Consider the following 57,671-nt stretch of genomic DNA (forward strand, 5'->3'; position numbering starts at 1 on the left):
TGGCTTTTTAGCAGATTTCCACTCAATCAGGGAGCCATAGACAATTTATTACTTGTAGCAGCCAGTAAAGGAAATGCGGATTTAGTCAAAAAAATCTGCGCATCAGCATTGAATAAACCAAGCATTTCTGGCGTAGCCAAAGCCTTAGTCGCAGCAGCCGAACAGCAAAAATTTCTAACTGTCCAAACGATATGTGCCATGACCGGTGACAATAAGCCCAGTCAAAATGCCATTTCAGACGCAGTAGACGCTTCAGCCACATGGGAAATTGCTGAGTGGCTTTTTAGCAGATTTCCACTCAATCAGGGAGCCATAGACAATTTATTACTTGTAGCAGCAAGCAAAGGAAATGAAGATTTGGTCAAAAAAATCTGCAACTCAGCGGCGAATAGACCAAGCACTTCAGGTGTAGCGACTGCCCTAGTCGCAGCAGCCAAAGAAAAAAAGCTTCAGGTTGTACAAACTATTTGTGCGCTAACTAGCGACATTAAGCCCAATCAAAATGCCCTTTCAGATGCTCTTGATACCACTCCAAGTTGGGAAATCTCTGTGTGGCTTTTCATTAACTTTCCACTTAATCAGACAGCAACAGATAAGTTATTACTCGCCGCAGCCAAACAAAAAAGGCTGGATGTCGTACAGACTGTTTGTTCAAATACTCGTCATAATAAGCCTACTGCAGATGCTATTTCAGCAGCGGTATGTCCGGAAACCAGCTGGGATATTGCCGAATGGCTTTTCAATAATCATTCACTGAATCAATCAACGATAGATTATTTATTACTGCAGGCAAGCCAAAACAATCTAGATCTCGTCAAAAAAATCTGCAAATCAGAATGGAATAAACCAAGTATTTCAGGCGTAGCCATAGCGTTAGATGCAGCAGCTAAACTACAAAGACTTCAGACGGTGCAAACTATTTGCACGATGACCGGTGACAATAAACCCAGTAACAATGTCATTTCATCTGCTGTCGATGCAACTAAAAGTTGGGAAATTACTGCATGGATAAGCAGTAACTATAAGTTAAACCAGAAAACAATTGATTCTGTTTTCGTCGATGCGGCACGTAAAGGAAGATTAGATATCATTGAACTTCTGTGCGACAAAAACAGGCCTTCTCCTTCAGTAGTCAAAGAAGTTTTATCTCAACCTGAAGTCAGTAAGCACCCTCAAGTAGCGAAATTGTTACAAGCGCATTTAACAATGATAAAAGCGGAGGTATTCGTAATTAGATCCGATTATATTCTTGAAAAAGGTCCTTTCATGGCCTTCCCTCTAGAATTGCTTGCTAACATACTCTTTTATTCAGAACCCCTAAGCTTAATAGAAATCCTATCAATCCTCACATTGACAGAACAGAATCTTGCCTCGCGCGCAGCCCCCCTTATAGACCAAGCTGAGAAAGTACTCATTGATGCTGTGCGTGAAGAAACGGTTTGTTACTTATCTCATCAGCATGCAACAGCAAAAAAGATGGGTTCTATCATTGGATTTAAAAAATTATTAGATAAGATTAACAGTCAGGGGGTTGCAGCAATTTGGAATGAAATAAAAGATAACATTGCATTTCGTGTTTTACAGAACAGTCCTTTATGTACCTTAGTCAGCCCAAAGAGTAAGTTTTTCCATTATTTTTTAGAAGAAGGAAAAAAAATTTCTCTCAAGGGCCACATTCCTGAGTATCCATCTAATATAGGCGGATTAATTCGCTTCGGGATGTTGTCTGCTGCTGCAGCGGTTGAGCAGGCTGAATCTAATCCAGAATGTAGCTCTCAACCAAGCTAAAAATGATCCGGAACTCGCTCTGTTAACCGGCTTGCTGTGAAGGATACTCGATCATTCGTTTGTCGTAGCCCTTAAGAGTCATTACGAGTCGTTTTTTAATTTTCCATGCTGAGTTGGGCAGCGATCTCCGGTCGAATTTCTTTTGACCGGTTAAATTCATCTACAAAAACAACTGTCGGAACGTGGCTTGCACATTGTTCTTCTGGAAGTTGAATGAAAGACGCGATGATGACGATGTCGCCCGGAGTGACTAAATGCGCTGCAGCGCCATTAATGCACACATGCGGCGAACCTTTTTCCCCAGTGATCGCATACGTTTCAAACCGCGTTCCAGCGGTTACATTCCATACATTGACTGCCTCATTCGGTAAGATATTAGCGGCTTTGAGTAATTCAGGCGAAATGGTGATGCTTCCTTCGTAATCTAAATCAGCATGGGTGACGCGAGCTCGGTGGATTTTTGACTTTAACATTTTTCTATACAGCATGACAGGCTATCTCCAAGTAACCGAAGCGGGGAGTTTAACACATAAGCAATTACTGAGCAGAGTGAAAATTACCTTTTCCAGAGCAAACTGAACACTCCCCGTCTATAAATAGTGCAATATAATCTGAATTGGCCATCTCAGGAAGATTCATTTTGTTTCCCGGCAAAAGAGACATTGTGAATAGAAGTTGGTTAGCAGCACCATTATAAACGGGGTCACTTAAGGCAACTGCATAACTTGCAGAATGTCCAAGTTGATTGATTGCCGTTAAATGAACAATTTCCAGGAGCGCATTGGCTGGTTTTTTTTTAAATTCCCCTTGGCTCCACTGTCTTAAAAAAAGATTTAAATCGAATTGCCCACTGAATCGCGTAGGCCAATCCGCGTAATAAATTACTTTAGGATTCACGTTTTTTAATATTAGAGTAAATGCATGCTGTTTATTCGCTCTCTCAATTAATCCGTCTTTAGATAACACAATAAAAAGAAAACGTTTTTCTGGCACAGATTCATTCGCTAAAGAATTAGCAAGAATCGCTGAGTAGGTATTGAGTGTGAACATTGCGAAAAAAGATAACAATAAACCTAATTCACACTTTCTTGTCATATAGCACCTTAGTCCTTGTAAAATTAAAGAATAGAATCTTTTGCAGGTAAGGTGCTTTATACCCTTCTCCTAATGGCGTAAACCCTAATCCTGTGTATCATTTGCTATAATTTTATCCAGATTGAGATTTTATTCAGCGACGAATCGTTCATGAAGGACTCGAAAAATGAAAATTCTCACAATACTCATTATTCTCCTCTTTCCTTTTCAATTGCAAGCGTCTTGTAAATGCAACTGTGATCTTGCTGATCGAAGTTTATGCGAGCCCACTTATGACATTGATAATCCTTGTGGTGGCATATGCCCAGCCTCCAATACCACTGAGCCTCCTTCAAGAACAGCTTGCCCAACACAAAAAGTTTATCTTCCTGAAAAAGGAACTTCGGTATGGATCTCGATTTGTTTTGATTAAGACGCAATGACTTGATAATTACTTGGAATAACGCAGTGATGCCATTTCATCCATGCTTTTATCCACGCTTTTATCGATTTTCTCCATCGCTTTGCAAGAATCACGTACATCTTGGAATGCTTGTTTATACAAATCCATGACCTTACCTGCCACGGATTTTTGCTCATCAGGGCGTCTTAAAATGTCTTGCGATGCTCGACCCTCTTTAATGGTGATGAGTGTTTTGTTATAGCGATTAAGTGTTAGTTCCAATTCATGGCGGGTTTCGTAGTAATTTTTTTCGGGTTTAATCTCCTGCTGAAGCGATTGCTTAATTTTTTCATTTAACTGCTTCAATTGTTCAATTTTTTTATTAAGTACCGGCAACTTAAAATGATCATCGCCGTATTTATTGCGTAATTCATTAGCCATAGTCTCTAATTTTTGTTGAAATTGTTGACCACACTTCAATAATGTTTCGCATTTTGTTTTAAATAACTGCGTGAATTCTTGAAAATGCTCAGGCGTATGAGCCTTGCGCATATACTGCGTATTTATCTTTTCAAAAGGAGCAAATTTATGCTCTCGCGGGTCAAAATCTTCTGTTCTGTTGGTGCGTGCTTCTATTTCCCCTGTACCATAATAATTTTTAGTCCATTCTTTGTACTGAGAAGCTGGATAAATTTGATTAGCCCAAGGGTCAGCGATAAATGCATTTTCACCCCAAGTATCTGGGTTATTAGGATCACTATTTTCTGGACGACCAATCACTAAAAAGACGTGATCCCCTCCAGAAAGTCCATAAACTTCGGCATCAATCCCTGGTGGACCATTGTCTATGACATAGTCCAGTGCAACAAACGCGAGCTCTTGACAGTTTCCTAAAGAATATTTTTTAGCGAATGCAACCTTATTGTAGAACTCCTTAACATGAGCATCATGCTCTAATCTTGATTCGGCAAAAATACTGTCATCGATATGACGCACATCTTCTACAGCATGAAATAAGGCTTTCTTTTTTTCGTCAGAATATTCATTATTGCTTAATTGAGTATACCCTTCTCTAATAAAGGAGCGCGCATACACTATTGCCTGTCCGGCTACATATTCATTCCAAGCAAACACCTCGGGTGAATACTTTTTGGCATCTTCAACAGACATACATTTAGTCCGAATCGAATGTATCAAAATCGAATACATTTTTATCAATTATAGATCAACATGCTTTCTGTTTGATCTATGCTGCGCCAGATTCCTATATCTGAATGTGAGAAGAAAAATGGCTTTAACCTATGCCAGTATCCCTTATTGGGACTGTGCTATACTTCCAACAACCTGGGTAAAAGGATCAAGGGATATGACAGCCTCATTTCGTACAGAAACGGATAGTTTGGGTGAAGTACAAGTACCTAACGACAAATTATGGGGAGCACAAACCCAGCGTTCATTAGTTCATTTCAGTATCGGTGATGATCTAATTCCTCGAGAAATGATCACCGCCTATGCTATTTTGAAAAAAGCAGCAGCACTCACCAATCATGAAGGTGGCCGTTTACCACAGGAAAAAAGTAGCTTAATTGTTAAAGTTTGCGATGAAATCCTTGCAGGCCAGCATCATGATATGTTTCCTCTGCATGTGTGGATGACGGGAAGTGGTACGCAATTTAACATGAATATGAATGAGGTGATTTCCAACCGCTGTGCGCAATTAGCTGGATTTCCTTTGGGAAGTAAAAAACCCATTCATCCTAATGACGATGTTAATATGTCGCAATCCTCCAACGACTCATTTCCATCAGCCATGTACATGGCAGCCGCCATTGCCGTGACAGGTCAATTAATTCCAGCACTCAGTAACTTACGTGAGAGCCTTGATAAAAAAAGTAAAGCTTGGATGGATGTGGTGAAAATCGGCCGCACTCACTTGCAAGATGCGACACCATTGACTGTGGGTCAGGAATTTTCTGGGTACGTGGGGATGTTGGACGATGATTTAACACGAATGAACGATGCTTTAAAAGGCGTTTATTGCCTAGCCTTAGGTGGAACGGCTGTTGGCACGGGCATCAATGCAGCCCCCGGTTTTGCCCAAGCAGTCGCTAAACAAATTGCCAAATTAACGCAACTTCCTTTTATCTCCGCACCGAATAAATTTACAGTACAGGGTTCGCATGATGCCTTAGTGCAATTGTCTGCAACCTTAAAAACGTTAGCTGTCTCACTGTATAAAATAGCCAATGATATCCGTTTACTTTCTTGCGGTCCGAGAGCAGGCTTTTATGAACTGCTTATCCCAGCAAATGAGCCAGGTTCTTCAATCATGCCCGGTAAAGTGAATCCAACGCAATGTGAAGCAATGACAATGGCTGCAGTCCAAGTCATGGCTAATGACGTGGCAGTTACATTCGGTGGGGCAGGGGGGTATTTAGAAATGAATGTCTATAAGCCGCTGATCATTTTTAACATCACTAAATCGATTCGTGTTCTTACTGATACAATGAAAAATTTCCACGAATTTTTGGTGGAAGGAATGCAACTTAATGAAAAGAAAATTGCGAGCTATGTGGAACGTTCACTGATGCTAGTGACCGCGCTATCTCCGATCATTGGCTATGATAAAGCCTCACAAATAGCCCACTATGCTTTAGATCATGATCTTTCATTAAAAGAGGCTGCGTTAAAGCTCAATTTCATTAGCAGTGAAGAATTTGATAAGGCCATGGATCCTAAAAAAATGATTCACCCCATTGAGTAAGCCTCATCCTCTTTTATAGCGTCTCGATTAAATCAGCAGGTTTCACTCCTACCAAAGTAATTAGCTCCCGCATCGCGATGAAAAACATAGGGTAATCGACACTACCGCTACTGTGGAGTTGCTCTAAAAGCTTGTTCCATCGTTTTAACGCTCTTTGATTACGCTCAACCCATTCCTGAATTAATTTCTCCGTGTCTTTTTCTTTTTTATTGGTTTTCAAAATTGCTACCGTCAGTGCCCGCTGTGCAAAATCCAATTCATCACGAATGGTCAACCGCGATAAAGTATTCCAATGGCCCTCACGGGTATCGCGGGAAATTTGATCACGGAACCACAGTAGATTAAATTGTTCACCAACAGCAAAATACACTTCTGCCGTCTTGATTAAATCAAACTTATTTTGCGTCGCCACTTCAATAATGTTAAGTCCAGAGTAGATTGCACGATACGTCGCAATCCGGCTGGCCGTTTCTGCAGGAAGCCCTATCGCAATAAATTGCTGAGTGAGTGATTCAAGGTATTGTTTGGTTACTCCTCCCATGAGTGTAGGCGTTACTTTTTCAAGAATCTTGATTTGTTTAGAGAAATAATTAACCAAGGTACTCAGGTCTTCATGAATGTATTTGCTATTTAAAAACCATCGTGTAGCTAAATTAAGAAAATTTCGAATGTTGTATAGCATGTGGTACTGTTCATTCATTTGAATTTTAAAATCCAAAGAAAGAACAAGCTGTTGTACTTCATTTGTTGCAAAAACACGCGCTGCAATCACATAAGCACGAACGATTTCGGCCACTGTCGCACTGTTCTCCATTTGCAACCGATAAATAAAAGTAATTCCCATTTCATTAACCACTTGGTTACTCAGCTGTGTAGCAACAATTTCGCGATATAATCGATGCTCACTCATTTCCGACTTATATTTTTTCACGATGGCAGGGGGAAAAGCCGTTTCAGCAATTTGTCTTAAAACAGGATCTTCGGGCAAGTTGGAGTTTAAGATTTCATTTTTGATATAGATTTTAGAATAAGCCACTAAAACGGCTAATTCAGGACGTGTCAATCCTTCACCGACCGATTTCCGTTCAACCAATTTCTTATCATCTGGCAAAAACTCCACTTTTCGATCTAATACACCTAGCGTTTCTAGTTCTTTAATATAGTTGGTATGCAAGATAATATTGCTTTTTGACCGATACGCTGAGTAACTCATGAGCACCGCTTGTTCATAGTTATCGCGTAAAACAAGCTCAGCAACTTCATCCGTTACTGCCGCTAATAACTTATCGCGTCTTTTTTCGGATAATTTTCCTGTTTGGACCTGATGATCTAATAAAATCTTTAAATTAACCTCGTGATCCGAGCAATCCACACCGGCTGAATTATCAATGAAATCGGTATTAATGAGCCCACCTTTTAGTGCAAACTCCACACGCCCTAATTGGGTAAACCCTAAGTTCCCGCCTTCTCCCACTACTTGACAACGCAGATCCTCACCATTGACTCGGCAATAGTCATTACTGCGATCGCCTACTTCAACATGACTTTCGCTACTGGCTTTAACATAGGTTCCTATCCCACCATTAAATAAAAGCTGAACGGGAGCTTTAAGAATGGCACAAATTAGTTCATTGGGGGGGAGTGTACTTGCTTCTATGCCTAATGCTTTCTTCATTTGCGCATTAATGGCGATTGATTTTAACTGGCGACTAAAAACGCCACCCCCACGAGAAATTAATTTCTCATCGTAATCAGCCCAGGATGAGGTAGGGAGGTTAAAAAGCCGCACCCGTTCGTGATAAGAGGTTTCAGGGTCAGGATCAGGATCAATGAAAATATGACGATGATCAAATGCAGCAATTAATTTAATGTGTTTGGAATACATCATCGCATTACCAAAAACATCACCGCTCATATCGCCGATACCCACAACAGTGATATCTGTACTCATTGGGTCAATATTTAATTCGCGAAAATGGCGTTTCACCGATTCCCAAGCGCCACGCGCGGTAATACCGATTTTTTTGTGGTCGTATCCTTTGACGCCTCCCGAAGCGAATGCATCTCCCAACCAAAAATCATAACTTTTCGCAATGTCATTGGCGATATCAGAAAAGGTAGCGGTGCCTTTATCCGCTGCAACCACTAAATAGGGATCAAAGTCATCATAACAAACCACATTTTTAGGATGAATAAACGTCTTCTCTTTGATGTTATCGGTTAAGTCCAATAAACCTGAAATAAACATTTTATAACAACGGATCACTTCGGCTTGTAACACCTCACGGCTAGGCTGGGTAAGGCGTTTCTTAAGAACAAATCCACCTTTAGCGCCAGAAGGAACAATGACGGCATTTTTTACCTTTTGCGCCTTCATCAATCCTAATACTTCGGTGCGGAAATCTTCAGGACGCTCAGACCAGCGAATTCCACCACGTGCGACTTTGGTATTGCGTAAATGTATACCCTCAAACTGAGGTGAATAAACAAAAATTTCATATAAAGGAGTTGGAAGGGGCAAACCAGGTATAGCTCGCGAATTCAGTTTTAATGATAAATATTCTTTCGGTTTTTTATCCGCAGTGGGTTGAAAATAATTCGTACGCAGGGTTGCTTTAATTAATGCCAAAATTTGTCGAATAATAAGATCCTCATCCAAACTAGGGACCGATTCAAGCATCTGCAAAATTTCCTGCTCAATTTTTTCATTTGCATTCTTATTCTTTTTGTGCGGATTATGCATTCCTTTGAATAATTCAACCAGCAATCGGCTGATGTCTGAATTGTTTACAAGAGCCATTTCAACATAAGCTTGGCTGTAGCGAAAATGAATTTGATGAAGGTATTTAGCATAAGCACGTAAAACCATTACCTCGTGCCAGGCAAGTGTCGCATCAATAACAAGCTTATTAAACCCATCGTTTTCTGCTGATTCAAAATAAATATTTGTAAGTGCTTCTTTAAATAAACTGGAAAGTTTTTCTATTTCTATAGGCTTTTTTTCGTGAATAACTGCAAGGTCGCTAATCCAGATGGGTTGCTTGCCACTTAGCATCAAGGTGTGTGTGCTCTCGCTGTAAGTGCATAGGCCTAGATTTTCTAACATGGGTAATATATTAGAAAGTGGCTTAGGTTTTTCCCATAGAAATAACCGAACATGCAAGGGGTACTCTTGTTCTGGTGTGCAATAAAAATCTACTTCAAGCGGGTTTGCTGCAGAAAGCTTTTCAATATAGGCAAGATCATTGACAGCGACTTCGATTGAGTTTTCGTCCATATAGCTATGGGGAAAAATATTGGCGTATTCTTTAATTAAAGCATTTGCTTTTTTATTGCCGTATTGTTCAATCAGCTTTTTTTTCAGCTTTTCTTTCCATATTGTTGCCATAATTTCCTTCCTTAGATCCTTCGCTAGCTATAATGTCTTGCTGGCGCTTTTAACCCTCTGATACTATACATTAATTCCATCGATGTAAATAATTGGCAGATCCTTTGCCCTCCTACTGGAGACCTTCTATGATTATTTCGTCTCCCTCTGATTATCGCGAAGCTGCAAAACGGAAGCTCCCTCGCTTTTTATTCGACTATATTGATGGAGGTTCTTATTCCGAATCCACTTTAAGAGCCAACCTCGCTGATCTCGAAAAAATCACGTTACGGCAGCGTGTTTTAAGAAGAATAGAACATATAGATTTAAAAACTGAATTATTTGGACAGACACTGGCAATGCCCATTGCTTTGGCTCCGGTGGGTATAAGCGGTATGTATTGCCGCCGTGGGGAAGTTCAGGCCGCAAAGGCAGCGGCTCAATTTGGAATACCTTTCACCTTATCCACGCTTTCTGTTTGCCCTTTAGAAGAGGTTGCTGCACAAAGTGCTCAACCCATTTGGTTTCAGCTTTATGTGCTCAAAGATCGCGGTTTTATAAAGAACATGCTTGAGCGAGCACAAGCTGCAGGTATTCAAACTTTAGTGTTTACGGCAGACATGGCTGTCCCCGGCGCGCGCTATCGGGATGCGCACTCCGGTTTGGCTGGGCGTTTTTCATCAGTAAAGCGCTTATTGCAAACCCTAACGAAGCCTTCATGGGCATTGGATGTGGGAATCAAGGGTCGGCCGCATACCTTGGGTAATGTTTCTCACTATTTAGGCAAACCTATGGGATTGACAAATTACATTAACTGGTTAACCAACAATTTTGATGCCACAATCAGCTGGAAAGATCTCGAATGGATCCGCGATTTTTGGCAAGGCCCCATGTTAATTAAAGGAATTTTAGATCCCAAAGATGCAATGGACGCGGTTCGATTCGGCGCTTCTGGCATTGTCGTGTCTAATCACGGCGGCCGACAACTTGATGGCGTGATGTCCACTGCCAGAGCCTTACCTTTGATCGCTGATACCATAGGGGATGCGCTTCCCCTACTTGTTGATTCGGGTATCCGTTCAGGGCTTGATGTTGTCCGCATGCTTGCTCTTGGCGCTAAAGCAGTCTTGATTGGACGCGCTGCTGCTTATGCGTTGGCCACGGCAGGTCAAGCGGGTGTTGAAAATCTGTTGCGTATTTTTGCTCAAGAAATGCAAATTACCATGACACTGGCAGGCGTTTCGTCAGTAGCAGAAATAAATAAATCAATTCTTGTTTAACTATTGACACTGTCGATTTATTTATTGAAAAATCGTCTGAAACTTATAAAAACAGGGCCGGATCTCCTTGATGAAGTTACTGCCAAGAGTCGGGAGGTCCTTCGCTTTTGCTCAGGATGACAGTGTTATTGTCGTCTCGAACGTAGTGAGGGATCTCCTTGATGGAGTTATTGCCAAGAGTCGGGAGGTCCTTCGCTTCTGCTCAGGATGACAGTTTATTGTCGTCCCGAACGTAGTGAGGGATCTCCTTGATGGAGTTATTGCCAGGAGTCGGGAGGTCCTTCGCTTTTGCTCAGGATGACAGTTTATTGTCGTCCCGAACGTAGTGAGGGATCTCCTTGATGGAGTTATTGCCAGGAGTCGGGAGGTCCTTCGCTTTTGCTCAGGATGACAGTTTATTGTCGTCCCGAACGTAGTGAGGGATCTCCTTGATGGAGTTATTGCCAAGAGTCGGGAGGTCCTTCGCTTTTGCTCAGGATGACAGTGTTATTGTCGTCCCGAACGTAGTGAGGGATCTCCTTGATGGAGTTATTGCTAAGAGTTGAACGTATTTGAGCCAATTGGAATTTTAATAACAAGGAAACAATGATGAACGATAACCAAATAGTCTCTGATAAAGTATGTGCTTCTGCTCCCTTTCACCGTATTAGCTGGGCGGCAATCTTTGCGGGTGCTTTTGTTGGCATTGGACTTGGCTTTTTGCTGCGTTTATTAGGCACAGCTATTGGATTAAGTGCTTACTCTTCTTCACCAAGCGGATTTGTTGTCATTGCTATTGGTGGCTTAATAGGCCTCCTTATTGGTTCTATTATTTCAATGGGCGCTGCCGGTTTTGTTGCAGGCTATTTGGGGCGCTCCACTTGCCCACATCATCACATGGGCCTAATCTATGGCTTTACCACCTGGAGTGTGGTGTTATTATTTACAGCGCTCATTGCTGTTCCAGAGGCTCATTACCTTAACCTTTATAAAGGTTCTTTAGTGCAAAATCAAAATGTGACTGCGACAAAACCACAGGCGGCGGCGCCAGCATCTAGCAATAATATCGAAGCGCAATCAGCGATTAACTCATCCATGTCGGGTAACCAAGCGCCTGCAGTCACCCCCATGGAAGTGAGTTCGATGGCTTGGATTTTGTTTATTTTATTTTTTATCGGCGCAATTTCAGCTTGTATGGGCGCCTGTTGGGCATTATGCAAGTGTAAAAAACATGAACATCCATAATTTTTCATTCACCTAAGAACCCCTGCGGAACAAACCAAGACATTGCCCTAGGTTTGTTCCTTTAGAGCTAAATCTTCTACACATCCTTAAAGACCAGACCAGCTCAGCTCTCGACGTCCCGCGGTTTGTCTGCGGGATCCAGGAGCTCTGCGCTAAACGTCTAAACCGCGCGGCGTAAGCAAAGATGTGATCAAGAGACAGGCTTTAGAGGGCGAGCTATTCTTTAATAAAGCCAATAACGCCTAGGGCAAGAGATGCTACTGTACATTATTAACCAAATCGCCAATTTAAACCGATTTTAAATTGCTCTAAAATCGGGTGTTTAGCAATGCGAAATGTGGCGTAAGAGTGTTTGTTGGAATCTTTTCCATTTGAGTTAAAGGAATAACTTTGCAGGCGATTCCAATCCCACTCTAGTCGACCACGGAGTCCTTTAACTAATTTCAATTCCATACCCGCACCAAGTTGTATCCCTTCTTTCTTTTTATTGGTGGAGAATTGACCACTAAATGAACCCACTGAACCACTTTGCGTGATACTTCCGCCCAAACTAATCTCGCTGACTATCCATCCTACTCGCGCGAACAAGATGCCGGTGGAAGCAATGGATATCCCAGGCCGAATAACAATACCGGATTGCCATTTTTGTTTAAATTTGCCATTTAGTGCGCGTGTGTACTGGGTATTGGTGTCTAAAAAATAAATATTTCCAGAGTTAGCGCTTCGATCATAAAACCCTTCCACGCCGAGATAAAAATGTTGCAAGAATAAATTGTCATAACCTAAATAAATTTCGCCTCCGACTCCTGAACCATTCCAGGCAAAATGATCAAAATCAATAAAATTAATTGCTGGACTGACTTCGTTGCGTTTGAAATTGTAATTGGCGGTATCTTTGATTACGGATAGCCCCAAATAGACGTGGTTAATAAAGCGGCTTTTTATCCATGAAGATTCGGCACTGAATACTAAAAAAGAAGTAAAACTAAGAATGAAAAAAACGCTGACGCGTTTAAAGGCGGTATTCCTAAAGTACATAGCAATCCTTTGTCAATATAATTTTAATCTAGGCAATGGAAGAGGAGTGTATTCTAATTTTTCATGAGCTATGAAAGCAAGGGAAGAAAAATTAAATTAGCAGTGAGGATGAGTCAGGAGCCTGAGGTATCGTCATCGATTTGACCAAGCCGTAATCAACTGGTTAAAATACGCTCTTTGGTGGCACAAGACTCACCAAGCGATGTGTCTTCTCCTGTAAGATGAAACAATAAGGAGGACTGATTTCATTATCTAGTTTTCATGAAGAAACGGGTGCATCGTCTTTAAGAAGCAGTAGCTTTTTGCAGGCGATGATCTAATTTCTTTCTAATAGTTCAATTCTGTAATAAAGCCTCTCTCTAAGTGCTACCGCTTAAATTTTATGCGATGCATTCAGGAGACTTATTGATGACTATTCATACCCTACCTATTACTGCAAGCAATAGTGATTCGTCTTTTTTTACTGTAGCTCCTCCAGAAATTTTAATGAATATTTATTCTAACTTACCCTCCAGAGACTTATTTCAAAACTGTAAATTAATCAATCAAAAAAGTCGTGTATTAGCGGAACAAATTTTATTTTCCAGACGAGATAAAGAATCCGTTGCATACCAAGCTCATTTGTTAAAAGGATGGGCGAGTGATACTAAAAAATTTGTAAATTGCCGTAATGAGGAAGATTTAAAAACTTTCTATGCCATTCTTTCTGCATCAATTGAAGCGCCATCATTAACCTTTTCACACCGATTGCATGGAGCACTACTAATGGGAGTAATTAATGATGCTACTTTAAAAATGGAGGAAGCTGAGATGGCCCAGTTTAAACTGCATTATTGGAATAGCACAGGGATGAAGTATTTAACGGAATTAGTAGGTTTAATAACCGAAAATCAATTAACAGAAATTATTTCACTACTGGAGGAAAGCTTACGCAACGATTTGGCCTTTTATGATGTAATAAAATGTTTAACTCTTTTAACGCCAAGATTAACTGAGGAACAAGTAATAGAGTTTTTTTTAAGAATTATTGAAAATATCAATCAGTCTGTCGCATCAAAATCTAATAAATTCGTTATTGCAAAACAATGTATTACTACGTTTGCAACTCGATTAAGTGATACAAGGTTAGCCAATATTATTACCCAAATGGATGGCATGCCGGAAGGAGAGCAACCAGTTAAACTCGAATGTCTAGCAATTTTTGCCTCTCGATTTAAGCCAATACAGCTAGCCGATTTTACCCAAATGGTTATAAAAGACTTGAATGTCCAAAACCCGGCTGTCTGCGAGGCGGCATTGCAGTGCTTGTCCGCGTTTGCCTCGAGATTAGAAAGGGTGCAGCTAGAATTTCTTGCACCAATGATTATTAAAAAATTAAATCATCCAAACGAAGGTGTTGTTATGGCAGCATTGCAATGCCTAACCATGGCTTTTTCTTCTACGTTAAAAGACACGGAACTAGAAGTCGTAACCAACTCAATTATAGAAAAATTAAAGCGTGATCAAAGCAGTTATATAAGCATGACGCTTCATTTCCTGAAGGCCTTTTCCTCGAGATTAAAACTAGAAGTGATGGAAGAATTTGCTATCCTAATGGTTGAAAATTCGTCCGATACCACTGTTTTCACTTGGGGGTGGGAATACACAGAAGAATGTTTAAAAATTTTGTCCTTATACCTAAGTGAGAAGAAATCGCAAGAGCTTCTTACAATATTAGCCTCAAACTTAGAAGAAGACGACTATGACATCATTGAGTGTACCCTTAAGTACTATGCGGCTCTTGCCCCTGGCTTTAACGAGCGGCAGTTAGAAGAGTTGCTTAGAATGGTTGATGAAATGCTAGATGATGGAAATTACGGTCTTTATACTGGCGGATTGGATTGTTTAACCGCTTTTATACCTCGATTAAGTGAAGCGCAAATCGGGAAAATTGCTAACATAATTAGCTTCAAAATGTTCAATCATGCTACCTTCGATAATTTTTACGAGGATAGCGTAGTACATCTCAGAGCGGAGCAACAATGTATTGCGGCCTTGATAAAAAGATTAAACGATAACCAATTGGCAGAGCTTGCAGCTGAGTTTATCTCTACTCTGCAACAACCAGAGAACCCAGAGCGGCCGACTTATGAAACAGCACTCTGTTGCCTAGCGATGTTTGCAGCACGATTAGAAGAGACGCAATTGCTTGAAACGACGACGGCAGTCATTACCCAACTAGATCATGAAAGTGAGCAAGTTCGCCTTGTCGCGCTTAAATCCCTTAAATCGTTATTACCCCAATTAAATACAAAACAACTGCAAGAAGTTATCCCAATAATTGCTCTTAGATGCCATGATGAACACCCGGAAGTGCGCGTCATGGTGCTTAAGCGCATCCTTCTATTAGTACCTAAATTGGATGGCAAACAAATGGAAGAGTTTGGTGCAATCATTATTCAAAAATTAAACGATGAGAATGGGAATGTTCGTATTATGGCACTCGAATGCCTCCAATTATTTATACCCAAATTAAATGAAAAACAATTGGGAGAAGTTATTGCAATAATTGAGCAAAAATTAAATGATAGTGAGAATGAAAATGAGCGTAGTGAAGCCTTAGAGCTAGCGAGCTACCTCTTAATTTTAGGCAATAAAATTGAGGTGAAAGCTAATGCTGATTCTTCATTATTAACGCCTGAAACTCTCGTTGTGAGGATTCTACGCCAATTACTTGATACAATTAAAATACCAGAGAAAGTTCCTGAAATCGCTACAATGGGCGAACAAAATGAAAATGGAAGCCGGAAAAGATCCTATGACTGTCAATTTGAAGAGAATCCTAACGCTAAAAGAGTTCATCTTTAGTGATGGTAACAAAGCGTCGAAAATCTCAAAAATGAGAGATCCCTTAGCGCCTTTAAGCTAAGCGTAATCAAGGTTTATTTATTAGACACCATGAATTAATATCGTTTCAATCCAATCAACGAAAGAAAAATTGAACTTTCGTCGGACCCTCTCTTAAAGAGTTTTAAACAGCGGGACAAATTTCTCTTTTAAGCTTTGATCAGAAAATTGACCCGCTTGAATTGTAGCCATTTCTTCTTGGGAAAATTTAACTGATATTTCTTGTGTTTTACATCCGTTTGCATCATTGCATTGGATATTTGCAGTTAAATTTCCAGAATTGTCACTGCCCCATTTAATAGAAATATCAGAGGTATTTACTCCTGCACATTGCGCAGTTTTAAGCAGTGCTTTATCAATAATTAACATCCCGCGTTGGTAAGTTTCAATATTAGTTCTGGCGTAAGCGGAAATTGAAATAAAAGAGAGAATTAAAAAACCACTTAAAATACCCTTTTTCGTAATCATATTAATTCCTTTATTATGAATAGGTGCTCAGTAAATAATAGTTCATTTCCTCGATAAATGTCTGTAATTTAAGCCTAAATTTTATCTCACTCTTAAATATTATAATAAAGTTAAGTGAGGAGCATTTCTTTAGGGAACACCAATAAGATTTGTGAATGCATGAGTATTTCATGGATCGCTTATGCCAAATAATGTTGAAGATCGGGTGTGTGCATAATCTCTATATGAGAATACAAGGAATAGATAAGCCAGATTTCACAACGTCATCGTCACTAACTGTCCTCTCAAATGGTTCAACGATTTGGGCTTGAGGTTCAGCGTGGGTTTGCCACAATCGATTAGGATTAGTGACTTGATGATTCTGTTTTTCAGGCTGATTACCGCCAACATCAAAACAAAGATGAAATTTTCTTGCTTGTTCCGAAGAGAGTGGGGTGTGAAACAAGTCGTTATAGAGTTTTTCCTCCGCATTTCCATCATAAGTCTTTGTACGAACTAACTCGTTAATTTGCTTGCATTCCTCTAAGGATAGCGATTCCAATATCATTGCCCGTAACTTTACAAACGCTTCTGCATAAGGTGAATCGGATATTGCAAAATGGCTTGAATAGTCACAAAGGTAATATAACTCTAAAGAACAAGACAGCAGCCCTAAATATTTGGAATGATAATCCGCAAGCGGTAAAAGACGGTTAAGAAGGATTACTGGATCAATGTCTGAATACCCTAATTTTCTTACCCAAATGGCAAAAGGATTGTTAAATAATCCTTTAATTTCATTGCCAATAGTTGCACCCTCCTGCTGGAGTAAGTCATTAAATACCTTAAAGTAACGATCAGAAAATTTATCCGGTGGATTTCCAAAGAGGTGTAAGCCACAGCATGTGAAATCCCGTAAGTGTATCGGGCGTTGCGATAAAAGAAAGGCCGTATTCTCACACTGGTCTGCTCTAAAAGCCAGAAAAATAGGGGTGCTAAGATTTTCATCATTCACGAGCAAATCGTAGTAGTTAGGATCAAATTCGTAAACGGCTTTTAAAATGGCTGTAGAAGGTAATGAGGAAGCCATTTGCAAAGGACATCTCATGGTTCGATCCACGGCTGCAAAGGCATTTTTGGGTAGTCGCAGTAAACAGACTTCAACTTTAGGCAAATTTTGGTTAGCAATGTAATGCAGTAATTTTTTCTTTAAAGTTAACTCTTCTAGCTCATCCCAGTCCTCTTCTTCGTAAGTATAAACCAAAGTGGATTTGCCTTTTTTTTCACTACCAACGGTAGAGAGAATGTCTTCTAGCTTTTCAATGTCTTCTATAGTGTATTGCGGTTGTTTAATTAGCTTTTGTATCCTTGAAAATAAGGGTTGATCTAAGTAAATATTTTGAGAATAAATTTCTATGACTTTAGACAGCAGAGTAGCAAGCTTTTTAGCCTCTTTGGTCTCACCCTGTTTTGCTATTATTAACCACTCGTGTGCTTGTTGAATTTTTAATTGCCGGATTTTATTTATTAATTCCAGAAAAGCCTGCATTGTCGCATGATTTATGTCTTCATTTTGGTAGGCATGGGTGAAGACACTACAGGCAATTTGATGCGCTGAAAATGCGCGCGTACCGCATTTGCCGAGAGGGTAACTGTTAAAATCATAAGGTATACGAGCGTCGTCTCCTCTTGACATTAAATGAAAGGCGGCGTCTCGGTAACGATGAGAGGGACAATGAAAGTCTCTGAAAGAGCAGAAGATAAAATGCTCCATTTCTTTTTGTAAGACGAGGCAGTTTTCGCGTGTAATAGAATGGCGATAAGAGGAAAACGCTTCATTTAAGCCATAGTTCGCTAAACTTACTGCATCCCCTCTGCTGGAACCGTTTTTTTGTTCATCAAGGCCTTTTTCTAATTCAACATGCCTTAATCCTAGGCCGTTAACTCTTAAAAATTCCAAATCATCAAGATCGAAAACTGAAGTCATGATTTAAACACCTAGGTTTAAAAAATTACAAGTATAAGGGAATAATTATGGCGAGTACAGATAGGATGCGAAGAGATTGAGTGATTGCAGAGCTAGTCTAATAACTTTAAAAATTCATTAATAATTTGTTGACTAGCTTGAGCATAAGTACCTTTGCGACTAATGAATGTTCCAGTTAAGTGATGCAGTTTTAACGTCAGTTCGGCGAATTTTGTACAGACCGCTATCCCATTTACTACAGCTGCGCCATTAACGGTTAAATGTTTTTGACTTGCAAGCAATAACATTGGTAAGCCGCCAGCCAAAATAATGACTTCTACGCCCTGTTCTACCATAGGCTCCATTTCTTTCAAAAAACGATTGCGTAGTGTTTCATAAACAGTTTTATTACTAAATGCTCTCTCGAAATCTTGGACTTGTGCATTAACGGCATGAATTGCGATGATTCTTTGTTGAAGCCCATAGTGATTAATTTGATTTTCGTGCCAGGGAATAAAGATTGGGTTAATCGTCACAAGCCCTATTTTACGACCAAGGCTACAAGCATAAAGCATGTTGGATTCACCTAAACCAATGACAGGAATATTGACTATGGATTTAATCTCATTAATACCTGGTTCTTGAAAGTGACCAATCACGAAAGCATCATAGCCTTCTTTTTCAGCTTGAATTGCATTTTGGATGGTCTGGATAGCGCAGCGAAACTCTGTCAAAGGATGAAGATTTTTATCGGGTGGAGATAATCCATAAACCTCAAATTTAAAATCGTCTTCTGAATAATCATTTAAATAAGATTGGAGATAGTGCAAATATTGTTTTTGCTCTGCTGGATCAACAAAGCTTTGATACCAAATTCGTTTTTTTTCTTTCACTTTATTCTCCGAACACAAATCGTATCCAATAGAGTATAGCCTGACTTCAATCAAAAAAAGGGGTATTAATTGAATTGAAAGAACTTTGCTGAGAGGAATTGGATTAATCCATTTTGGTATTGATAATGATATATTCTCAGGATGACAGTGGTATTGTCGTCCCCGAACGTAGTGAGGGATCTCCTTCGCTTTTCTATTGTTAAATAGATGATTTTTTATTTATAGTATGCGTCTTCCTGCAAATTTACCCCATTTAGCATAAAAGATATAAGGGCAATTTGAATGTCTAAAGCAGTAGAGATAATAAAATCATTTTTAAAAAATCCCGATATTAAAAAAATTCTTATCGCAGAAGATCATTTTGATTATACCCCCAAAGAAACGTTAATTGAGCTTTTCGATGAAATAGTGGAGGGTGTGTTTAGTTGTCATAAAAAATTGGTTCTCGTTTTAGAACATATATCGATAAAAGACCAGGTAAAAATTGATGAAGGAGTAAAAAAGAAAGAATTTAGTTCTGAGTTAGAGGAAGTATTCAAAAAATGTCCATTTATTGAGCCGAAAAATTTAGAAATTAATATGTACTCGGAGCTTGCAAAAAAAGCAATTATTTCTGGAGTACCTATAATAGCGACCGAAAATCAAGCCACAGGCTACAGTTCCATGATTAGTTCAACGTGCATTAATCGAGTACGCACAGCAAATCCCGTTTTCGAGGCAGTTTTTGAGGATGAAATTTTTAGCCAAGAGGATGTGGTGGGTATTTTTCTGGGGGGCGCGGCGCATGTAATAGACATGCATCCCAATTCTCAGCTTCAATACACACCCCAGTCCATCATGGGTTTAAAAAGCGCTTTAAATGAACAAGGGGACACTGTTTCGATATTTATATACGATGAAGGAGGTAATCATTTAAATAAAAATCCGCATAATAAACTACCTAATATTGACCTAGAGGAGTTTTATGGAAGCCCTAATTTTGATACCACCCTTTGTGTAAAACCTGCCAAAAAATTATTGTTAACACAGAAAGACGGTGCTCAAGCTTCGAAGTATTCTATAGCGCGAGATGAAAACCAACCCCCGAATTTGCCCTTTTCATGGTAAGAGAAGGGCTATTACTCAATTTTTTGTGCGACCAGATGATAACTCATGGTTACTAATCCTAAACGATCTGCTTCACATAATGCTTCAACATCTTGGCTAAGTCGATCCAGCAACAAACTAAAGTGTTGAGGGAGTAAATTTATTTTTACAAGGAATTTAACAATGGGTGTTATTTTATCGTAATTACTTCCTGCTTTATGGATAAGAGGTTCTTGCGATTTATTTATACTCGGATCCTCGCTCACTAATACCTCAAATCCAGCTTGAAGTAAGAGGGATTGATAGTCTTCGGGAGAGGGTGTGCCAATTGCACCAATCAAGGGCTTAATTTTTTGCATTAATTCAAGATGATGCGGGTCCTGAGCGTTATAATTTGGTAATCGAACCCACTCTAATAAAGAGAGTTTTCCGCCTGGTTTAAGAATACGGTATAACTCAGAAAAAAGCTTGCCTAAATCTCTGCTGAGCGAAAGAGCCTGAATTTCGTAGATGCAGTCAAAATAATTATCAGCAAAAGCGAAAGGCAAGTCATTAAAATCGGCATTAATAAATTGGCATTGTTGAGATAAATTTTTTTTCTTTGCGAAAGCAATAGCGTTATCTAATTGAGTTTGATCAATATTAATTCCAGTGATTTGTGCCCCAGTAAGAGCAGCAAGATGCGCAGCAACACGCCCCTTCCCACATCCTAATTCAAATACTTTATCCTTCGCTTTTATCTCAAGAAGATGAGCAAATTTTCTTTCAAATAAAATTTGGTTTTCAATTACATTTTGTGCTAAATCAAGCGTAGGGGGAATATACATTTTTTCAACTTGTCCAAGGGCACAAAGATGGTTAATCACCTCATACCAATGAATCAGTTTTTGTTTAATTTCTTCGTATTCAATGGGTTTTGAATCATCCATTGCTTGCCCATGAACCCAATCGCAATGATAGATATTATACGCTTCGAGAAAGGCGTCCACCTTTTGTGGAGGTAAGTGATATAGTGCTTTAAATGAATTCCAGATTGTTGCTAAACGGTAAAATTTAGTACTGGGGTTCAGAGTCATCATGACATTTCCTTTCGTTAAACCACTTTAAAAACCGCTTATCCATTTTAACCCTCTAATGCTTTCTTAGCTGCATTGGAGTCAAAATTGCTTTCCCATTTAGCAATCACAACAGTTGCCACACCGTTTCCAATTAAGTTAGTTAGCGAGCGTGCCTCTGACATGAATCTATCTACTCCAAGCAATAATACGACGCCTTCAACAGGAATGGTGTGTAGACTAGACAATGTAGCAGCTAACACGATAAATCCGCCACCTGTAACGGCAGCAGCACCTTTAGATGTTAATAATAAAACGGCAAGCAGGGTTAATTGCTGAGTGAGGGTAAGATCAATGTTAAGCGCTTGCGCAATGAATAATGTTGCGATAGTTAGGTAAATGGATGTTCCATCCAGGTTAAAAGTGTACCCTGCTGGCAAAACCAAACCGACGACCGTTTTTCCACAGCCTAATTTTTCTAATTTACTGATCATCCGGGGCAAGGCCGCTTCAGAAGATGAAGTCCCGAGGACAATGAATAGTTCTTCTTTAATGTATCTCAAAAATCGCCATAGGCTGAATTTAACTATTTTGGTAATGAATCCTAATACGATGAAGATAAACAATAGGCTTGTAAGATATACATCCACTAATAATTTGCTGAGTGCAACTAAGGTATGTATACCATAAGTTCCTATGGTATAGGCCATTGCACCAAAAGCCCCTATGGGTGCGACTTTCATGATAAAACCAATGATGGAAAATAACACAACGGAAAATTGATCAATAAGTTTTGTAAGTGGCGCTAGTTTTTCACCACCTCGTAGAACCCCAAAACCAAATAAGAGAGAAATAAATAAAACAGGTAAGATTTCGCTTTTTGTAAAGGCACTCGCTAAGGTATCTGGAATGATATTCAAGATGAAATCAACCGTATTAAATGTGGCTGTCTGAGGAGTGTAGTTAGCAATACTTTTGCTGTTCAACGAAAGGATATCAATATTTAAGCCCGCTCCAGGATGATAGATATTGGCTATAAGAAGTCCAATGATCAATGCAAAAGTGGTCATCACTTCAAAATAGATCAGCGCTTTAATGCCGATACGTCCTACTTCTTTGATATCTTTCATGCTAGCGATGCCGGTAACGACTGTAGTAAAGATGATAGGGGCTATCATCATTCTTATCAGCTTGATAAAACCATCTCCCAATGGCTTCATTTTAATAGCGAATTCTGGATGAAAATGCCCGAGTAGTATGCCCATCAAGATACTGATCACAACTTGAAAATATAACTGCTTATAGAACTTGGGTTTTTTTAGTAAATTTTGGTTCATGCAATGTGAATTGGGTTGAGCAGGAATGCCTGAATTTTTTTCTAACTCTAGGTTTAACATAATTTATACCATTCGTTATTGTTAAAAATTTCGAACTATCAAAAAATGAGTTAATGTAGCATAACCTTTTGTTTAAGCCCTTAAAATAAAAATCACATAAAGAGGACCCACCAAAACCCCTTAAAGTTAAAAAATTCACTACACTAATAGCTAAAAGCGATCATACAAGGAATGATTATGGTTAACCCTAATTCGATAAGTTTAATGGATGCTATCTATAATCGTCGTTCAGTACGCGATTATCTCCCACAAAAAGTCAGCAAAGATCTCATTAATATACTGCTTGATGCTGCAGTACAAGCGCCCTCCGCGCTTCATGAAGAACCTTGTGCCTTTGCAATTATTCAGAATAAAAGCCTGTTAGATCGCTTGTCTGAGTGTGCAAAAAAAATGTTGCATGACGAATCACTCCAAAGGAAATCAGAAAAAAGGAAACACATTCTTGATGTTGTTGAGCAACCAGAATTTCATGTCTTTTATAATGCAACAACACTTGTAGTGATATGCAGTAAATTTCAAGATTCGTTTGTTGAAGCAGATTGCTGGCTTGCGGCTGAGAATCTTATGCTCAGTGCTTATGCTCACGGTCTTGGCTCCCGAGTGATTGGTTTTTCGGCGCCTGCTTTGAATTTACCGGAATGGAAAGCGGAGATAGGAATACCTGACGAAATGAACGCTGTGGTACCGATTATTTTGGGTACACCCAGTGATCCGCCACTTTCCTCAGGCAGGAAATCACCCGAAATAATTGCATGGAAATAAGGTATGGGCCCAGGTAGCAATCAATAAAATTATCGTGGACCCGATTGTAGCCCTTTGCTCTCTGCTTTAGTGGGTTGGTGAGGACTCCATGGTTGCCAAAAAGGTGAATTCATTTTCATTTGCTTTTTTTTATGTTCAATCGCATGAGGGGATAAATCAAGTAACCCATCCAGATTCGCATTGGAGGCATATTTAAGGGACTTTTTTTCAAAGGGATAATTGTCATCTTTAGTTGGTTCTTGAATAGAGTCATGACGCACAATTTCTTCCATTTCAAGACTTTCTTCTCTTCTGTGCCTAAATTCACTGAGTAATTTTACTTTTTGATACAGGTCAATAATAAAAATGGCGATTACTAAAAATATTTCGTTAACAACGCTGCCTAGCAATTTAATAATGGTATTGAAACCCTCTTTATGGAGTTTAGATTCTATTAATTCATAAGAAGTAATTTCGTAAGAACAGTACCTCTGAGCATAACCCATTTGTTTAAAATAATAAGATAGCCATTGTTGAAAATTATTTTCGTCTGCAAATAAATACCATCCGCTATTGGCATCTATAAAATGATAAGATCCATTCTCATCTTTACCAAAGCCCATGGCATGTCCTGCAGCGAAATTAGCCATGGATAAATAAAAATAGCGATCAGGAAATTCAGTGACATTTTTTATGATGTCTTTGGCAAGCATTTCTGAGTGATGGAACAGCCTTTCGCTCACAATGGTTTCACTTTGAATTTCAAATGATTCCGGAGTTTCATTATTGATTCTTTTAGATAATTTACCCGAGTCATAGTGTGTATTTTGGAAATCAAAGACATTTAAAGTTATCGGAATGGTATGATTGAGGCTTAAATATTGATTTGCCGATAAGCGGTATTTTAAGGGTTTAAAAAAAGGCGGGTTAGTGGGATTAATTCCAAAAGGATTCTTATTGAGCAGAAGGCATCTAATCCACTCAAGTACATACCCAACGCAAGCACCGGGAATACTACCTAAGCGAAAATCCATTGCTTGGCTTAAAGGCAAAATAATTTTGCCATGAAAGCAATTTTCTGTATCAGAGTAAAGTTCATTAAAGATTTTGAGCCTTCTGGGTGTAAATAATCCGTTTTTGCTTCTTATTTCTTTAAAATAATCAATCACGGCATTAATGTCATCACTGACTTCATTCAAACAATTAATGAATGCTGTAGAATGACTCTTTGAGTGAATGAATTCAGCAATTTTCTTTTTTATTTGTGTCAATTCGTGAATATTAGGGCGATGAATTTGCTTGCCTAATCCTGCAAAATTAACCTCCATTGAGGCTCGTTTGCCATGCAAGAGTATTTTTATAAACTCTTGTTGCACCTTACAAGACGATACTTGTAAGTACCGATAAAGTCTTCTGACAGCAGTAACCAAATTTCCATTTTTACCCATAAATGACATTGAACTTTTGAGAAAAAATAAGAGCACATTATACATTAATTTAACAATTTAATGGGTGAAAATGATTAAATAAAATTAATGGTTGATTTGGTATTTGGTAATTATCTTGTCCAAATGATTCGAAAAAAGCTGAATTTCTTTGGCACTCAGCGTATTTAATCCTCCTCGCATTACGCCAGTTTCTCGCAGGGATTCATTTAAGTTACGCATGCTTAAGGTTTGCTTGATATTGTTAGTCGAATACAGTGTACCTCTTGGATTAAGCGCAAACGCTTGTTTAGTAATGACTTGGTCGGCCAATATAATGTCTGCAGTAATCACGAGATCATGCGGTTGTACATGATTGATAATGTAGTTGTCTGCACTATCAAAACCTGATTCCACTTGCACTTTTTTTATCAATGGTGAGGGGGGCGAAGTTGCTAAATGATTTGCAACGATGATTACTGAAACCAGACGTTTTGTTGCGGCACGATATATGATTTGTTTTATTGCTTTAGGGCAAGCATCGCCATCAATCCAAATTTTCATTAATTGTACTTATACGTATGGGACTTATAGGTATGGTGTTATATCAGTTTAAATGTTCTAAGCCAAATGTCTCGATTAGCGCTTGAGGATGTGGCCTAATGCGCATTAAAAAGTCTCCTAAATGTCATTTTTAATCCATAAAGAATAGGAATTTTGCAAGGTAGGCAAAATTAAGATAGAATTCTGTGCCATTATTGGGCCAATGATTGTTTAAATGATCAGTGTGCACTTAAACAGAAAACCTAGGCTAAGAATTTTATTATGAGTAAACGCAAACAACGAAAAAGGTCTCTTCCCACAAAATATAGCGATTTTGTAATAACTTCTCCAATTTCACATCCGCAGACTCAAGCTGAAACACCAAAAAAAAGAAAGAGCCAAATTTCATTTTTTTCAGAAAACAGCAATAAGAAAAGTAGAGCTATGGAGGGTATTAGCCACAAGGTGAAAGAACGCTCTTCTATCCAGAAAATTCTTACAACCCTAGGATTAAAAGAGGAGATGTCTACGGATACTTATATTTCCTCTCCTTTAGACAATCCTGATTGGGTCACTGTCCGTAAAGTTGCGTTATTAACCAGTATTAATGGGCGTGGATTATTTGCGACGCGTGATATTCCCAAAGGAACGTGTGTGGGTCTTTATACCGGAGAGGAGTATTCACCGGAAGGCTTTGAAGCATATCTACAAGGAAATGCTGAAGCGAATGGGAATTACGCTATGGTGATTGGAGGAAAGGTAATTGATGCAAGTACGAAAGGAAATTACACGCGTTATATTAATTTTTCAGATACCCAAGCGAATGTGAGGTTTATAGCCGGTCAATCACAGCATAAGAAAGTCGTAAAAGTAATGACAACGGCGGATATTAAGGCCGGTCAGCAGTTTTTAGTGGATTATAATGTTTACGATGAAAACACATCGAAACACTTTTATTTTCTTAACCCTAGTGATGATTGGCGATCGACAGAAGACTTGTATTCCACGTATCCCTATCAAACAGTTAAATCGCCTAGAAACATGCCCGCACTGAACGTAAAAAATGGGGATAGCTTGCTCGCAACCCCTATAGGAGAGGCGATTTTAGAAAATAAATTGTTATCGACAATGGACACACCCTATAAGCCTGAAGAAATCAATCTTCCTTATCTTAAAAAACAACACAGATCTCTTCTTAGTTTCGAGCAAACAGATGTGTTCACTCCGCTGATGCTTGCTTGCTATTTTGGCCAATTTGAAAACGTTCAATGGCTTATCAATAGCGGGGCCTGTATCAATCAGCAACAACATCATTCAGGTAACTGCCCCTTATTTTTTGCTTTACTTGGTTACTCTACTCATGAGGATAAAAGCTCGTTTGTAAAAATAATAAATCTATTAATCAATAACAAGGCAAATCTTTTGGTGCATGATCGCACTGACAAAACTTTTTTGCATAGGGCTATATCCACTTTGAGCAAAAAAGACTTTAAAGCGGTGATGGATTCAATTAAAGGGCACGAAGGAGTTGATTTTTATGAGCTTTTCTCTTATATCGATGAAAATAGTGATGATATTTTAGTATTTTGCCTCAGACAGAAGCTATTTGACCACGCTAAAATTTTATTACGCACTTACCCCGCTTATTTTAAAGAGTATTATATGAGTGGAACTGGTGAGGATAAGTCTTTTAATAGAGAGTCCTTCATGAATGCGACAAAAAATTACTCTTCTCATGAGCGAGAAATGCTTTTCAGATTGCTAAAAGACCAATTTAAAACGGCAAAGCCAGAATTATTTACTGAATTAGGGTTGCTTTGCCCCATAGAGGAAGACATCAAGAATAGCCTAACTCCAATGATGATGTAAGTTTCAGATTTTAAGAAAATATTGCACTGTTTTCCATGGGTTATCACCTTCTTTTTGATTCGTTACCAATTCATAGTTGGTTCTGGGAGAAAGTGGCGGCTGTTGCAACGATGGTATCTTTTATGATCTTGCTGTTGCCTTCTATAATGCGATTTAAAGCGAAAGTAAAACAATAAGTTACAGGATCGTTTGTCAGACTTAATCTTCAGGAATGTCCTCGGATAGCCCACTTAACGTTTGGGCGTTATTGTAATTCTTGAAGTATGAGAAGGGAATTTCTAAATGATTAAAATAGTCTCAGGTGGCCAGACTGGAGTTGATCAAGCGGCACTTTCTATTGCCAAACAAAGGGGAATTCCTTTGGGAGGATGGGTTCCAAAAGGGGGAGTGGATGAAAATGGTGTTTGTGTGTATAAGCAATATCCTTTTTTGAACGAAACTGTGACGGCAGACCCGCAAGAGAGGACTAAATTGAATATTCGGGATTCTGATGGGACTTTAGTTATCGTACCAACCTGGCCATTGTCTACAAAAATAAAAGACGGTACTTACCTTACCATCACAGAGTCTCAGCATCAAAACAAGCCTTATTTGATCATTAGATTGGATAAAAGGGAAAATGCGATAGAGCAATTTAGAGAATGGTTGGCAGAACACCACGTTTCCGTACTCAACATTGCTGGTCCTCGCGAGTCAAGTTGTCCTGGAATAAACAAACAAGCCTATGAATTTTTACAAGAAGCGTTGGAGTTGCTTAAACCAGCGTTTTAAGTGTAAGTAATAGGCTTTTGTGAATAAAATAGGTTTGTTAGTGAAACCAATCAAATGTTGGGCCAAGGCCAATAATATTTGACTTAAACAAGAGATACTAGCTCATTAACCCACTGCACTAATGGGTGGGGAAGTTAGAATTAGGTTCACCGGTCAGCACTGTATAAGGATTTGTCATTTTAGCGAAAAAAGGTCTTGTTCTCTTTTTAGGTGTTTCAAGTTGGCTTTGCGTGTCCAAAGTTGTGAAATCCTGATTTTCTTGCATTGTGGTTGTGGAAGAAGCGCTAGCAAAAAAAGTAGCTTTCGGGCTACATGAATAAGAATTGGATTTTGTGGTTTGGGTTGAATGTTGTTGGTATGTTGCGAGAAATTGCGCACAATTAATATTAACAAAAAAACTAATAGGATCAATTTCAGTATACTTCTCTTGAGGAATTAGTCTTTTTCCTCTCGAAATACCCGCTCTTCCATTGTTATGTTTCACTAAGCCTAGACAAGCTACTACACATAGATCTTTTGGAAAATCAGTCTCGCTTTCGAGAAATGCTTTTTGAAGAGCTAAGATAAAATGTTCAGCGTAACTTAATTTTTTTATCGCTTCATCGGCTTGATCTTTAATACGATCGCGTAGTTTCAGTCTTTCGCAAGATTGAGGTAATACGCCGGATAAGCAGGAATATAAATTAATGCGTTTGATGGAGGGAAATTGAATTAATGCTTCATTCACCCGTTTGACGATCGGGGCATCTTCATCATCTCGAAACCCAGACATGGCCATATCTTCCCAAGCGCTATGACCAACTTTAGTTAGGCACGAGGGGTTCCTTAAATTGTTTGGAAATCCTGTTTCATTGAGTGAGGCTATGGTTGCCCCCTTTAACTCCCTTTTTTTGACCCAATTTTTTTCGAAATTGTCATCGCTCTCACCCATTAAAACAATTTCTTGTTCCATTTCGGTGTTTGGAATATCAATAATTCCCATCTATTTTTCCATTCGTTTTCCATGGCAAAAAATTATCTCATTTATGATAAAAAATATCCATGATTTTCTAAGGATATTACAAAGAATTATTGCAGAGAAAGAATGCTGATGTTTTCTCAAAAATATATTGCTTTTTTCGCTGACAAATCAAACTAATTATAAGAAAAATTTTCAGTTAAAACTGTATAGATGTTGTTGGATTTAGTTTGGCTAGATTCAAAGAAGTTAGGAGCCCAGTGAATGCTTAATCCATTTCCTGTCTCCATCGCTTGAGACGCTGGACTTTCAGAAGGGGATTTTCCAAATGTCTTTGGATCCATAATTACTCTAGATAAAGGATACTGAGTAGTTGCTATTGCGGTTGCAAGACAACTCTGATAAGTTGCAAGAAATTGGCTGCAATTTATTTGAACCAATCCTGTTTGGTAATCGGCTATGAGGTAATTTTCTGCAGGAATTTCTCTTTTATTTTTTGAGATAGCTAGTCTACCATTGTTATGTTTCACATCGCCTAAGCAGGCTACTACCCATAGATTCTCTGGGAATGGTGATCCTTTTGCACGAAATGCTTTTCCCAATTCTAGAATGAAATGCTCTGCAAAGCTTAGAGAACCAGCATTTTCGCTTTTTCTAATGGTATCTTTCTTATGAATACGTTCACTCAAAGGTTTCTCAGCAGAGGAGAGTGGTAATAAACCAGACTTGCAAGAGTATAAATTTATTCTTGTGATAGAAGGAAAGCAGAGTAATGTTTTAACAAATTCATTAATAATAACTGCCTCTTGGTTACCACAAAATCGAATCATGGCCATGTTTTTTTCATCATAATATCCATGACCTATTTTGGTTAAGCAATTAGGCGTTGCGGACGGCGGAATAAATGATTGACTATTCACAAGTTGAACTGCTAAAGAGCCTTTTTTTTCTCTTTTCTTTGCCCAGTTTATTTCAAAATTGTCATTAAAAATGTCTTCTCCAACCAGGATGATTTCTTGATTGCTTTCTTCGTAACTTATGTCTTTAATGCTCATGTAACGTGCTTTTAAATAAAAATTTAATCACATTATTCCACAGTTTTATTAACAGAATATTAAAAGAATATTTGCTTAATATAATTGAGTTTTCGTAGCGTCGATGCCGCTAATAACAACTTAATAGTATTTAGTAACTAAGCAAATTGTGTCTCACTCACAGCGTCGACCCGGTCAGGATAAAAAGCAATGTACTCTTTGATTGGTTCTACGGCTGTATAAGGGGTTTCGTATGACCAAGCAGCCGTTTCTCGCTTCTGCCCATTGGCTGAGATAGTGTAATAAGAACAATTCCCTTTGTACGGACAGTAGGTTTTTTGAGCCTGTCGTTGCAGTAATGCCATGTTCACATTTTGACGAGGGATATAGTGAACAGGAGGATAATCGGCTTCGCGTAAAGTTAAAGCATTATAAGTATCAGCAACGACTTTCCCACCAACAATAACCATAATGCGATTTGGATTTTTCTCGATGGTTATAGGATGATCAGCTCCTGGTGTTTTAATTGGTTTATTTTCCATGGTATATCCCAAAATTTTCTTTCTCTAAGTATAGTGCTCTTTAATGTGGAAAATTACACCGGCGGTATCTATTCTTTAACTATCCCAATAAAAAGGAAAAGGGCATTATGCGTAATCACCTATTTTATAAGCCAATAATTGGTATAAGTTTTACCTTCCTTTCTATTTCAGCCTTTGCCGATGGAACGCCAAAAGAAATTTGGATGCGGGATCTTAAAGAATTGGCACCCGAGATAATCTGCAAGAGTTTCATTGAAGATTCTGATTTAAATAAACAAATGAAAGCTGCAAAGATTAGCTATGACAAGTGTTTGACGTTAGTCCCCACAAGTTTCGACAAGTGCCATGCCAAATATGATTCTCAAATTCCTGCCATTATCACAAAGGAAGAGGCTGAAAAATGGGGGAACAACATAGGGATGTGCATCGGGGGAGAATTCACAGTGAATTATTTATTAATTCCTCAATAATAGACTCTCTAACTAAAGGGAAGCTTAGTAAGGACCTGCTCTAAGTGACTAATAATAGACTTCTATTTTTGTTCGGACTATACTCCTGCAATCTAAAAAAAGGGTTTGATTGATTTTTAATGAATAGATCAGTTGTCATACATCAAACAGCTGATGTGCAATCACAAACGATTGGCGAAGGCACACGGATTTGGCAATTTGTTGTTATTTTGCCTCAGGCTAAAATCGGTTCTGAGGTTAATATTTGCTCTCATTGTTTTATTGAAAACGATGTAATCATTGGTGATCGAGTAACAATTAAATCGGGTGTTCAGCTGTGGGATGGTCTTCGCATTGAGCAAGACGTATTTATTGGTCCAAATGTAACCTTTACAAACGATAAATTCCCACGCTCTAAGCAATATCCAGATAAATTTTTGCAAACGCATATTAAAAAAGGCGCTTCAATAGGGGCCGGTGCAGTGATTTTGCCAGGTATTACAATTGGTGAAGGGGCAATGATAGGCGCTGGGGCGATTGTGACTAAATCAGTTCCTCCTTATAGCGTTGTGATAGGTGTTGCCAGCAGGATTGTTGATCATGTCGCTGTAACGGTAGATTCAGCTCTTTCTTAGCATCGGGTGGTTCAAAGCGCAAACTCATTAAATGGTGTAGGTTAGCTTACTCATTTAAAAAAACAAAAATTCGCGGTGATCATCAGTCGATGAATTTGGACAAAAGGATAGTAGTCTAATGATTCTAGTAACTGGAGGATGTGGGTTCATAGGCGCTAATTTTATATTGAATTGGTTAAATGCGCATGATGAGCCTGTTCTTAATGTCGATGCATTAACTTATGCCGCTAATCCCGATAATTTATCGACCGTAATAAAAAAAGATAAGCGCTATCTATTTGTATGCGGTAGTATTGCAAATAGAGCACTAATTACACAATTATTGGCTAATTATCAGCCACGGGCCATTATTAATTTTGCAGCTGAAAGTCACGTGGATCGATCAATTCATACGCCAGAAAAATTTATCAAAACAAATATAGAAGGCACCTTCCAGCTGCTAGAAGCAGTCCGAGAATACTGGCTAAAACTTAGATCTGACGCGAAAGCGAAATTTCGATTTTTGCACATATCAACGGATGAAGTATACGGTTCTTTAAACACGGGAGACTCAGCCTTCACTGAAAAAAAAAATTATGAGCCAAACAGTCCCTATGCTGCGAGCAAAGCGGCGAGTGATCATTTAGTTCGGGCTTGGCATCACACCTATGGAATCCCGGTTCTTACTACTAATTGTTCTAATAATTACGGCCCATTTCAATTCCCAGAAAAACTTATTCCTTTGATGATCACGAATGCATTGGCTGGAAAGCCCTTACCTTTATACGGTGATGGGAAAAATATTCGTGATTGGTTATATGTGATTGATCATTGCCGAGCCCTCGAATGTGTATTGGCATTGGGACAAATTGGCTCTACCTATAATATTGGCGGCCATAACGAAATGACGAATTTAGAAATTGTTAACACCATTTGTCAATTATTAGATGAATTTCAACCTACTGGCAGAGGAAGTTATCAACGCTTAATTACGTTTATCGCTGATCGACCAGGACACGATAAACGTTATGCCATTAATACACAGAAAATTGAAAACGAATTGGGTTGGAAACCTGTGGAAACATTTGCTAGCGGAATACGTAAAACAGTAGAGTGGTATCTAAGCAACACGCAATGGCTGAATAACGTGGTTTCCGGCCATTACCAAGAGTGGTTCCAAAGGCATTATGCTTATCAACAGAAAGAAGTGAGCCTATGAAAAGAAAAGGAATTATTTTAGCAGGAGGGGCAGGGACACGTTTATACCCTGCAACACTGTCTATTTCCAAACAATTAATGCCCATTTTTGATAAGCCAATGATTTATTATCCATTAACCACCTTAATGTTAGCAGGTATTCAAGAGATCTTAGTGATTTCCACGCCTCGTGATCTTCCTGGCTTTCGTGAGCTCATGGGTGATGGAATGCAGTGGGGATTAAATTTAAGTTATGCAACACAGCCCTCGCCCGATGGTTTGGCACAGGCTTTCATCATCGCCAAAGCCTTTTTAAATGGCTCATCTTGTTCGTTAGTACTTGGTGATAATATCTTTTATGGTCATAACTTAAAGGCTATTTTGCTGCAGGCCCAAGAAATCGAGCTTGGGGCCAGTATCTTTGCCTACCCGGTTCATGATCCTGAACGTTACGGTGTGGTAGAATTCGATAAAAATGGCCAAGCATTAAGCATTGAAGAAAAACCTAAAAATCCTAAATCCCGTTACGCAGTAACCGGATTGTATTTTTATGATCCGCATGTGGTTGAAATTGCTGAATCGATTAAACCTTCACCACGCGGAGAGCTCGAAATTTCTGATGTTAATAGTCGTTATTTGGAAGCTGGGTTGCTTAAAGTTAAAATCATGGGGCGAGGTTATACATGGCTTGATACGGGAACCCATGAAGCGATGTTGGAAGCTTCTCACTTTATTTCTACGATTGAGCGACGACAAGGATTTAAAATTGCGTGCCCGGAAGAAATCGCTTGGCGACAAAAATGGATAAATGATAAACAATTAGAAGCAGCAGGTAGCCGACTAGCCAAATCAGGATACGGACAATACCTTTTAGGTTTACTGAATGACTCAGGATTTAGCACGGGTTGGTGAGTAAACCATCAAAAGAGCTCATTGCTAAGAGGAGCTCAAGCGGTAGGAAATGAGTGAATGCTAGATATTAATTTTATTGGGTGCGGAAAAGTAGGGAAAACGCTTGGGCGATTAATAACAATGCACCAGCTAGGCAATGTGAAAGACGTAGTAACGACCTCTTTGAAAAGTGCAGAGGCTGCTGTTGAATTTATTGGTGCAGGTAAAGGCTGCACTAATTATAGTGAGCTTTCTCCAGCGGATATTTACTTTATTACGACGCAAGATGATCAGATCGAAATGGCCTGTAATGAATTGCTAGCCGAAGCTAAAATAAAAGAAGGAGCGATTTTTATTCATTGCAGCGGTTCTTTATCTTCAGAGGCACTTAGAGAGGTAGGGCAGATTCGTTGTTATGCATTCAGTGTGCATCCAGTGAAAAGTTTTGCGAATCCGAAATTAAGTGCTGAGCATTTCTCGGGTACCTATTGTGGTTATGAAGGCGATGAAGTTGCTTTTCCTGTTTTGCATCGATTATTTGCGGGTATGGGTGCAATCTTATTTCCTGTGACTAAGGCGCAGAAAGCCATTTATCATGCGGCTGGTGTCATTGCTAATAATTACTTGGTGGGTCTTCATCATGTTGCGAGCGAATGCTATCAGTTTGCAGGAGTAGACGAAAAAATAGCTTATCAAATTACTTCCATGCTCATGCAGGATGCATTGCAAAATTTACAGCAATTTGATCATAAAAAAGCGCTTACAGGACCTTTGCAAAGAGGAGATATCGATACCATTAGAAGACATCTTTCTCAGCTCATTACTTTACCTCAAATCAATGCCGTATATACTTCATTGGGTAAGGCAATTATTCCAATCACTGAGCATACCAATCCCTTTAAAGAAACACTTACCGCCCTTTTTCAGGGAGAAAATGATTGATAACTCAAGTCAACGATTCTCTTGTAAAATCCTCTGCTCTCAAAAGAGGATTTGTTTTATAAAATTGGCACAAGGCATTGCGGAATAGTGTTGCTCGCTCGGGTAATCCCTTGTCACAATAAATGAGCACTTGTTGATAAATAGCTTCTTTAAATCCATTTGGATTTGATTCTATGCCATTCAAATTATCAAGGCTTACTCGAAAGCGATAGCCGGTAGCCACTGAAAGAATCCATTCCAATGCTTGTGGTTTCACCTCTACACGTTCAAAGTGTTTTTGTTGTTCAGCATTTCTTCCGTCCGGTTCATACCAATAACCAAAGTCGATTTGTCTTCGGCGTGCTTCTCCTGCAATTAACCAATGAGCGCATTCATGGAGAGCACTGCTGAAAAAACCGTGGGCAAAAAAGAGCGTGTGATACGGCCGATTTTCATCCGCAGGAAGATACAGGGGTTCATCCTCTCCTTTTACCAATACAGTGTTGTATGTTTTAGCGAAGCAATCATTAAAAACGGTAATTAAATCTTGGTATTGGTGCACAACAATTACTCTGAAATAACTATAAGCGTGTAAATATAATGCAACCCTCTCGCTGTTCCTAGGTTTTTTTAATCTCAATAGTGATTCTTAGAAAATTAACCGTAATTATTTGAGAGGGATTTCATTCATTAACGAGTCAACATTGAATTATTTGTGGAATTTAGGTAAAACTAGTCAACTGTTTGGGTTCAGGGGAACCGCTTTGAAACAAGTTCATTTTTATAATACGAATCGGGCAATAACAGTGGGCAATATTTTTTGTATCGGACGAAATTATTGCGATCACATCGCAGAATTGAAAAACAAATCGGAAAGTACGCCACTGGTTTTTTTAAAACCCACCTCTGCTCTGAATACCGAAAGTCGAATCCACTTACCTGCATTTTCCAAGGAAATTGATTATGAAACTGAGCTGGTGTTGTTAATTGGCCAAGCTGCAAAACAAATTAAACCCGAAGAGGCATTGTCATGCATCGCGGGTTATGCCGTTGGGCTTGACCTGACCGCCCGGGATCTGCAAACTCAAGCGAAAGAAAGACGTTGGCCTTGGGCTTTAGCAAAAGGATTTGACTATGCTGCTTGCGTATCGCAATTTGTACCCGCAGAAGAAATTGCAAAGCCGCACCAGCTTGAATTTGCAATGAAATTAAACGGAGAAATACGGCAACAGGGTTATGCTCAGCAAATGATATTTGATATTCCTTACCTTATTCATTATTTAAGTTCGATGTTTACACTTCAGACAGGCGATTTAATTTTTACGGGCACCCCAGGAGGGGTAGGACGATTGCACCCAGGTGATCGGATAGAAATTGATTTAGCGGATAAACTCAATGCCACTTTCATGGTTTCAGAATTAAGCCAGGCAAGTAACGAGTAGCCCATGCTATTTCTTACTCCTACGTCCGGGACGTAGAGGAATGGGGCGATTGCGGTACTAAAAACTAGCTAGTGCAGGCGTTTCGATTATCTCTGGGGAAATCGAAGTTAAATGGTGACTTGCTACTTGGGCAAGTTCGGTTAATGCTTCGGCTTCATCACTAAAGCGAGTGCGTTCTCGATGTGAGGCATGCGCAAATTTATGCGCTGCTACAGCAGAAAGCATCACGGGTGAAATAATCGTGCCTGAAGTAGCGCCGGCTGAAAAAATAGTTCCCGTAATGGTAATAATATACAGAGCAATGCTAGCAACAGCTAATAGGCAAGCAATAATGATGTTTCGTTTAATGATTTTTTTAGTTTCATAATCGCCTTGGCTTATTAAAGTCACCAATCGATTCATTGCTTGCAAATTATCAGGGTGTAAGACTACTTCATTTGCAGCGTCAATGCATTCCCGTAATTTACTCATTCGGATAGCCGAAATCCCCGAGGGTGATTGAGAACGAAATAGATCAATGGTTAACTCTTCTGCACTTTGTAATACGGCATTTGCTTGCGGATATAAGAGCGTTTGCTGAGATTGGCGAATACTCTTTCGTAGCGTTTCTAAAGAAGCGAGTAACTGCTCAGATTCATTGCTAAAAAGAGATTTAGCGACACTGTTTTGATAAACTTGATGCAAGAGCTGTTCTCTTCGATTTTCACTATTCTCCTTGTCCTGCCAATCCTCATGTCTTGATTTGGATTTAGCAACTTGAGCTAATTTTTCCATTGAATGGGAGAAAAAGGTATTTTTGACCTCACTCTTTGAGAAGTAATAGAGTTGCCCAAACCCTACTCCTAAGCTTCCACCTTCTGCGCCGATAATCCACAAATGAGACGCTAACGAAATACCGTGACTTATCACCGCCTCAACGATTGCTAAAGTGAGAAGCGCTGCGGACACTAAAATGTGAATAATTGCGTAAGTTGTCTTTTCCTTATCGCAATGAAAGCGTTTATAGTCACTCTCTTCAACCAGTTTCTCCAGTTTTCTTACTTCGGATTTTTTGCCAGGGTTGGCAATGACCTTTGCGGTTTGCTCAAAGCAGACTGTTAATCGTTTCATGCGTTGAACGGAAGGTGTATGCTCACTGAGTAACTCAGCAACTAATTCTTGGCTCGCTAAAAATGCTTGTTCAGCATAGGCATTGATGACTTGATTATCTTGGGCGAGTAGCGTTTCCTTTGCGAAACGATCCAACGACTCAAGCATTGCTTTGGCAGTGAAGCTCACTACTATGTCTTGTTGATGGCGAAGATAAAAGGTGTTGTATAGGGTGGTTATATCCGGGGTAAGATACAAAATATGTGCTTTGTCACTTTCGGTCGGTTGAATATCAATAAGAGTCTTTTGGGGGCGCAACGAAGATAATTTATTGCGCGTAGTGAACTGATTTTCTGCAACTGATATAAACTGCTGAAGGGACTTAGTGATTATCTCACGAGTAGCCAAGCGGCTGCGTGTATAGTGGCTACGAAAGAAGAAAGCCCGACCTGTATTGATACCGTTAACCACTTTGTCAATCGTCGATAGAAAAAAGTGTCTCCAGGAAGGGGGGGCACTTAATTCAAAAGCACCCGAATAGAGCATATTCTCTAAATCGATGAGTGCTTTTGTATGGCCTGGCTCATTGAGAACAGTGGTTATTAAATCGATCCCTTTAATAATATTATTTGCGACTTTAATTCGTTCTGCAACACTGTAATGAGTATTACTCTCTGATATCCCAACGCTTAATATATAGAGACGTGTTAATAACGATAGAGTTGCTTTGTTTAGTAAAGATTCATTGGCATACGATTGTTGTTGAACTCGAGTTTTTAACGACTTTAGTTTATTTGATAAGTCAGAGGGAAAGTTGGGGATTTTACAGGGCTGGAATGAATTTTCAAATTTACTAGCCCATGCTGAGAGTTCTTTTAGTGTAGGCATACAACACTCTGCGGTTGTAGTTAGTTTAACCGCGGCAAATTTCGTTAACTTTTAAGGAGTCAAATTGTATCAAATAATTTGCACCATAGTTATTTTTTGCAAATTTGAAACAAAATTTATTCTCAATGAAGGGGGTGGATAATTTTCACTCGCTTAATTTACTTGCGTATAAGAGAGGGGATGTTGGTAATACAATCCACCTAGAGCTAATCGTTTAAAATAGGGCCATGTCTTCTTTCTCCAAATAGCGCTACTCATTTGATCTGAACTAAAAAGGAGATAATATAGACGATTACTACTCGCTAAATATAAGAGAAAATCATGCCTTCTTTTGATATTGTATCAGAGATTAACAAAGTAGAATTGCGCCACGCAGTTGATAATGCTGTTCGAGAGCTAGGAACTCGATTTGATTTTCGTGGTGTTGAATCCAGTATTGAATTAAATGAATTAACAGTTACTTTGAAATCAGAATCGGATTTTCAGGTCAGACAGCTTGAAGACTTATTCCGCAATCACTGCAGTAAACGCAATGTGGATACTGGTGGTGTTGATATCGAAGATAAGCCTGTTCATAGTGGAAAAACTTTTACTCTATCCATGACTTTTAAACAGGGGATAGATCAGCCCACTGCAAAGGAAATCATTAAACTCATTAAAGACAGCAAATTAAAAGTACAAACCTCCATTATGGGCGATAAAATTCGGGTAACAGGAAAAAAACGTGATGATTTGCAGGACACCATTGCTTTTCTGAAAAAATCCGATATTAAATTGCCACTACAATTTGAGAATTTTCGCGATTGAAACGACTTCATTCTCTAACGTCTTAAAGGTTGGGCCTTAGCCCAACAGCGCTTTGACTTCAAAATTCCATGCAATTTCTTTTTGTAAGCAAAAGATTATTAGAAACCACACCCATGTTGGGCCAAGCCAGCTTATGCGAATTTTGTTATGACATGAGAGCCCATTTACCGAAAGCCGCCGATAGCTAATAACGGCAATTTTTGTATAAGCTAATTTATTTTTGCTCACTGTGCTTGACTAATAAAACGTTTAATTAGATTATTGCCAACTTTTAAATTGGAGGAGAAGCGATGTTTTATAAATATGATAGAAGAGTGGGTGAGCTAGCGCGTATCTTAAAGATTCCTTATGATACGGTAAAAGAGAGGGCACTACGGCAGTTCATTGAAGCAGAGAAAAAGATCTTGGGCTCATTGGATGTACCCACTTCTCGCTCACAAGTACTGGATTTAGCTGAGAAAAAATTAAGAGAAATAGAAAATCCAACCCATAATCAGCTAGATTTCCCTGCAGCAAAAACATTATTTTAATCGAGTGGTGTCGGGGATTGTGCCTTTGGAGAGACAAATGAAAAAAAAATTTCTTCTTGTTTTAACTTTAATGCCTTCATTATTGTTTGCAGATAATATTCAAGTTCCTTATGCGGAATTAGCACCGAGTAAGGATCCTCACTGGGAGCAAATTAAAGCCCCTGATTATGGGACTTGGACTGGATCTCCAATTATTCATCGGGCTGCAGTACCTCATGGTTGGTTAATTACTACGGGATTTCATGATGTGACTACCATTTTTGTTCCCGATGAAAATCATGAGTGGCTAAAGTAATCTCTATTTTCTTCTGTCTAAAAACAGAGAGTAATTATTCCAAAATTCATGTGTATTCTTTTAGGAAACTATCAATCTGATGTTGATGCAAGGAAGCTTTCAAGTCCACAAGAGTTAATAGAGCAGCCCGCTAACTAAACCAGGAAAAAAAACCGCATGCGCGGTTCTTAGGAAAATCCAGCCTGGTAACAGACTTCTGAACGTTATCGGTGGGGCATTCAAGAGATCAGTTCTTTTTTGAAAGCGTTATCGCTGAAACAGTGACTGTGCAGTCAAGAAATCTAGTTTTGGAAGAAAAGACAACATCTAAAAATTTCATGATTTAGTTCATACTCCAACTGGGAGTTTACAGAACATAATCAACGCAAGGAAATACGCCATTAGGGGTTGGAGTCTGAAAGAAGTATCTACCCTAGTAGTAGAAGTTAGATAAAATAGGCGGAAATAATATTTTGGGAACTCGAATAATTTATGTCTTCTAATGCACGAATGTCTCATTCTTATACTGAGTTAAAACAACACATTGTCTTTTGGATCACACGAAACCAACAGAGTACGGACCCATTAATACAGCTTAAAGTGATAGGATTAAACTTAGTGCTGGCATCTGCAGAAAAAGTTCATAAAAATTTAATGAGGTATATGAAGGATAGGGAACAAGATTTAATTAGGATTTTATTGCTAATAAATCAAATTATCGATTGCTCAACTGACGAGCAGAGACTCGGCGCTCTTATAGCAAAAGCACAAGAGCTAACACTTCGTCTCGAGAAACAAGAAAGCTCAAGAAGAACTAAGGATTTCCTTTATGTTTTGTTAGGCATGGTGGTATTTATTGGAGTAATTATAGCCATTACTCTTTGCGCCACGTCTCCTGTGGCATGGATGATTCCCGTGATAATTATTTTAGCCATTTCTTTGTTTCCATTAATGATGGAGATGGCAGCAAGTGATCATCAGGTAAAACTGAATAAGCGACTTGGCTTTTTTTGCAGGTCTTATTCTGCAAGCCAAGATAATTATGATTCGCTGATGCAAGAAAGTAAGGAATTAGCACAAGAAGAACAATCAACAGGATCCGTCTCTTCTCACAGGGAAGAGTCTGGTGGTGAGGCAATTATAAGAATGGCGAGGGCGCATCAAGACAATAACCTATTTGGAATGCAAATATATCCTGTGTTCTAAAGCATATCGTGAGAGTTCTCTAATAGGGTTGTATTATAGGGCATCTTGATTTTTTAATTGTCTACGCAAGGCTAATGCCGCCGATAGCCCTGTTTTTTCTTTCAGACAAAAATCCATTTGCTCAGTGTGTAATGCTCCCAATCAAACCCATCCAGATTCAATTTATCGTTGAATCCGCCGTTTGCACTACTCTAAAAAATCTAGGTTTTATATTTATCAGACCTATTTCATTTTTTATATTCTGTGCCCTTCCCCTAGTTCCATCAATTATCGAAGCCAATTCTATAAATTCATATAAGTCTCAGATGTTAACTCAATATTTTTTAACGTGAGGGGTAAATTTTGATCTTGTATCCTAATGGTTGAAGAAGAGTGTGCAAAATTCATGGGAAAAATAGCCAAACACTTTTTTATTGAAGACATTTTAGAAGGATATAGGATGCCTTCTACCCCCGAAAAGTAGGCTAATTGACCGAATATTTGTGAATTGGCTGGTATATCAACCTGTGCAGGTAAGTTTCTCCACTCATTAAGTAAAATACTTCTCTTTAATTCATCGAACGATTTAACATGATAAAGAACTGGAATATTCAATCTTTGAGCCTCTTTTTCCAGATCTTTAGATATCTTGATATCTTTAATAACTTCATAAAAATCAAATAATGCATTTTCTTTTGTGAGATCAACGATTTCTAAATCGCCTTTAACTAATAAATCTATCGTACTATTTTTATTCGTCATCGATAACTCATCGGCACTCAAACCACCGTCAATGATCTCATTCGGATCAACTTGGTTTTTTTCTCTATATGCAGTTATCCAATCTTCCGCTATATATAATGCTTTAAATTTTGGGAATTTAATCTCATTAATATCACCAATATTAAATCTTCCTCCTGGATCATTCAAAATGCTTCCTATTGAGGATAAAGCATTATCAATAAACCTCAAATCTATGATTCGGTGCCAATTTTCAAAAACAAATCTTTCAACATTTTGTGAGATTGCAACTTTAATTTTCTCAAGCCGATTTGCGCGTTGATGTTGAAAATGTATAAAATTTTTATAGTAGTGCTCTCGTATAAATTCAAATTGTTGCTTATACCTTCGTATGTTAGCGATATCTGTTAATGAAGGTGGTATCAAAATCATTTAAGGCTTTATTCCAGAAATTGCATTTAAAATAAATTTTCTTAACTTCTCATATCTGCCAAAAGCAATCATTTCCTTAGGAGACATATCCCCTAAAAGTGGGTTCCGGGTATTAAACCAAAGTGTGGTCTTCTCTAAATCACCCTGAAAGTAATTAGCCGTCAAATTAATAAGATTCCCAATTTCCTCTAGTCTTTCTTTCAATTCACGGGGCATTCTCTCATCATATCTTATTGATTTAACAGTTTGGCCCGTAGCCTTTGATACCTCGTTATTATGAAAATTCAAAAAATTGACTACTTTTTTTACACCTTCTTTATGAAAGCCGATATAGTCATCTGATACTGTATTAAAAAGCGGTTGGTTCATGATAGGACCTTCAAATTGCTAGATTATGATTAAAGTATACGGGCATTTCCATTATTATTCCAAAAATTTTCCATTTTTATTCCATGATGATAAATCAAAAATATATTAATTCAAACTTATTATTAGGCCTAGGACTGAAGACCTCGAAATTGCTCAACATCGAAATAAAGATAAACTGACACCTTGCCACATTGCGTTTCGTGCAAAAAATAGAGATCAAGTTGAGGAGTTTTATGTAACTTCAATCGAAGCTGGTGGAAAATGTAATGATAAACCAGGACTTAGGCCACCATACACAAAAACTATTACGCTGCGTTTATAATTGACCCGAGTGCACATAACATTCAGGCAGTTTTCGACTCTGAAGCGTAAATTTTGACACGAATGGGGTCGCTACTCCAAGTTACATGAATTTAAATTGCAGGTGTTTTATGAGAGTATTCTTGATTTTCAAGGCCGTAATTAGCGAGTCCACCAAAGATGAACCCAACAGCAGCAACAGCTAAAAGTGAAGCGGATATTGGTTCTAAAAAGAATAGAAAGAAACTAACCATACCTAATAGACTTCCCGCAATAATGAGTGACTTTGCTCGATTATTAGAACTTTCTTTCTTAGAGAAAAAAGTAGGGGCCGAAGAATGATTACAAGCTCTTAATTGCTCACTATTCTTTGCGACCCATTTAATTCGTTGTTCGTTTAATTCAGATCTATATGGGTTCTCTAGAACGGCTTGCCGGTTAGGAAATTTCTCTAATAAAAGAGAACGTTTAGATTCCGCATATTCATCGGCAAAGATAGCAAGGGCCTTGAAGTAATGTATTTCATTTAAATTCACAGTGTCTTTATCAAAATAAAAACCTAAAGAAATATCTGTAATAGGCATAATCTTGTAATAGGGAAAATCATCAAGCAGCTCGTGATTCAAGTTTTCGGCTGTAACAAATTTAACTTCGATCATCTTACGTGCGTAGTCTTGAGGGGATGAACTTGGTAAGCCTTCAAGTGTAAAAAATCTGGGTGCTCCTTTTTTAAGCTCTATCAGAATCTGATCACTCATATTCTTATTATCTTGAACAACAATGGTTAAAATCGGCAATTTTTTCTCCAATAGGTAAGTGAGAGCGCACATTTTGTCATAAATAATTATCTATAAAAAGCAAAAGTGGGGCTTAATCGTGAGAGATTTAATTTTTTTATAAGGTAGGTAACAAGACCATATTGGTGTAATTAGTAGGTCAATCAAATATGCTTTTAAAATTGGAGCTGCAGATACTTGAACCATTATCAATGAATAACCAGACTTATCAAGAAAAATTAAACGTTTATTTATTTAGAATCAATTTTTGATAAAGCCTCTCTCCTTTAGTCTAGGAAGTCTCACAAAGTAAATTAATAAATTGCTCTATCTTTTTGCTTCTAATTTTGTAGGACTGGAAACTGATAACATTAGCGTGAGTAGCATTCGGTTTAAATAAATCCTTAAATAGTTCATAGTGCTCATTGCTAATTTTGCTATATAAATTATGGTTTTTTGCTCTGTCACTTCATTAATGACTAGAGGCTCCAAACCAGCTATTGCTATAAACGCAGAATGACATGAGTAATTTATTAATCCTTAAATGACATTAAAGATGCAAGCAGTAAAGTGCTCATCAGTGTAATCCAGTACCTCATTTTCTTGAGTTCAGCATAAATATTTTTGTCTATTTATTTCTAAATAGGTTCAATAATTTCAAAAATAGAGCTTAATGGTCTATTATAAAACATATAGGTAATGACTGACCTGGCTGAACCAAAATTCAGTTTTAGATAAGGAGATTGATTTTGAGGTGTGGTGTGTCTCTCTTGCAAGGCAGGAAACCTGAAGCACTTCATAGATCGCCACCGTGTGCGTCATTTGCGGCTCAGATACTCAGGTTTATGTCATTGCCTGTATGTTATGTCCTTCCATTGAAAGCGGAAATTTACCCCTCCATTTTGTTTAATTTATAATCATGTAATATAATTAATTTGCAGATCATAACAAGGAAGCGATCATGAAAAAAATAATAATCGCAGTATCGATGATTTTACCTGCAACATTTCTTTCCAGCTGTACTGTATCGGAAGCCTCCTATTCCCCGGGTTACAATAATGATTATGTCTACGCTGTTGGGTATTATGGGTACCGACCCTACTGGACTAGTTTTTATTCTGGTGGTTGGGGTAATGTGGGGTATTGGCGTGGTTATCGCGCTTATTCAAACCGCAGTTGGTTTGAAGGTCGCAGATGGTAACTTCCATTAATAAGTTAGCGTTGTAGCCTGCATCCGGCAAAATATAGGTTAAAAGTAGGTTGGGCCTTGGCTCAACATCGGGTTTTTTCTTGTTGGGTCAAGGCCCAACCTACTATTGCTTAACTGAATGGAGTGCTTGCTAATTGGCACTTATTCTTTAGCGCGAGAGACGTATTCGCCTTTTCGTGTGTCGACTTTGATAAGTTCACCTGTTTGCACAAACAAAGGGACACGAACTACCGCACCCGTTTCCAGTTTGGCCGGTTTACCACCGCCGCCAGAGGTATCTCCTTTTAGACCAGGATCAGTTTCAGTGATTGCCAGAATGACAAAGTTCGGCGGTGTCACCTGTATAGGTTCATTATTCCACAAAGTAACTATACAAATGTCTTGTTCCTTTAGCCATTGCGCAGCATCCGCTAATGTTTCTTGGCTTACAGCGTATTGTTCAAAAGTATCAGGAACCATGAAATGCCATTGTTCGCCGTCATTATACAAATATTGCATTTCCACATCGGCTACATCTGCAGATTCCAGCGTGTCACCAGATTTAAAGGTGCGCTCAACCACACGTCCGGTTTTTAAATTACGAATTTTGACTCGAGTGAACGCTTGTCCTTTACCAGGCTTAACGAATTCACAATCAATAATGCTGCACGGTGCATTATCCACCATGACTTTTAAGCCATTCTTAAATTCATTTGTGCTGTAGGTAGCCATTAGTGCTCCACTGTTGAGATTTTATTGCATTTTCGATAGAGTTCGCAGTTTATCAATTTTGTACATCTGTTGCGAGTTTTAAAGCAAGTTAAGCTAAAAAAAGCGGTATGAAACTGATTCACTCATAATAGATATTAATGAATGCGAGATTATTCTGTGACTTGGCAAAAAATTCTGGCACAAGGATTCACGTCCGTCAATGAATTGCTAGAGTTCCTATCCTTACCCTTGGAATTAGGCAGTACAGTAGCTGAAAAGCAATTTAAAACCCGAGTTCCAAGAGGGTTTGCTGCGCGCATGCAGCCAGGAAATCCACAAGATCCCCTGCTGTTGCAGGTGCTTGCGGTTAATAAAGAGCTGCAAGCAGTGGATAACTACATTGCTGACCCACTTGCCGAATCATCGGCCAATCCTTTACAAGGGTTAATGCATAAATATCAAGGTCGAGTATTGCTCACTTTAACAGGCGTTTGTGCGGTTAATTGTCGTTATTGTTTTAGGCGACATTTTCCTTATCAAGATAATAATCCTGGTCGTAATGGTTGGCAGGAAGTGCTGAATTATATTCGTCAAGATTCAACCATTTTCGAGGTCATATTAAGCGGTGGTGATCCGTTATTAGCTAACGATAAAATCTTGAGTGATTTTATACATCAATTAGAATCCATTGGGCATATACGCACTATCCGTTTTCATACGCGAATTCCAGTGGTCTTGCCCGAACGTATCAATGAGACTTTATTATCCATGCTTGCTGATACACGACTGCGTAAGGTGATGGTGTTGCATTGTAATCATTCCCAAGAATTAGATGATAACGTGCAGCGAGTGTGTGCTGCTTTGCGTCAGACTGGTTGCCATTTGCTTAATCAAACTGTTCTTTTAAAAGGAATTAATGATGACGCAGAAACGTTGGCTAACTTAAGTGAGCGTTTATTCAGTTGTGGTGTTTTGCCTTATTATTTGCATGTTTTAGATAAAGTGATGGGGGCTGCTCATTTCGATTTGGCCGAAGAATTAGCCTGTGCGATTCATTTGCAATTACAGCGCTTATTGCCAGGTTATTTAGTGCCTCGTTTGGTTCGTGAAGTCCCTGGCAAAGCGCATAAATTATGGTTATCGGAGCCAAAGATTGAGTGAACTGGGCTTAATGACCATTTTTTGCGTACAGCTCTAATAGTTTCTCCTGCGCACTAAATGTACCACTGCCTAGACGTTTATAGCTACCATCGGCTTGCATTTCCCAGGCATTTGTGTTGTCTCTTAAATAGTTTTTAAATACTTCATGCTTAATGCGTCTACGACAGGCTTCATCCAGAATAGGAAACATGATTTCAATTCGTGTATAGAGGTTACGCTCCATCAAATCCGCACTTGCACAATAATAACGTTCTTCATTTCCGGTTCTGAAATAATAAACGCGATGGTGTTCAAGAAATCGACCAACTATTGATATAACACGAATATTATCAGAAATGCCAGGAATGCCTGGTTTAAGACAGCAAACACTTCGCACTAATAAATTGATTTTTACACCCACCTGAGACGCTTGATAAAGCGCCTGGATCATTGTTTTATCAGTTAATCCATTCACTTTAATGTATATCTCAGCCTCTTGTCCTTCGCTGGCAGCCTGGCGGCACTGCTCTATCAATTGCAATAAATTTTTTTGTAAGGTAAAGGGAGAATGGCAAAGGGCTTTGAGTTTAGGTGTTCTACCTAATCCTGTGAGCTGCTGGAAAATCATTTGGGTATCGCTTGCGATTGTCGGTTCGCAGGTTAACAATCCTAAGTCCGTATAGCGTCTTGCCGTTTGTTCGTGATAATTTCCTGTGCCCAAATGAACATAATGCTTTAATTTCCCGTGCGTACGCCGTACGACAAGAGTCATTTTGGCATGTGTCTTATAACCCATTACTCCATATAAAACGAGAACACCGGCTTCGTGCAATCGGTTGGCAAGTTTTAAATTGGATTCTTCATCAAAGCGCGCACGCAATTCAATCACTGCCGTGACCTCTTTGCCGGAACGAGCAGCTTCTACTAAGGCTGTTACCATAACTGATTCGGAGTGGGTACGGTAAAGGGTTTGTTTAATCGCTAATACGCTAGGATCTGCTGCGGCTTGGCGGACAAAATCAATCACCACCTCAAAGCTTTGGTAAGGATGATGCAATAAAATGTCTTGCTCATCTAATACATTAAATAAATTACGTTTCTGGTGGATGAATTCCGGGTACTGAACGGTCAAAGGAGGGTAGTTAAGCTCTGGACGGTCGATGCGATTTATGACACTGTAGTAACGCTGTAGATTGACTGGTCCATCACAATAATAAGCATCTTCATGATGTAGATGATGTTTCTGAAGAAGAAAATCAACGATATCGGCAGGGCAATGGCTATCTACTTCAAGACGAACCACATGACCATAGTGACGGGTAAATAACTCACGCTGTACTGCAACGGCTAAATCTTCTATTTCTTCCTCGCGTAAGAATAAATCACTATTTCGCGTTAAGCGAAAGGGGTAGCAACCGTTTATTTCCATACCGGGAAATAGTCGATAGATATGAGTTTGAATGATCGAAGATAAATAAACAAAGTAGCTTCCGCCTTCCGTACAGAGTTCTGAAGGTAAAGGAATCATGCGAGGTAAAGAACGAGGTGCATGCACTACTGCATAGTCGATATTCCGATCAAAAGCATCTTTGCCACGCAACGAAATAATAAAATTTAAACTTTTATTAAATAACCGCGGAAAGGGATGTGCTAAATCAAGCGCTATAGGGCTTACGATAGGTAAAATTTCATTCTTGAAATAATGTTTTGCCCAGAGATGAATATCATCATCCCATTCTTCAACAGAAAGAAAGTGGATATTCGCTTTTTTCATTGCTGGTAACAATTCTTTATTGAAGATTTCATACAGTTCATCCGTAAGTAAATGAACTTTCTTGCTAAGTTGCCCAAAAATTTCATCCGCTTGAAGTCCATCGATGTAATGTTTTCTTGAATGAAGGGCAATTTTTTCTTTTAAGCCGGCGACCCGAATCTCGAAAAACTCATCTAAGTTACCGCTGCAAATACAGAGAAAACGCATGCGTTCTAATAGAGGGACACGTTCGTCTTTTGCCAGTTGCAACACGCGCTCATTAAAAGACAATGCGGTGAATTCGCGATTGATATAGTATTCTGGATTACCTAAATCACTGCTCACAATCTATACCTCTCGGAATGAAAATCAGTGGAGATCAAAGCGTAAATAATATTTCATTTTGCCAGCAGCGCTGAAAAAATGCGAGCAAAAGCTATACTAGCAATTTAGGTTAGTGAGGAGTCTAGCTGGGTTTAACGAGGAAAAAGCAAATCCCTATAAAAGCAATAAATCCCCAAAACGGCGAAAGCTGGAAATAAGTTAGTCCGATAAAAAATAAAACAGTGACCACCATAATAGGGAGTGAATAATAAACCCCGATTACTCCTTGTGCTACTGAGTAAGACGCGGCTGCTAAAAGAGCGAGTGCCCCGTATTGAACGCTCACCATGATTTTATGAGTTACTGGGCTATTATTAGCACTTAACACTTGATAACCCACGACAGCTAAAATTAAGCCGGGCAAGTTTAAGCAAGTTAACGCCAAGATTAAACCCAATATTCCCGCTGCTTTATAGCCAATTAATGCAGCGAGTTTGACCGCAGTTAAACCAGGAAAAAGAAAACTTGTACCCACCATACTGACAAATTCTTCGGGCGCAATCCAGTGGCGGTTGGTAACTGCTTCATACTCCAAAAGTTTGAGCATGGAATTGCCTCCGCCTAAGGAGATGAAACCAATTTTGCCAAAGCTGAGTATAATGGCGAGTAGATTATTCATCATAAGCTAAAGTTTGTTTAAGAAAACTAACATAGTCGCAGGAAACTTGTTCTGCCAGCAAGTGTTTTGCAATGGAAGAAACGAAGACTTTGGATTTTCCTTCCACACAGACACTATAGAAGATTTGCTCGGCGATGGTTAGGCGTGCTAACTCAAGTTTAATTGTTGGTGCAGTTGGAAATTTATAAATTAACACCTCTTTTTCTACCGGAATTTCTTTTTTGTTCTGTCTTAATTGGGTCAACAATGCTGAAACAGAGAGTCCTCCGGTTCCAGGTAGGATTTCATTATCTAAACAATCTTCAAGATTAATTTTCTTCCCATAGCCGCGCAATATACCGCTTTCTTCCAGTAAAGGTTTATAAAGCAATTGCATTCGGCGTTGCTTAATATTGAAGTGAGTGCTGGGTAGGAGTAAATAGCAATCCTGTCGGTATTTAATTTTATAATTTGAAAGAGATAAAAAGCTACTGTCTAAGCCATGTAAGGTAATCGTGGTATTAGACGGCCAAAAATACCGCGCCTCCCAATGGATGTCTTCACGAGGCGTCGATAAGTGTTGTAAATGAAGAATGTTATGATGATCAATTTCAAAATTCCAAACCAGACGTGTATTCATGAGGTTATAATAAAGAGTTTGCACTAGTTTGATTCATAGCAGTAAAAATAAGCTATCGCAATAGGCTGACCCATTTTGTTGTTGAAATGGATTATTTCTTAGTGGCGGCATTTTCAATTGCAAGCTTAGTACAATATGCCAGCGATCGGTACCGAGAACAAAATTGGGATGATACAAATTAGATTTCTCCAGGCAAGAAAAATGCACTCACAAGACTTATAACAAATGAATTTGCTTTTTATATAGCAATTCCTCTTTCAATCGAAGAATTTACACATCTTCAGGAACGAATTGCTTTATTAGCCGAGAAAAATCCTGAAAATCTCCACTTGGTTGAAATGACGATTAATGGTGTTAAACATTGCTTTTCCTATAATAATATTTTTGAATGCATGACAGCAGGTGGCATTGCCTTTTTTACTGCAATTGTTGTTTGTCTTGATCATGAATTCGACGTGGCAAAGAATAACGCGAATAAATTAATCGATAAGATACATGAAAGCTATTTACGTGGAGAGCATGTTCGTTCCATTTCATTATTCGTTTCGTATGTTGTGATCAATTATGCGAAACGAAAGTGCAAAGTATAGAAGCAGAGTATCCACATCTTAACACCACTGTCATCCTGAGCAACGCGAAGGACCTCCACTCTTGGCAATAACCCCATCAAGGAGATCCCTCACTACGTTCGGGACGACAAATGAAATACCCGCAAACTACCTCAATAAAGATGTGGCCTGAAGAATAGCAATAAAGAGAGTGAATGCCCTCTGAAGGGCTTCGAGGTTTTGAGTCCTCATTCTATAAATTCTGCCATTCTGAACACAGCGAAGGCCCTTCTGAATTTTCGCAGTAACAATTCAGGCAGTTTTTCACTGTTCATGGACGACATGTTATGACTCGCAAAATGATTAAAGACAGGTATATACTTAGAGCTTAACTGCTTTTCCAAGCAAAGGAAGGTGCTGACATGGCTACGTTGCTGTTTCTTGTCTATTTGATATTTACACTCATAGTACTGTACCGCGGGATGAATGCATTAACCTGGGAAATAGGTAGCGCTATTTATCTTATTCTAGCGACCTTTTCAATTGGTATGAATTGGTTTTTCGGATTAGTTATCTGGTTAGTCATTATTGCAGCGGTATTGTTAGTCAACGTTGAACCTTTACGCGATGCAGTCAGTGATTTTTTGTTTAATCGTATTGGTAAATCAATTCCTAAGTTGACAAAAACAGAAGAAGAAGCTTTAAATGCCGGCGATACCTGGCTGGAAAAAGATATTTTTATTGGTTCTCCAAATTGGGAAAGGCTAAAAAATGTTTCTGCAGAACTCACTGCTGAAGAGCAAGCGTTTCTTGATAACGAAGTTCAAACTTTATGCAATATGCTTGACAGTTGGAAGATAAAACAAGCAGGGGATTTACCAGAGGAAATTTGGACTTATATTAAAGAAAAGGGTTTTTTGGGATTAGTAATTCCTAAAGAATACCAAGGTAAAGGATTTTCAGCACGTGCACATTCGGATGTAGTGCTCAAAATTGCAAGTCGCTCGCCTGCAGCTGCGGTCACAGTAATGGTGCCAAATTCACTAGGACCGGGGGAGTTGCTTAGTTATTATGGAACGGAAGAGCAAAAAGCTAAATATTTACCCAATTTAGCAAAAGGGGTCGATATTCCTTGTTTTGCGCTAACTGAACCCAGTGCAGGCAGTGATGCTACGTCAATTCAATCTGAAGCAGTCGTGGTTAAAAAGAAAGTTGATGGCAAGATGGTTTTAGGTCTTAACATCAGTTTAAATAAGCGTTGGATTACTTTAGCACCAGTCGCTACGTTAATTGGCCTTGCAGTGAATTTGAAAGATCCAAATGGCTTATTGAAAGGCGAGGGATCTGAAGGCATAACTTGCTTGTTGATCCCACGTGACACAGAGAATTTAGTGATTGGTAACCGGCATTTACCTGCTGATCAACCCTTTATGAATGGTACCTTACGCGGTGAGAATATTTTTGTTCCCATAAATACTATTATTGGTGGTCAAAAAAATGCAGGGCATGGTTGGCAAATGTTGGTTGAGTGCTTATCCATTGGCCGCTCAATTTCTTTACCGGCTTTAGGTTCTGCTTCTTCTTCCGTGGCTTACCTAACGACAGGCGCTTTTGCCAGAATACGTCGACAATTTGCAGTAGAGATTGGCAATTTTGAAGGCATAGAAGAAAAATTGGCAGAAATTGCAGGATTAAATTATATTGTTAACGCCACCCGTCTTTTAACTGTAGCCGCGGTGAATCAGCATAAAAAACCTTCTGTAGCTTCAGCAATCACCAAATATTTTAATACCGAGCTTGCCCGAATTACTATCAACAATGCGATGGACATCCATGCGGGGCGCGCTGTAGTCACCGGTGAGCGCAATTACCTCTCAGATTTTTATCAAAGCATACCCATTTCGGTTACAGTAGAGGGAGCAAATATCATGTCGCGCAATTTGCTCATTTTTGGACAGGGCTCTATGGCCTGTCATCCCTATATAAGAGACGAATTTTATGCAATATCTCAAGGTGACAAAGAGGCTTTCCGCCCCTTGATTTGGCAACACATTATTTATTCCATGCGTAATTTTGCCAAAGCATTTTGCTCAGCCTGGACGGCTGGATTATTTATCGAGGCACCAGGGAATGACTTAAATTATGAATACAAAAAACTCGCTCGTCTAAGCCATGCTTTTGCTTGGTTCGCTGATTTGTCCCTCATTTATTTAGGAGGAGATTTAAAACGTAAAGAGCGTTTGTCTGCAAGGTTAGCGGATGGAATGTCATTCCTTTATATGGCAATGGCGGTACTTCGTTCTTATCAAGCAAATAACGAAAATCCGGATGAGAGATTGCATGCGAAATGGGCGTTAAGGTACTGTTTCTATCAGGCTCAGAAATCAATGATTGCATTTTGTCGTAATTTTCCGTCAAAGCCATTGGGTTTCTTAATGCGGTTGGTTGCATTTCCTTTTGGCCAAACAATGCTTTATCCAAGTGACAAACTTGATCACCAATTGGCACAACTGATGACGAAGAATAATCATTATCGGAATCGCATGTCAAAGTTCATTTTTTTAAGCGGTGATCCAAAACAACCCATTGACAGAATGGAGCAGACATTGCAACTTATTATTACGCATGACGAATTACATAAAAAAATTAACGACCTCAAACGTTATAAATTCGGTGCTTTGAAAGAAAAAATAGCTGAAAAAGTGGCGCAGGGAGAATTATCTCAAGCAGAAGCGGATAACCTCATTAGCGTCGAGAGAGCTTGCTGGGATGCCATTCAGGTTGATGAGTTTTCTTTTGATTCCGTGAAGAAGAAGGGTTTTAGTTCTCTTGCAGATACATTTCCAAATCCGATGGATTAGAGGGGTTATTCTAAAATCTTTACTCTCTCTTAACGGTAAAGGAGAAGAGTTGATAATCAATACGCCCTGATGATTTGCTATAATAACTAAAGTTATTTCCATAATGGGTTTTAACTTTGTATTTTGTGAACAATGCAGTGAGAGTTCGAAATGGCTAGAGCTACTTTACGTACAACAACTCGCGGTACAGGAATAAAACTGTTGGCTCCTGAATCCAAAGCAATACGAGCCGCTATGGAATGCGTTAAGCATAGTCCTGAGGGTGCTGACTATTTGGTTGATCGTTTTAGCAATAGAATGGTTTTGTTGGGTATGACAGAACAAGCTAAAGGAATGCAACGGCAGTTAGAAGATTTTAGAGAGTATGTGCATCTAAAAACTTCAGCAAATGGTGAGGCATGGCAAGGGGAGTTTGCAGAAACTGACTTTAAGAACTTGCACAAGAATGTCGCTGATAAAGCAGCCCAAGAAGTGGCTGCAACTGTTCAAGGCCCTGTCAGAATGGATTTCGGTGTGGATGAGGATTCCCATTACAAGCGAGTGTTTGTCAGTAATGGTCAAAAAATAGCTGGTGAACAAGCTAGGCCATTGGATAAACTCGTCAATGCGTTCTTCGCGGAAAATGATATCGTCAGGGATAATAATATTCTCTATGAAGCCACAAAGGACGGTGAAATTAAATATGAAGGGGATAAGCCTAAAAAAGCCGATCCGGAGACAGTCGATACATTGATGGTCACGGAATTAAAAGATTACTTTGATGATCATGGAATCGAAGCAAATGTAAGAAGTCGCAGCAGTCAATCTAAACAACAGGCTCAACAAGCCACAGCCAGGGCGGCTAAAGCCGAAGAAGCACCGGCCCCAAGTGGACCAAGTCCAAGTGGGGACGAAGAGGCTCCTACCACTGCTCCAGCGGCCTAAGTATCCTATCCATTGCGCGCTCATACGCGCAATGGCAAATAAACACGAAGTATTTAAGATAAAAATAAAGCGTTAGCTAATTTAAGTCGTTCTGCTGAACCAATATCAACCCATAAGCCTCGGTAAAGTTCCCCAGTAGCCAAATTTTCTTTAATTAAATTATGAAATAAAGCCACTACAGAATACCTTCCCGCGTGGCATTGTTTAAAGGCTTCAGGATGATAGCAAGCTATCCCAGAGTAAGTATACCGTTTGCCTTGATTGCTGAGTTGGTTTTGATGTATTAAACCAAAATCGCCTTTAGCATTATGTGAAGGATTATCCACAAGTACGAGATGCAGTTTTGCACCATTAGTGAGGTGTAATGAGCTAAATTCATAATCGGTAAAAATATCAGCATTCACGGTGACAAAAGGATCATTTCCAAGTAAAGGTAACGCATTATAGATTCCCCCTCCTGTTTCGAGTCCTCCAGGTGGTTCTGGCGCGTAACAAATTTCTATACCCCATAGTGCGCCGGTTCCAAGATGCTGCCGTATTTGCCCACCTAGATGTGCATGATTAATAACAATTCGTTCAAAACCCGATCTTGCCAATTTTTCAACATGGTATTGAATAAGGGGTTTCTGATGAACTAAGCATAGGGCTTTGGGATGAATATCAGTAAGTGGCCTTAGGCGCTCACCGCGACCCGCAGCCAAAATCATTGCGGTTTTCATGGTAAACGAATCCTGTCATGAACAAATTGATAAAAGGAATTGAATTGTGGATAGCTCTCCAAGCAAGCAATAACATAATGGAGCGTTAAAGGTAAATCGCGTAAGTAATTAGGCTTACTATCTCGTAAGTACAGACGAGAAAACACCCCTAGGACTTTTAAATGGCGCTGCAAACCACAATAATCAAAGGCGCGAATAAATTCTGGCAATGAATATTGTTTGGCTATAGAGGATTGTTGGTAAAAATAAGTTAACCAACTCATTACTTGCTCACGAGGCCATTGAATATAACAATCCTTTAGTAGAGAAACGAGATCATAAGTAAAAGGCCCATACATCGCGTCTTGAAAATCAATTATCCCTAACTTGATTGTATCCGCTTGTTCAAGCAGCATAATATTACGTGAGTGGTAATCACGATGAATCAAAACACGAGGCTGTTGCCTGATTTCCTCGCTAAGCCAATCAAAAGTCTGATTGATAAGTGCTTCTTCTTTAGGTGTTAGTTCCAGTTTTAGATAAGCGTGCAAAAACCATTCTTTGAATACATTCAATTCATAGAGAATAAACGATTTATCAAAAGGGGGTAGTTGCGCCGCTTTAGATAATGTGCCGAGTTGAAGCGTATTCAAAGTGTCCATCGCGGCTTTATAAAGCCTGTCGGCAGTTTCTGTTGAGAGAGCATGAAGTAATAAGATATCACCAAAGTCGTCAAGAAGAGCAAATCCTTGTTTTTTATCGCTAGCATGGAGATGGGGTGTGTGTACACCATGGGCACTAAGTAAATGAGCGATCGCTACGAAAGGCTCGATGGTTTCTTTATTAGGAGGAGCATCCATAACAACTCGAGTTATCCCTTTGTAGTGAAGGCGAAAATATCGTCTAAAACTAGCATCTCCTGCAAGAGGAGTTAAAGTAAATTGCGATGAGGCGAGAACTTGCTCAAGCCATTTGCTAAGTGCGTTTTGTCGATCATGCATGCTATACTCCTCAGCTTAATTCTTTGGGCGCAGATAGGGCCTGCCCTATCGCATGTGAATCATAAGGTATTTTGGTGGCGGTGAAAATTAACTTTGATTCGATTACTCAACTATTCGAAAAAATAACTTGTCATCGCTATTTGTTTGTAGGACTAATCACTGCAATAGGAATAGCCGCGGGCGCGTATCATGCTGTTACTCACGCATCGGAAGTTATGGTTGAGCCTATACAAGCTTGTGTTGTGGCTAGAGACGTTGAGCTGACTGCTGAGAATAGGGCAAAATTCGCTCAATGTCTGGGGTGGCAGCAAAGCAATGCTTTGCCTCTTTGCGGGGGCTTTTATCATCCAGTTGCCATTACTCCTCTGGAAAATGGGGAAGTACGTATCTCGGCGAATGACGTTTCTTTTTACCGAGAAGGGCGTTCAGAATTATCGGGTAATGTCGAAGTTCAACAAGAAGGACGAATCGTTAATGCGCAAACTGCTTATGTGTATCGCGATGCCAAAACCAATAAAGTCACTCAGATAGAATTGTTAGGTGAAGTCCGGTACTTGGAGGCAGGAAGGCTAATGATTGCTAGGAAAGCAACAATTAATCCACAAGATAAATCGGGCAAAATTGAGGATGTATTATATCGTTTCAATGTTCGAAAAGGGGGCGCTATCCAGCCTGCTTGGGGGCGAGCAAGTTTTATAGAACGATTTGCCAACAAAGATTATTTATTAAAAAAAGCGACGTATACCACTTGCATTCCTCAAGATAAAGCTTGGCAACTTGAGGCTGACAGTATCAAATTGGATGATGCCAAAGCAATCGGGGTAGCGCGAAATGCTAAATTGAGAATTCGTAATTGGCCGATTTTGTATACCCCTTACTTAAGTTTCCCAACCTCAAAGGAACGCAAATCGGGATTTTTAATGCCCGTGGTTGGTTCCTCGAATGTAGGCGGCTTCGATCTTGCCTGGCCTTATTACTGGAATATCGCACCAAATTATGATGCCACGTTAATTCCTCATGTTTACACAAAGCGAGGTTTTATGATGGGTAGCGAGTTTCGCTATTTAACAAAAAAATCATTTGGCATGATTCGCGGTCAATACCTACCCCATGATCGAGCATTTAACCAGTTTTTATTAGACAATAGAGACGAGCACCCCTTGCTACGGGCAAAGTCGTCTGATCGGTGGTCGGTTCAACTCCAAAATTCAACATTGATTACGCGGGATTTACATCTCGATGTCAAAATTGATCAGGTTTCTGATGATTATTTTTTGCAAGATTTTAGTACTAACTTGGCAACCATAACGGAAAGGCAATTATTGCGTCAGGGGGATTTGTCTTATACTACGGATCACTGGCTTTTGCGTGGTATGCTGCAAAGTTACCAAACGCTGCATCCCATCAATCAAACGCCAGTGGGTGATAGTTATCAACGATTGCCTCAATTATCAGCTGAAGGATCTTATGATGAATTGCCTTTCGACAGTAGTTTTTCTTTACAGGGGCAATTTGATTATTTTCTCTGGCCAGCAAAATTGTTATTCCAACCTGAAGGGGCACGATATCATTTAAACCCCGCTCTTTCATTCCCGCGATCCAAATCATGGGGTTACATTACTCCTTCGGTTCAAATAGTGGAAAATTATTATAACTTAAGCAATTTGCCTCCTGAAGCGAGATCGGAATTTAATCGTTCTATTCCCCGTTATAATATTGATGGTGGTTTGTATTTTGATCGCACAACCGTATTTAGAGGCAAGGAATTT

General features: G+C 39.1%; 52 protein-coding genes (1 of these 52 running past the window's edge). 26 read left to right on the forward strand and 26 right to left on the reverse strand.

Going from position 1 to position 57,671, the window contains the following annotated elements:
* A partial coding sequence (locus B5D33_RS16675) for a hypothetical protein (protein WP_176119744.1) occupies nt 1–1,788 on the forward strand: 1,788 nt, incomplete at its 5' end.
* Between the two features lie 95 nt (nt 1,789–1,883).
* Here B5D33_RS16675 and panD read toward each other — a convergent pair.
* A complete protein-coding gene (panD, locus tag B5D33_RS13240) occupies nt 1,884–2,276 on the reverse strand; it encodes an aspartate 1-decarboxylase (protein ID WP_058453801.1) in 393 nt (130 codons plus the stop codon).
* 49 nt (nt 2,277–2,325) lie between these two features.
* Entirely contained in the window at nt 2,326–2,883 is a 558-nt protein-coding gene (locus tag B5D33_RS13245) for a hypothetical protein (RefSeq protein WP_058453802.1), read from the reverse strand.
* Nucleotides 2,884–3,049: 166 nt separating this feature from the next.
* On the opposite strand from B5D33_RS13245, the gene B5D33_RS13250 reads away from it, so the two are divergent.
* Nucleotides 3,050–3,295, forward strand: coding sequence for a hypothetical protein (locus B5D33_RS13250; protein ID WP_058453803.1), 246 nt, complete (start codon nt 3,050–3,052; stop codon nt 3,293–3,295).
* A gap of 18 nt (nt 3,296–3,313) precedes the next feature.
* Here B5D33_RS13250 and B5D33_RS13255 read toward each other — a convergent pair whose 3' ends face one another.
* Complete coding sequence (locus B5D33_RS13255; RefSeq protein ID WP_058453804.1) at nt 3,314–4,435, reverse strand: hypothetical protein; 1,122 nt, start codon at nt 4,433–4,435, stop codon at nt 3,314–3,316.
* A gap of 196 nt (nt 4,436–4,631) precedes the next feature.
* Between B5D33_RS13255 and fumC the strand changes: the two genes are divergently transcribed.
* Nucleotides 4,632–6,029 (forward strand): class II fumarate hydratase, encoded by a 1,398-nt coding sequence (fumC, locus tag B5D33_RS13260; RefSeq protein WP_058453805.1) that lies wholly within the window; start codon nt 4,632–4,634, stop codon nt 6,027–6,029.
* 13 nt (nt 6,030–6,042) lie between these two features.
* Here the strand turns inward: fumC and B5D33_RS13265 are convergent, their stop codons facing one another.
* Nucleotides 6,043–9,417, reverse strand: coding sequence for an NAD-glutamate dehydrogenase (locus B5D33_RS13265; RefSeq protein ID WP_058453806.1), 3,375 nt, complete (start codon nt 9,415–9,417; stop codon nt 6,043–6,045).
* A gap of 128 nt (nt 9,418–9,545) precedes the next feature.
* Between B5D33_RS13265 and lldD the strand changes: the two genes are divergently transcribed.
* Together lldD and B5D33_RS13275 are read left to right on the forward strand one after the other, a co-directional pair.
* On the forward strand, nt 9,546–10,676 hold the full coding sequence (gene lldD, locus B5D33_RS13270; protein ID WP_078767460.1) for an FMN-dependent L-lactate dehydrogenase LldD: 1,131 nt from the start codon (nt 9,546–9,548) through the stop codon (nt 10,674–10,676).
* A 585-nt stretch (nt 10,677–11,261) separates the two neighbouring features.
* Nucleotides 11,262–11,900: a hypothetical protein gene (locus B5D33_RS13275; protein WP_133141007.1), complete on the forward strand. Its 639-nt coding sequence runs from the start codon at nt 11,262–11,264 to the stop codon at nt 11,898–11,900.
* Nucleotides 11,901–12,170: 270 nt separating this feature from the next.
* Here the strand turns inward: B5D33_RS13275 and B5D33_RS13280 are convergent, their stop codons facing one another.
* Complete coding sequence (locus B5D33_RS13280) at nt 12,171–12,938, reverse strand: outer membrane protein (RefSeq protein WP_058451132.1); 768 nt, start codon at nt 12,936–12,938, stop codon at nt 12,171–12,173.
* 408 nt (nt 12,939–13,346) lie between these two features.
* On the opposite strand from B5D33_RS13280, the gene B5D33_RS13285 reads away from it, so the two are divergent.
* Nucleotides 13,347–15,785 (forward strand): F-box protein, encoded by a 2,439-nt coding sequence (locus B5D33_RS13285; RefSeq protein WP_058451131.1) that lies wholly within the window; start codon nt 13,347–13,349, stop codon nt 15,783–15,785.
* 153 nt (nt 15,786–15,938) lie between these two features.
* Here the strand turns inward: B5D33_RS13285 and B5D33_RS13290 are convergent, their stop codons facing one another.
* From B5D33_RS13290 to B5D33_RS13300, 3 genes are all read right to left on the reverse strand, one after another.
* Nucleotides 15,939–16,292 carry a hypothetical protein gene (locus tag B5D33_RS13290; RefSeq protein WP_058451130.1) on the reverse strand — a complete coding sequence of 118 codons (354 nt, stop codon included), beginning with the start codon at nt 16,290–16,292 and terminating at the stop codon, nt 15,939–15,941.
* A gap of 220 nt (nt 16,293–16,512) precedes the next feature.
* Nucleotides 16,513–18,258, reverse strand: coding sequence for a hypothetical protein (locus tag B5D33_RS13295; RefSeq protein WP_058451129.1), 1,746 nt, complete (start codon nt 18,256–18,258; stop codon nt 16,513–16,515).
* A 92-nt stretch (nt 18,259–18,350) separates the two neighbouring features.
* A complete protein-coding gene (locus tag B5D33_RS13300) occupies nt 18,351–19,130 on the reverse strand; it encodes an aspartate/glutamate racemase family protein (RefSeq protein WP_058451128.1) in 780 nt (259 codons plus the stop codon).
* Nucleotides 19,131–19,412: 282 nt separating this feature from the next.
* Here B5D33_RS13300 and B5D33_RS13305 point away from each other — a divergent pair, with 282 nt between their 5' ends.
* On the forward strand, nt 19,413–20,237 hold the full coding sequence (locus tag B5D33_RS13305) for a hypothetical protein (RefSeq protein WP_058451127.1): 825 nt from the start codon (nt 19,413–19,415) through the stop codon (nt 20,235–20,237).
* Between the two features lie 11 nt (nt 20,238–20,248).
* Here B5D33_RS13305 and B5D33_RS13310 read toward each other — a convergent pair whose 3' ends face one another.
* Together B5D33_RS13310 and B5D33_RS13315 are read right to left on the reverse strand one after the other, a co-directional pair.
* The gene (locus tag B5D33_RS13310) at nt 20,249–21,295 is read right to left on the reverse strand and encodes a class I SAM-dependent methyltransferase (RefSeq protein WP_078767461.1); all 1,047 of its coding nucleotides are present in this window, start codon (nt 21,293–21,295) and stop codon (nt 20,249–20,251) included.
* A gap of 44 nt (nt 21,296–21,339) precedes the next feature.
* Entirely contained in the window at nt 21,340–22,668 is a 1,329-nt protein-coding gene (locus B5D33_RS13315) for a dicarboxylate/amino acid:cation symporter (RefSeq protein WP_058451125.1), read from the reverse strand.
* A gap of 177 nt (nt 22,669–22,845) precedes the next feature.
* On the opposite strand from B5D33_RS13315, the gene B5D33_RS13320 reads away from it, so the two are divergent.
* Nucleotides 22,846–23,430, forward strand: coding sequence for a nitroreductase family protein (locus B5D33_RS13320; RefSeq protein ID WP_065239969.1), 585 nt, complete (start codon nt 22,846–22,848; stop codon nt 23,428–23,430).
* 29 nt (nt 23,431–23,459) lie between these two features.
* On the opposite strand, the gene B5D33_RS13325 is transcribed toward B5D33_RS13320, so the two are convergent.
* The gene (locus B5D33_RS13325) at nt 23,460–24,857 is read right to left on the reverse strand and encodes a hypothetical protein (RefSeq protein WP_133141006.1); all 1,398 of its coding nucleotides are present in this window, start codon (nt 24,855–24,857) and stop codon (nt 23,460–23,462) included.
* A gap of 84 nt (nt 24,858–24,941) precedes the next feature.
* Entirely contained in the window at nt 24,942–25,397 is a 456-nt protein-coding gene (locus B5D33_RS13330; protein WP_058451122.1) for a YaiI/YqxD family protein, read from the reverse strand.
* A 423-nt stretch (nt 25,398–25,820) separates the two neighbouring features.
* On the opposite strand from B5D33_RS13330, the gene ankI reads away from it, so the two are divergent.
* A complete protein-coding gene (ankI, locus tag B5D33_RS13335; protein WP_160158638.1) occupies nt 25,821–27,245 on the forward strand; it encodes a Dot/Icm T4SS effector AnkI/LegAS4 in 1,425 nt (474 codons plus the stop codon).
* A 282-nt stretch (nt 27,246–27,527) separates the two neighbouring features.
* Nucleotides 27,528–28,016 carry a putative molybdenum carrier protein gene (locus tag B5D33_RS13340; RefSeq protein ID WP_058451120.1) on the forward strand — a complete coding sequence of 163 codons (489 nt, stop codon included), beginning with the start codon at nt 27,528–27,530 and terminating at the stop codon, nt 28,014–28,016.
* Nucleotides 28,017–28,134: 118 nt separating this feature from the next.
* Here B5D33_RS13340 and B5D33_RS13345 read toward each other — a convergent pair whose 3' ends face one another.
* From B5D33_RS13345 to B5D33_RS13355, 3 genes are all read right to left on the reverse strand, one after another.
* Nucleotides 28,135–28,998, reverse strand: coding sequence for a hypothetical protein (locus B5D33_RS13345; RefSeq protein ID WP_058451119.1), 864 nt, complete (start codon nt 28,996–28,998; stop codon nt 28,135–28,137).
* A 152-nt stretch (nt 28,999–29,150) separates the two neighbouring features.
* Complete coding sequence (locus B5D33_RS13350; protein ID WP_058451118.1) at nt 29,151–30,029, reverse strand: hypothetical protein; 879 nt, start codon at nt 30,027–30,029, stop codon at nt 29,151–29,153.
* 137 nt (nt 30,030–30,166) lie between these two features.
* Complete coding sequence (locus tag B5D33_RS13355) at nt 30,167–30,550, reverse strand: DUF427 domain-containing protein (RefSeq protein ID WP_058451117.1); 384 nt, start codon at nt 30,548–30,550, stop codon at nt 30,167–30,169.
* Nucleotides 30,551–30,657: 107 nt separating this feature from the next.
* Here B5D33_RS13355 and B5D33_RS13360 point away from each other — a divergent pair, with 107 nt between their 5' ends.
* The 5 genes from B5D33_RS13360 (at nt 30,658) to B5D33_RS13380 (ending at nt 34,643) form a co-directional block, all read left to right on the forward strand.
* Nucleotides 30,658–31,020 carry a hypothetical protein gene (locus tag B5D33_RS13360; protein ID WP_058451116.1) on the forward strand — a complete coding sequence of 121 codons (363 nt, stop codon included), beginning with the start codon at nt 30,658–30,660 and terminating at the stop codon, nt 31,018–31,020.
* Between the two features lie 119 nt (nt 31,021–31,139).
* Nucleotides 31,140–31,634, forward strand: coding sequence for an acyltransferase (locus tag B5D33_RS16995; RefSeq protein WP_058451115.1), 495 nt, complete (start codon nt 31,140–31,142; stop codon nt 31,632–31,634).
* A gap of 118 nt (nt 31,635–31,752) precedes the next feature.
* Nucleotides 31,753–32,832, forward strand: coding sequence for a dTDP-glucose 4,6-dehydratase (rfbB, locus tag B5D33_RS13370; RefSeq protein ID WP_058451114.1), 1,080 nt, complete (start codon nt 31,753–31,755; stop codon nt 32,830–32,832).
* Nucleotides 32,829–33,722, forward strand: a complete 894-nt coding sequence (rfbA, locus tag B5D33_RS13375) for a glucose-1-phosphate thymidylyltransferase RfbA (RefSeq protein ID WP_058451113.1) — start codon at nt 32,829–32,831, stop codon at nt 33,720–33,722. The genes rfbB and rfbA overlap by 4 nt, the downstream gene beginning before the upstream one ends.
* A gap of 57 nt (nt 33,723–33,779) precedes the next feature.
* Nucleotides 33,780–34,643 carry a Rossmann-like and DUF2520 domain-containing protein gene (locus B5D33_RS13380; RefSeq protein WP_058451112.1) on the forward strand — a complete coding sequence of 288 codons (864 nt, stop codon included), beginning with the start codon at nt 33,780–33,782 and terminating at the stop codon, nt 34,641–34,643.
* A gap of 4 nt (nt 34,644–34,647) precedes the next feature.
* Here the strand turns inward: B5D33_RS13380 and B5D33_RS13385 are convergent, their stop codons facing one another.
* Nucleotides 34,648–35,184: an elongation factor P hydroxylase gene (locus tag B5D33_RS13385; protein ID WP_058451111.1), complete on the reverse strand. Its 537-nt coding sequence runs from the start codon at nt 35,182–35,184 to the stop codon at nt 34,648–34,650.
* Between the two features lie 202 nt (nt 35,185–35,386).
* Here B5D33_RS13385 and B5D33_RS13390 point away from each other — a divergent pair, with 202 nt between their 5' ends.
* Nucleotides 35,387–36,064 (forward strand): fumarylacetoacetate hydrolase family protein, encoded by a 678-nt coding sequence (locus tag B5D33_RS13390; RefSeq protein WP_078767466.1) that lies wholly within the window; start codon nt 35,387–35,389, stop codon nt 36,062–36,064.
* 57 nt (nt 36,065–36,121) lie between these two features.
* Here B5D33_RS13390 and B5D33_RS13395 read toward each other — a convergent pair whose 3' ends face one another.
* Nucleotides 36,122–38,041, reverse strand: coding sequence for a hypothetical protein (locus B5D33_RS13395; protein WP_058451110.1), 1,920 nt, complete (start codon nt 38,039–38,041; stop codon nt 36,122–36,124).
* A 321-nt stretch (nt 38,042–38,362) separates the two neighbouring features.
* Between B5D33_RS13395 and B5D33_RS13400 the strand changes: the two genes are divergently transcribed.
* The 4 genes from B5D33_RS13400 (at nt 38,363) to B5D33_RS13415 (ending at nt 40,858) form a co-directional block, all read left to right on the forward strand.
* Nucleotides 38,363–38,848 (forward strand): YajQ family cyclic di-GMP-binding protein, encoded by a 486-nt coding sequence (locus B5D33_RS13400; RefSeq protein WP_058451109.1) that lies wholly within the window; start codon nt 38,363–38,365, stop codon nt 38,846–38,848.
* 290 nt (nt 38,849–39,138) lie between these two features.
* Nucleotides 39,139–39,378, forward strand: a complete 240-nt coding sequence (locus B5D33_RS13405) for a hypothetical protein (RefSeq protein WP_058451108.1) — start codon at nt 39,139–39,141, stop codon at nt 39,376–39,378.
* Nucleotides 39,379–39,415: 37 nt separating this feature from the next.
* Nucleotides 39,416–39,673 carry a hypothetical protein gene (locus B5D33_RS13410; RefSeq protein WP_058451107.1) on the forward strand — a complete coding sequence of 86 codons (258 nt, stop codon included), beginning with the start codon at nt 39,416–39,418 and terminating at the stop codon, nt 39,671–39,673.
* A 471-nt stretch (nt 39,674–40,144) separates the two neighbouring features.
* A complete protein-coding gene (locus B5D33_RS13415; protein ID WP_058451106.1) occupies nt 40,145–40,858 on the forward strand; it encodes a hypothetical protein in 714 nt (237 codons plus the stop codon).
* 282 nt (nt 40,859–41,140) lie between these two features.
* Here the strand turns inward: B5D33_RS13415 and B5D33_RS13420 are convergent, their stop codons facing one another.
* The 3 genes from B5D33_RS13420 to B5D33_RS13430 form a co-directional block, all read right to left on the reverse strand.
* On the reverse strand, nt 41,141–42,010 hold the full coding sequence (locus B5D33_RS13420; protein WP_058451105.1) for an RES family NAD+ phosphorylase: 870 nt from the start codon (nt 42,008–42,010) through the stop codon (nt 41,141–41,143).
* The gene (locus tag B5D33_RS13425; protein WP_058451104.1) at nt 42,011–42,379 is read right to left on the reverse strand and encodes a hypothetical protein; all 369 of its coding nucleotides are present in this window, start codon (nt 42,377–42,379) and stop codon (nt 42,011–42,013) included.
* Between the two features lie 413 nt (nt 42,380–42,792).
* Nucleotides 42,793–43,476: a hypothetical protein gene (locus B5D33_RS13430; RefSeq protein ID WP_058451103.1), complete on the reverse strand. Its 684-nt coding sequence runs from the start codon at nt 43,474–43,476 to the stop codon at nt 42,793–42,795.
* Between the two features lie 940 nt (nt 43,477–44,416).
* Between B5D33_RS13430 and B5D33_RS13435 the strand changes: the two genes are divergently transcribed.
* On the forward strand, nt 44,417–44,656 hold the full coding sequence (locus B5D33_RS13435; RefSeq protein WP_058451102.1) for a hypothetical protein: 240 nt from the start codon (nt 44,417–44,419) through the stop codon (nt 44,654–44,656).
* Nucleotides 44,657–44,806: 150 nt separating this feature from the next.
* Here B5D33_RS13435 and efp read toward each other — a convergent pair whose 3' ends face one another.
* Nucleotides 44,807–45,376: an elongation factor P gene (gene efp / locus B5D33_RS13440; protein WP_058451101.1), complete on the reverse strand. Its 570-nt coding sequence runs from the start codon at nt 45,374–45,376 to the stop codon at nt 44,807–44,809.
* A 141-nt stretch (nt 45,377–45,517) separates the two neighbouring features.
* Here efp and epmB point away from each other — a divergent pair, with 141 nt between their 5' ends.
* On the forward strand, nt 45,518–46,516 hold the full coding sequence (gene epmB / locus B5D33_RS13445) for an EF-P beta-lysylation protein EpmB (protein ID WP_058451100.1): 999 nt from the start codon (nt 45,518–45,520) through the stop codon (nt 46,514–46,516).
* Nucleotides 46,517–46,523: 7 nt separating this feature from the next.
* On the opposite strand, the gene ppk1 is transcribed toward epmB, so the two are convergent.
* From ppk1 to B5D33_RS13460, 3 genes are all read right to left on the reverse strand, one after another.
* Nucleotides 46,524–48,593: a polyphosphate kinase 1 gene (gene ppk1, locus B5D33_RS13450; protein ID WP_058451099.1), complete on the reverse strand. Its 2,070-nt coding sequence runs from the start codon at nt 48,591–48,593 to the stop codon at nt 46,524–46,526.
* A gap of 121 nt (nt 48,594–48,714) precedes the next feature.
* Entirely contained in the window at nt 48,715–49,254 is a 540-nt protein-coding gene (locus B5D33_RS13455; RefSeq protein WP_058451098.1) for a chromate transporter, read from the reverse strand.
* A complete protein-coding gene (locus B5D33_RS13460; protein WP_065239970.1) occupies nt 49,244–49,870 on the reverse strand; it encodes a hypothetical protein in 627 nt (208 codons plus the stop codon). The genes B5D33_RS13455 and B5D33_RS13460 overlap by 11 nt, the downstream gene beginning before the upstream one ends.
* Nucleotides 49,871–50,208: 338 nt before the next feature.
* Here B5D33_RS13460 and B5D33_RS13465 point away from each other — a divergent pair, with 338 nt between their 5' ends.
* The 3 genes from B5D33_RS13465 to B5D33_RS13475 all read left to right on the forward strand — a co-directional run bounded on the left by B5D33_RS13465 (nt 50,209) and on the right by B5D33_RS13475 (nt 54,203).
* Nucleotides 50,209–50,460 carry a hypothetical protein gene (locus B5D33_RS13465; RefSeq protein WP_058451096.1) on the forward strand — a complete coding sequence of 84 codons (252 nt, stop codon included), beginning with the start codon at nt 50,209–50,211 and terminating at the stop codon, nt 50,458–50,460.
* 380 nt (nt 50,461–50,840) lie between these two features.
* Nucleotides 50,841–53,279 carry an acyl-CoA dehydrogenase gene (locus B5D33_RS13470; protein WP_058451095.1) on the forward strand — a complete coding sequence of 813 codons (2,439 nt, stop codon included), beginning with the start codon at nt 50,841–50,843 and terminating at the stop codon, nt 53,277–53,279.
* A 150-nt stretch (nt 53,280–53,429) separates the two neighbouring features.
* The gene (locus B5D33_RS13475; RefSeq protein ID WP_058451094.1) at nt 53,430–54,203 is read left to right on the forward strand and encodes a hypothetical protein; all 774 of its coding nucleotides are present in this window, start codon (nt 53,430–53,432) and stop codon (nt 54,201–54,203) included.
* Nucleotides 54,204–54,256: 53 nt separating this feature from the next.
* Here B5D33_RS13475 and murU read toward each other — a convergent pair whose 3' ends face one another.
* Both murU and B5D33_RS13485 read right to left on the reverse strand, forming a co-directional pair.
* Nucleotides 54,257–54,922, reverse strand: coding sequence for an N-acetylmuramate alpha-1-phosphate uridylyltransferase MurU (murU, locus tag B5D33_RS13480; RefSeq protein ID WP_058451093.1), 666 nt, complete (start codon nt 54,920–54,922; stop codon nt 54,257–54,259).
* Nucleotides 54,919–55,902, reverse strand: a complete 984-nt coding sequence (locus tag B5D33_RS13485) for an aminoglycoside phosphotransferase family protein (protein WP_058451092.1) — start codon at nt 55,900–55,902, stop codon at nt 54,919–54,921. Before B5D33_RS13485 ends, murU begins: the two co-directional genes overlap by 4 nt.
* 215 nt (nt 55,903–56,117) lie before the next feature.
* Here B5D33_RS13485 and B5D33_RS13490 point away from each other — a divergent pair, with 215 nt between their 5' ends.
* Nucleotides 56,118–57,671 carry the 5' portion of an LPS-assembly protein LptD gene (locus tag B5D33_RS13490; protein ID WP_115304984.1) on the forward strand. It continues 873 nt past the right edge of the window, so only the first 1,554 of its 2,427 coding nucleotides appear in the window; the start codon lies at nt 56,118–56,120; its stop codon lies off the right edge, out of view.

The organism is Legionella maceachernii (genome assembly GCF_900167045.1).
In the GTDB taxonomy this organism is placed as follows: Bacteria; Pseudomonadota; Gammaproteobacteria; order Legionellales; family Legionellaceae; genus Tatlockia; species Tatlockia maceachernii.

Bases quoted from the DNA above. Each gene is read 5' to 3' on its own strand.
- B5D33_RS13295 (WP_058451129.1), bottom strand. From the start codon at position 18,258: ATGACTTCAGTTTTCGATCTTGATGATTTGGAATTTTTAAGAGTTAAC.
- B5D33_RS13350 (WP_058451118.1), bottom strand. From the start codon at position 30,029: ATGAGCATTAAAGACATAAGTTACGAAGAAAGCAATCAAGAAATCATC.
- B5D33_RS13395 (WP_058451110.1), bottom strand. From the start codon at position 38,041: ATGCCTACACTAAAAGAACTCTCAGCATGGGCTAGTAAATTTGAAAAT.
- B5D33_RS13305 (WP_058451127.1), top strand. From the start codon at position 19,413: ATGTCTAAAGCAGTAGAGATAATAAAATCATTTTTAAAAAATCCCGAT.
- B5D33_RS13420 (WP_058451105.1), bottom strand. From the start codon at position 42,010: ATGATTTTGATACCACCTTCATTAACAGATATCGCTAACATACGAAGG.
- B5D33_RS13425 (WP_058451104.1), bottom strand. From the start codon at position 42,379: ATGAACCAACCGCTTTTTAATACAGTATCAGATGACTATATCGGCTTT.
- B5D33_RS13315 (WP_058451125.1), bottom strand. From the start codon at position 22,668: ATGTTAAACCTAGAGTTAGAAAAAAATTCAGGCATTCCTGCTCAACCC.
- B5D33_RS13475 (WP_058451094.1), top strand. From the start codon at position 53,430: ATGGCTAGAGCTACTTTACGTACAACAACTCGCGGTACAGGAATAAAA.
- B5D33_RS13400 (WP_058451109.1), top strand. From the start codon at position 38,363: ATGCCTTCTTTTGATATTGTATCAGAGATTAACAAAGTAGAATTGCGC.
- epmB (WP_058451100.1), top strand. From the start codon at position 45,518: ATGCGAGATTATTCTGTGACTTGGCAAAAAATTCTGGCACAAGGATTC.
- B5D33_RS13285 (WP_058451131.1), top strand. From the start codon at position 13,347: ATGACTATTCATACCCTACCTATTACTGCAAGCAATAGTGATTCGTCT.
- B5D33_RS13470 (WP_058451095.1), top strand. From the start codon at position 50,841: ATGGCTACGTTGCTGTTTCTTGTCTATTTGATATTTACACTCATAGTA.
- B5D33_RS13355 (WP_058451117.1), bottom strand. From the start codon at position 30,550: ATGGAAAATAAACCAATTAAAACACCAGGAGCTGATCATCCTATAACC.
- B5D33_RS13325 (WP_133141006.1), bottom strand. From the start codon at position 24,857: ATGGGTAAAAATGGAAATTTGGTTACTGCTGTCAGAAGACTTTATCGG.
- B5D33_RS13245 (WP_058453802.1), bottom strand. From the start codon at position 2,883: ATGACAAGAAAGTGTGAATTAGGTTTATTGTTATCTTTTTTCGCAATG.
- ankI (WP_160158638.1), top strand. From the start codon at position 25,821: ATGGAGGGTATTAGCCACAAGGTGAAAGAACGCTCTTCTATCCAGAAA.
- B5D33_RS13320 (WP_065239969.1), top strand. From the start codon at position 22,846: ATGGTTAACCCTAATTCGATAAGTTTAATGGATGCTATCTATAATCGT.
- B5D33_RS13340 (WP_058451120.1), top strand. From the start codon at position 27,528: ATGATTAAAATAGTCTCAGGTGGCCAGACTGGAGTTGATCAAGCGGCA.
- B5D33_RS13460 (WP_065239970.1), bottom strand. From the start codon at position 49,870: ATGAATACACGTCTGGTTTGGAATTTTGAAATTGATCATCATAACATT.
- B5D33_RS13250 (WP_058453803.1), top strand. From the start codon at position 3,050: ATGAAAATTCTCACAATACTCATTATTCTCCTCTTTCCTTTTCAATTG.
- efp (WP_058451101.1), bottom strand. From the start codon at position 45,376: ATGGCTACCTACAGCACAAATGAATTTAAGAATGGCTTAAAAGTCATG.
- murU (WP_058451093.1), bottom strand. From the start codon at position 54,922: ATGAAAACCGCAATGATTTTGGCTGCGGGTCGCGGTGAGCGCCTAAGG.
- B5D33_RS13380 (WP_058451112.1), top strand. From the start codon at position 33,780: ATGCTAGATATTAATTTTATTGGGTGCGGAAAAGTAGGGAAAACGCTT.
- B5D33_RS13455 (WP_058451098.1), bottom strand. From the start codon at position 49,254: ATGATGAATAATCTACTCGCCATTATACTCAGCTTTGGCAAAATTGGT.
- lldD (WP_078767460.1), top strand. From the start codon at position 9,546: ATGATTATTTCGTCTCCCTCTGATTATCGCGAAGCTGCAAAACGGAAG.
- B5D33_RS13310 (WP_078767461.1), bottom strand. From the start codon at position 21,295: ATGATGACTCTGAACCCCAGTACTAAATTTTACCGTTTAGCAACAATC.
- B5D33_RS13465 (WP_058451096.1), top strand. From the start codon at position 50,209: ATGACGATTAATGGTGTTAAACATTGCTTTTCCTATAATAATATTTTT.
- rfbA (WP_058451113.1), top strand. From the start codon at position 32,829: ATGAAAAGAAAAGGAATTATTTTAGCAGGAGGGGCAGGGACACGTTTA.
- B5D33_RS13345 (WP_058451119.1), bottom strand. From the start codon at position 28,998: ATGGGAATTATTGATATTCCAAACACCGAAATGGAACAAGAAATTGTT.
- B5D33_RS13275 (WP_133141007.1), top strand. From the start codon at position 11,262: ATGATGAACGATAACCAAATAGTCTCTGATAAAGTATGTGCTTCTGCT.
- rfbB (WP_058451114.1), top strand. From the start codon at position 31,753: ATGATTCTAGTAACTGGAGGATGTGGGTTCATAGGCGCTAATTTTATA.
- B5D33_RS13265 (WP_058453806.1), bottom strand. From the start codon at position 9,417: ATGGCAACAATATGGAAAGAAAAGCTGAAAAAAAAGCTGATTGAACAA.
- B5D33_RS13280 (WP_058451132.1), bottom strand. From the start codon at position 12,938: ATGTACTTTAGGAATACCGCCTTTAAACGCGTCAGCGTTTTTTTCATT.
- B5D33_RS13485 (WP_058451092.1), bottom strand. From the start codon at position 55,902: ATGCATGATCGACAAAACGCACTTAGCAAATGGCTTGAGCAAGTTCTC.
- B5D33_RS13255 (WP_058453804.1), bottom strand. From the start codon at position 4,435: ATGTCTGTTGAAGATGCCAAAAAGTATTCACCCGAGGTGTTTGCTTGG.
- B5D33_RS13360 (WP_058451116.1), top strand. From the start codon at position 30,658: ATGCGTAATCACCTATTTTATAAGCCAATAATTGGTATAAGTTTTACC.
- panD (WP_058453801.1), bottom strand. From the start codon at position 2,276: ATGCTGTATAGAAAAATGTTAAAGTCAAAAATCCACCGAGCTCGCGTC.
- B5D33_RS13435 (WP_058451102.1), top strand. From the start codon at position 44,417: ATGAAAAAAATAATAATCGCAGTATCGATGATTTTACCTGCAACATTT.
- fumC (WP_058453805.1), top strand. From the start codon at position 4,632: ATGACAGCCTCATTTCGTACAGAAACGGATAGTTTGGGTGAAGTACAA.
- B5D33_RS13410 (WP_058451107.1), top strand. From the start codon at position 39,416: ATGAAAAAAAAATTTCTTCTTGTTTTAACTTTAATGCCTTCATTATTG.
- B5D33_RS13415 (WP_058451106.1), top strand. From the start codon at position 40,145: ATGTCTTCTAATGCACGAATGTCTCATTCTTATACTGAGTTAAAACAA.
- B5D33_RS13405 (WP_058451108.1), top strand. From the start codon at position 39,139: ATGTTTTATAAATATGATAGAAGAGTGGGTGAGCTAGCGCGTATCTTA.
- B5D33_RS13290 (WP_058451130.1), bottom strand. From the start codon at position 16,292: ATGATTACGAAAAAGGGTATTTTAAGTGGTTTTTTAATTCTCTCTTTT.
- B5D33_RS16995 (WP_058451115.1), top strand. From the start codon at position 31,140: ATGAATAGATCAGTTGTCATACATCAAACAGCTGATGTGCAATCACAA.
- B5D33_RS13330 (WP_058451122.1), bottom strand. From the start codon at position 25,397: ATGAAAATTTGGATTGATGGCGATGCTTGCCCTAAAGCAATAAAACAA.